Genomic DNA, 57,671 nt, shown 5'->3' with positions numbered 1-57,671 from the left:
ATTTGCCGGTGGTTGCCTTTGAGCTGGAATTTTACCTGTGTGATATCGAGATGACAGTAGAGGGGGCTATACAGCCGCCTACAGGTAGGTTGACCGGCGGGCGGGATGGTCTGGGAGTGCTGGCGATGGAGCGGCTGTCTGAATTCGGTGACTGTCTGACCGAGATCGTGCAGCGTTGTGCAGAGCAGGGCGTGCTCACCGGGCCGGTGTCCGCCGAGCTTGGACCGGGTCAGTATGAGATAAACCTTCAGCACAATAGGGATGTGTTGGCAGCTGCCGACCAGTGTGTGATGTTTCAGCGCATTGTTCGTGGTGTGGCGCTCAAGCATGGCTATCGCGCCAGCTTTATGGCGAAACCTTACCTTGATCAGTCCGGTAATGGCCTGCATATGCACGTCAGTATATATGACCGCAATGGTCGCAATGTATTGGCCGGAAACGATGATGAGAAACTCCGTTCTGCAGTTGGCGGATTGCTTGAGGTACTGCCGGCGTCTATGACCTTTTTGGCCCCCAATGTAAACGCATTTCGCCGCTTGCAGCCGGGCAACAACACGCCGTTGACCCCAAACTGGGGGTATGAGAACAGGTCGGTTGCGGTTCGCGTGCCGTTGTCGGATGCGCACAATCGCCGGGTGGAGCACCGGGTTGCTGGGGCCGACGCCAATCCGTATCTTGCCATGGCGGTGGTGCTAGCGGGGATGCACTGTGGCCTGGACAGGTGCCTTGATCCCGGGGCGCCAACTGAGGAGATTTGCCTGGATGCTAGTGGATTGCCGACCGATCTGCGTACCGCCATCGCGCTGACTGAAAAATCAGATGCGCTAAAAGAGTATCTGGGGTGCGAATTCGTGGAGGTGTTTGCCGCACAGCGCGTTGGTGAGCTGAAGGAATTCGAACACTATATCTCGGCGCGGGAGTACGACTGGTACTTGTAGGGACGGTTTTAAGAGCAGCGTTGCTGCTCTTAAAATGGAGGTTCAGAAATCAGCCGTTGTCGTGAAAAATGAGCTCAATGCGGAATGCTGAATATAGGTCTTCAGGCGTTCGCTGAAGGCCTGGATTTTGGCCGCACTTTTGGTGTGGCTCGGGTATGCTAGGTAATAGCTGATCTCCATCTGCGGCAGCTGATCTGGCAGCACAATCTCGATACTGCCTTCCTCTAGCTGCTTTGCCACCGTAAAAGCCGCGACATAACACACGCCTGATCCTTCGCTCATTGCCTGAGTCAGTGCCTGCAAGTTGTTGATCATCGAGCGTTTATGCAGGCTCTGCCAGTCCAATTCTCCAATATTGGCTATCAGCTCGTGCCAGTCAAAGTCATCCTCCCCCGTGCATAGGATGCGGTGATGCTTCAGATCTTCAAAGCGTCGAATAGGCGGTGTGCTTTGCAGGTAGGGCTTGGACGCAACCAGCAGCATATTGGTTTTGCATAACGGTTCATACGCCATACCCGGCTCGCCGGTGCGCGAGCGGATCGCCAGTTCGATCTCATTGTTGGCCAGATGAATAAATTCTTCGCATAGGTTCAATCGAAACGACAGGTGTGGGTAGCGTTGCTGGATAAAGTTCAGCGCCGGGGATACAACCATCGTCCCGAAACATACGTCGGCGGTGAGGCTCAGTTCGCCGGAGAGGCTGCTACCGCTCATCTCCTCCAGTGTGTTTTCCAGATTGGCGTACATCTCTTCGCATAATTGCAGCAGAATTTTGCCCTTGGAAGTGAGCTGAATAGGGCGACGTGGCTCTCTGATCAGCAGTGGATATCCTAACTGATCTTCCAGTTTCTTGATCTGGTAGCTGACCCCGGATTGAGAGATGCTTAATTCCTCGGCGGCCAGTGTAAAACTGCGGAGCCGTGCGACAATCGAGAAACTGTAAAGGTAGGGCAGTAAGTGTCTGGCTTGGCTCATTCTGAAAGAGATCTCCATGGCGGCAGTGTTAAGGAAGGGAGCAGCCTGAGGCTGCCAGACCTATCCATTCAGCACCTACTGACGGCCTGCTAATTAGCATAGAGCGCTTACCGGCGTAATGACCAATCTACGTGGTGGAATGAGGTTAGGTTGGCCATCGCAACACGGTGACCAACACATTAAAGGCGCTGAAGCTTAGTGGCTCTGAGCTACCGCAGCCTCTGCCGCGGCACTTTCGAGGGCGTTTAGGTGCGCCAGAAAGAGGGTAAAGATCTCCGATTGGGTCGAGGTATTTAAGCGCGTATGTATGTTCTTACGGTGCACCTTTACGGTACCGAGGCTTATGTTCAGCATATTGGCGATCGCCTTGGAGGAGTGGCCCTGCAAGATCAGGCCGGAGATCTCCTGTTCTCGACGGGTCAGGACACCGCTGCCAAAGGTGTTGAGTGCTTGTTTCATAGCACCGTCGGACTTTTCATACTGCACATATTCCTGTGACTGGGAGAGCCAGAACTGGCGCACCAGCGAATTGATCACCGGGTAGAGGTCCTGCAGGCGGTGCATTTCAGCGCGGGTAATGGTGCCCAGGCTGGATTTTCGGCCCAGAGTAATTGCGCAGGTGACATGTTTGTCCAGCTCGATCACCAGGTTGATCTCATCTACGAGGTCGAAGTTTTTGTAACAGCTTTGGTAGTACTCGGTGGTCTCAAAGGAATCTGGTGAGATCTCCGCAAGTCGGCTTACACCGGATGGCAGTCCATTCTGAATCGCATTAAATAGTGGATCCAGAATAAAGGCTTTGTTGATGTAGTTGCGCAGCGTTGGGCTCTGCTCCGCCGGATTGGTCGGGTGCAGGATGATTGGCTTAAAGGACTTCTTGTAGGTGACCATCAGTACCGTGTCGAAGCGGCACTGGGTCGCCAGGAATTCAGCGAGAACCTTGGGAAAACTTCGCAGGCGGATATGGTCGATCAGTGAAGCCAGGTCTTTTTGCCAGCTTAGGGTATGAGTATCCGGGCTATAACGGTTTTGCATCTAAGCCTCCCCTGAATCAGTTCTCTTTCGTTATTATCGTTCTATAGCGTCTGGTTGGAAAAAACTGGCTACATTGTTGCAGCCAGTAAAAGAGGGAGCAGAGGTGAAACGAGACGGATACTGCTCCCGGTGCTGAAATCAGCTAACAGACTCAAGTGTCAGGTCGAAGCAGCGACGTGCTTTTTCACACAGTTCGTCCACTTCTTCACGGGTGATCACCAGAGGTGGTGAAAGCACCATACGGCTGCCGACCGCACGCATGATCAGACCGTTGTTGAAACAGTGGTCACGGCAGATCATGCCGATATCCAGATCATCCGGGAAGAACTCTTTGGTCTCTTTGTCTTTCACCAGTGCGATACCTGCTACCAGACCGACCCCTTCGATATGGCCGACCAGTGGGTGCTCGGACAGGGTTTCACGCAGTTTCTGCTGGAAGTATGGGCCAATATCGTTGCCAACGTAGTCAACGATGTTCTCTTCCTTCATCAGGCGGATATTCTCGATCGCGACTGCGGCAGCAACCGGGTGGCCGGAGTAGGTGAAGCCGTGGTTGAAGTCTTCGTCATGCTCGATCAGGGCATTGGCAATGCGCTCGCCTACGGCCACTGCGGCGATAGGCAGGTAACCGGAGGACAGGCCTTTGGCCATGGAGATGATGTCTGGCTTGATGCACAGGGTGTCACTGCCGAACCAGTTGCCAGTACGGCCGAAACCACAGATTACTTCGTCTGCTGCGATCAGAATGTCGTATTTCTGGCAGACTTTCTGAATCTCAGTCCAGTAGTTTGCTGGTGGTACGATGACGCCACCCGCGCCTTGGATCGGTTCGCCCACAAACGCCGCTACGTTATCCGGGCCTACTTCCAGAATTTTCTCTTCCAGCGCTTTAGCGCAGGCGATACCGAACTCTTCTTCGGTCATGTCACCCGCTTCACCGTACCAATAAGGCTGGCGGATACGCTCGATGTTAGGAACCAGGGGGCCGCCCTGTTTGTGCATGCCGCTCATACCACCCAGGCTGGTGCCACCGATGGTGGAGCCGTGGTAGGCGTTTTCGCGTGCGATCAGGATGTTTCGGTATGGCTTGCCTTTGATGTTCCAGTACTGGCGTACCAGACGGATCACGGTGTCGATCGCTTCGGAGCCGGAGTTTGCAAAGAAGATATGGTTCAGACCATCCGGTGTTACGCTGGCGATCTCTTTTGCCAGTTCTGCTGCCGGTGTGTGGGTGGTCTGGAAAAAGGTGTTGTAGTACGCCAGCTCGTTCATCTGCTTGGTCGCGGCTTCAACCAGCTCTTTACGGCCGTAACCCATGTTTACGCACCACAGGCCCGCCATGCCGTCCAGAATCTTGTTGCCTTCGCTATCCCACAGGTAAACACCATCACCTTTGGTGATAACACGGGCGCCTTTTTTGTTCAGGGCGCCGGTGTTGGTGAAAGGGTGCAGGTGATGCTCGGCGTCGGTGGCTTGAACCGCAGCTGTGTTTGTAGCGTTGTTGTTTTTATCTTCTAGCATCTTTATCTCCCGATACTGCTTGCAGTGATCAGATATCTGCAAAGCAATAGGTCGTTGCGTTAACTAAATTCAAAAAATGTGATCATAAAAAACAGGGTTGCTGACCTGTTGTGATGACCAGATAACTTGATTTTGTGATCACAAAATTAAAAAGTCAACAAAAATGCTGTGCAGAAATTGGGCGCCAAAAGGTAACGCGCACTGAAAATATAGCCTGAAACGGGCAGGGGGATAGTGGTTTGGAGGTGCGGAGAAGGGCGGGCCGAAAGGGATTCAGCCCGGTGAGTGTCAGGCGCTGACGCCGGCAGATTGCTCGATAAAACTGTGCAGAAGTTCGGGGGTTGCGGCAAAGGCGATACCTTCGCGAATGTCGGCGGTGATCGCCATCTGAAGGGCCAACGCGTCTTTTCTTTCGATCGCATGCATCGCTTCGTTATGGCGATCAATCAGGTAATGTTCTTCCAGTTTGCTGGTGGCCAAACGCATAAACGGGCCCAGCTGCAGCCACAGGCTTTCGATCAGTGGCAGGGTGACCTGATGCGGATTGGCCGTATATAAAGCGCGATGGAAATTCTGGTTGAGGATGCTGACCTGCTCCAGGTCACCTAACGCCTGGGCCTCGTCAATTAGGCGATCCAGCTGCCTCAGCTCATCCAGAATTGTCGCGTCTATATAGGGAAGAGCACGGGCTGCTGCGTGAGATTCAATGGCGATACGAGCTTCGCACAACTCGGTGAATTTCATCGCCGTCATTCGTGGTACCATCACGCGCCGGTTGCCTTGGATCTCCAGTGCATTCTCGGCAGCCAGCTGTCGTAGCGCTTCACGAACGGGCATTGGGCTAACGTCCAGAATACTGGCCAGCTCACGAATCGTCAGTGCCCGGCCGGGTAAAATCTGGCCGTTCATTACTGCGTAGCGCAGGGTCTGATATACCCACTGGGTTATAGTTACAGACTCATCTCGCTCGGTTAAGGTTATTTTTATCGGAGATTTCTTATCCATGTTCGCTTAGGACCTGGCTCTTTTTTGTCTCCTATTCTAATGCGATCACGAATCTGGGTGAATGGCTTTTTTAGCTAAAGTGCTAACTTGACCATTAAGAATATTTGTGATCACATTGAGTTAAAGTTTGTGATCACATTTTGAGTTTTGCTCTATCCTCATAGATAGAGGTCGATAGACAAAGCTGACCCGGTGACACAAGTAGCACTGCACCGAAATAAGTGCGAAAGAGATTTCGAGAGAGAATCTTATATGTCTTCTAATAACGATAAAGAATTTGACCTGTTTATTACCGACCTTAACGGTAACCTGCGTGGCAAACGGATGCCGGGCGGCGCGCTGGGTAAGGTAATGGAAGAGGGTGTTAAGCTGCCTCGCTCCGTCATTGGTTTTGACTTCTGGGGTGATGACGTACTGGATAACGGCTTGGTATTTGAAACCGGCGACAGCGACGGGGTGTGTATGCCAGTACACGATAAGCCGGTGCCGGTGCCTTGGGCTGAATCTCCGCGAGATCAGGTGTTGGCAACCATGTTTAACCCGGATGGTACGCCGTTCACCGCCGACCCGCGCCAGGCGCTCAACGCCGTGGTTGATCGTTTTAAGAAGCTGGGGCTGACACCGGTGGTTGCCACCGAGCTTGAGTTCTACCTGATGGATGGTAAGTCTGAAGAGACACAGCGTCCGCAGCCGCCGGTACTGGTGGAAGGTCACGGCCGCCGTTTGGCCGAAACTGATTGTTACTCCATCGACGAAATGGACGGGCTGTCCTCTTTCTTTGCTGAGGTGCGTGCCGTCTGTGATGCGCAGGGTGTTCCGGCGGATACCATTATCTCCGAGCTGGGCCCGGGGCAGTTTGAGATCAACCTGAACCATGTGCCAAATCCGATGCTGGCCGGTGATCAGGCGATCATGTTCAAGCGTCTGGTGCGCGGTATTGCCCGTAAGCACGGTTACGCTGCGACCTTTATGGCTAAGCCGTACGCGAACAAGAGCGGTAACGGTTTCCACGTTCACTTCAGTCTGCTGAATGAAGCGGGTGAGAACGTCTTTGATAACGGTGGTGATGAAGGTACCGATGTACTGAAGCATGCAGTTGCAGGTCTCATGCACACCATGGCGGACAGCATGCTGACCTTTGCGCCGCACATGAACTCTTACCGCCGCTTTATGGTGGGTGCTCATGCGCCGACCTGTGCGAGCTGGGGATACGAGAACCGCACAGTGGCGATCCGTATTCCGGAAAGCCCACCGATTGCACGCCGTATTGAACACCGTGTAGCGGGTGCGGATGCCAACCCATACTTGGTGCTGGCGACTATCCTGGCCGGTGCGCTATACGGTATCGAGAACAAACTGATGCCGCCTGCGCCAATCCAAGGTGATGCGTACACCGAAGCGAATCAGGATCTGGTACTGCCGAACAAGTGGGATGAAGCGACCGATATCTTCAACCGCAGTGAGGTCTTGAAAGAGTACCTGGGCGAAGAGTTTGTGCGCGTGTATACCGCGGCGAAACGTCAGGAGCTGCGCAAACTGCATGCGCAGATCTCTGATATCGAATACGAGTCTTACCTCGGATTCTTGTAAGTCAGAAAGCCTCTGTTGATCGCTTAGAAGGGTGAATTGGCAGGGGCTTTTTAATGGGCGGTACGAGCTACTCGCGCCGCCTGGATGCCGGTTATTGGGAGCCGGTGGATAGGTGATCAGATCTGGATTTCAGCAGCTGAGGGTGCTGATTGTGCGCTAGACAAAACTGATCGAAGTGGTCTATCCGATAGTTTTTTCCAATATACCCCCCAGAGGGTATATAGATCCTCTGAACGGGTAACGTACATTCAAGGTAGTGGAGTTGTCGTTCTCTGGACGGCATCCACACCAGGCAAGAACGTGGCACGTAGGTAAGAGCAACTTTTAGCTGCGCGCCGTGATAATAAAAACAAAAGCACGCGTCTGATACGGCCAATCTCCTCTGGTAGCAGGGGCCAGTCAGACGATACAGCGAAAGCTGTGCCTAAAATGGAGAATGTTTATGCACCTCAAGAAACTTGGTCTGACTGCCGCACTTGCAGCTGCCCTGTCCACTTCCGCCGTTGCCGAAGATAAAGTCCTGAACGTTTACAACTGGTCAGACTACGTTGATCCGGCGATCATCACCGCGTTTGAAGAAGAAACCGGAATCAAGGTGAACTACGACGTTTACGATTCCAACGAAGTTCTTGAAGCTAAGCTGATGTCCGGCGGTAGCGGTTACGACATCGTTGTACCGACCGGCGCGTTTCTGGAGCGTCAGGTGAAGGCGGGTATCTACGCTGAGATCGACCGCACTAAACTGGCCAATTACAGCAATCTGGATACCGTGTTGACTGAAAAGATCGCACGTCACGATCCAGACAACAAACACAACGTACCTTGGGCGTGGGGCACCATCGGTCTGGGTTACAACGAAGCGATGGTAAAAGAGCGTCTTGGTGATAGCGTAGCCCTGGATTCTCTCGATCTGATCTTCAACCCGGAAGTATCTGCAAAACTGGCAGACTGTGGTATCGGTATCCTGGATTCCCCGGCAGAGGTGGTATCCGTTGCTCTGAACTACTTGGGTCTGGATCCAAACTCCGAAAAGAAATCCGACCTGAAAAAAGCGCAGCAGCTGCTGAGTTCTGTGCGTGGCAACTATAAGTACTTCCACTCCAGCAAATACATCTCTGATCTGGCGTCTGGCGAGATCTGCGTAGCCTTGGGTTATAACGGTGACGTACTGCAGTCTCAGACCCGTGCAGAAGAAGCGGGCCTGAATCAGAAGATCGAATACCGTGTACCTAAAGAGGGTACGCTGGTTTGGTTTGACTTGATGGCAATCCCATCTGATGCACCGCACCCTGAAGCTGCGCACAAGTTCATCGATCACATGCTGAAAGCGGAAAGTGGCGCAGGTATTGCCAACTACGTGTACTACGCGGTGGCCAATAAAGCCTCCGAGCCGTTGTTAAACAAAGACGTAGTCGGCAATCCGGGTATCTACCCAAGCGAAGAGGTGAAGGCAACACTGTTTACCCAGAACGCGCACTCTGTGAAGTTCGATCGCTTGCTGACCCGTGCTTGGACTAACGTAAAAACAGGTCGCTAACAGGTTTTAGGTATTGATATAAAAGGGGAAACTCGGTTTCCCCTTTGGTTTCCACAGCCGATGTCTAGATAAGTGTTTTCGAAAAAGAATGCTTATTTAGCAACTTCCATCTTGGAAGTTCTGTGCTGGTCTGGTGCGAACAGTTCGAGCAGTGTAACCACCGGGCACTTTCAGAATTACCAAATAAGAATAATATGAGGGTATGGTATGACTTCCTCTCAGGTGATCGATATGCAGAGTTCTACAGTGGCGGCCGCCAAAACAGTGCCGTCCTGGAAACAGGATGGTGCCGAACCATTCGTAAGGATTGAAAACATTACCAAGAAATTTGGTGAGTTTACTGCAGTCGATAACGTATCTCTGGATATTTATAAAAGCGAACTGTTCTGCCTACTGGGTGGTTCCGGCTCAGGCAAAAGTACCTTATTGCGCATGCTGGCGGGATTTGAGTCCCCAACCAGCGGTCGCATTCTGATTGACGGCGTTGATATGGCAGGTATCCAGCCATGGAAACGTCCTGTGAACATGATGTTCCAGTCCTATGCGCTGTTCCCGCATCTGACCGTAGCCGACAACGTGGGGTTTGGTCTGAAGCGTGAAGGCGTATCCAATGGCGAAGTGAAAAAGCGTGTGGCCGAAATGTTGGACATGGTTCAGCTGGGCCATCTGGGCAAGCGCAAGCCGCATCAACTGTCCGGTGGTCAGCGTCAGCGTGTAGCATTGGCACGTTCGCTGATCAAACGTCCGAAACTGCTGTTGCTGGACGAGCCACTGGGTGCCTTGGATAAGAAGCTGCGTGAAGAAACACAGTTTGAGCTGATCAATATCCAGGAAGAACTGGGTGTGACCTTCGTGGTGGTAACCCACGACCAGGAAGAGGCAATGACGCTGGCGACCCGCATCGGTGTGATGAACAACGGTGTGATCGTGCAGACTGATGAGCCTCACGATGTCTACGAGTATCCGAACAGCCGCTTTGTGGCGGAGTTTATCGGTTCGGTGAACCTGTTCGAAGGGCAGGTTACCGAAGATGAACCCGATTTTGTACGCATCACTTCACCAGAAGCGGGTGCGGCACTGTCGGTCAATCACGGTATCAGCTGTGCACCGGATCAGGTGGTACATGTTGCTGTGCGTCCGGAAAAGATTCACATCAGTCATGAGCGCCCGGAGCAGAAGGACAACTGTCTGCAGGGTGAGATCGAAGAGATCGCCTACATGGGCAGCCTGTCGGTATTTAAGGTGCGCTTGCCAAGTGGCAAAGAGGTGCGAGTAACGCAACCGAACTTCACCCGCCATATGGGCGAGCGTTTTACCTGGAACGACAAAGTCTTCCTGTACTGGGATGAAGACAGCAGCGTGGTGCTGACGTCATGAGTATTTCGACCGGTTCAGCGTGGGTCGACGGCTCTTCGTCGTTGATGAAACGCTACAAAATCTTACGAGGTACGAACTGGGGTAAAGCTGCTGTTGTTGGCATTCCGGCGTTCTGGCTGGCTGTTTTCTTCTTTGTACCGTTTCTGGTTGTGTTCAAGATCTCCTTGTCGGAGACCGCTATCGCCGTTCCTCCATATACCGCTCTGTTAGAGTGGGACGTGGAAGAGGCGTACATGACCTTCAAGTTGAATTTGGGTAACTATTTCTACCTGTTGGAGGACGCCTTCTACCTGGATGCGTACCTCAGCTCGATCAAGATCGCAGCCGTTTCCACGTTCTTTGCGTTGATCGTTGCGTTCCCGATCGCGTACCTGATCGCACGGAGCGAAGGCTCCAAACGTGGTTTGCTGCTGGCGCTGGTAATCCTGCCGTTCTGGACCTCCTTCCTGCTGCGTGTATACGCCTGGATGGGGTTCCTGAAGAAGAACGGTATCGTGAACGAGTTTCTGCTCTCCATAGGGGTGATTGATCAGCCGCTGATTATGTTGCAGACCGACTTTGCCGTGTATATCGGTATCGTCTACACCTACCTGCCGTTCATGGTGTTGCCGCTGTACAGCGCGCTGGAGAAGATGGACATAACCCTGCTGGAAGCGGCTGAAGACTTGGGTTGCACGCCAATGAAGGGGTTCTTCCTGATCACTGTACCGCAAGCGATGCCGGGCATTATCGCAGGTTGCTTGCTGGTGTTTATCCCGGCGGTGGGCGAGTTCGTCATCCCGGCGTTGTTGGGTGGTTCTGACACGTTGATGATCGGACGCGTACTTTGGGACGAGTTCTTCCTCAACCGCGATTGGCCGATGGCATCTGCCGTGGCAATTGTGATGCTGGTGGTGCTGGTGCTGCCAATCATGCTGGTACGTAACAGTCAGGGTAAACAGGAGGCAATCTGATGCAGCGTAAATCTAATTTCCTCAATATTACGGCGGGACTGGGATATGTGTTCCTGTATGCGCCGATCATTGCCCTGATTGTATACAGCTTCAACGCATCAAAACTGGTAACCGTTTGGGGGGGCTGGTCGTTCAAATGGTATGTGGAGCTGTTCAAGAATGATCAGATCATCGACGCTGCCTTGCTGAGCGTGAAGATCGCATTTATCAGCGCCTCTCTGGCGGTGGTGCTGGGCACAATGGCGGGTTACGTACTGAGCCGCTTCGGGCCGTTCCGCGGCAAGATGATCCTGTCAGGCTGGATTACCGCACCGCTGGTCATGCCAGAGGTAATTACCGGTCTGTCCTTATTGCTACTTTTCGTGGCTATGGAAGGGATGTTCGGCTGGCCAGCAGGGCGTGGTACCGGCACCATTATTATTGCCCACACCACATTCTGTATGGCGTATGTGGCGGTGATTGTGCAGGCACGCCTCTCGTCCCTGGACGAAACCCTGGAAGAAGCGGCGATGGACCTGGGTGCTAAACCAAGCTCACTGTTCTTCCTGGTGACGCTGCCGTTGATCATGCCAGCGGTCATCTCCGGTTGGCTTCTGTCGTTCACACTGTCACTGGATGATTTGGTCATTGCCAGCTTCGTATCCGGGCCGGGTAACAGCACGCTGCCGATGGTGATCTTCTCCAAAGTGCGTCTGGGGGTAACCCCGGAGGTGAACGCGCTGGCGACAATTATGATTGCGATCGTGGCGATAGGTGTCATTGCAGCGATGTGGCAGATGCGTCGACAGGCACGCCTCTTAAAGCCTGAATAATCGCATGTGGGAGTTGCCTGTCAGGGCATCGACAGGCTACTCCATTCTGAAGTGTTAACGCTGCGTAGCTAAGCAGCGTAGTTTTACAGGAATGAGTAATGAAGATTGGTATCCTCGCAACCGGTATCACACCGGATGAGCTTCTGAATCAGTACGGCTCCTATGCGGATATGTTTGTGCAGCTGTTTGATAAAGCGCAGCGCCAGTTTGAATACGAGCTGTTTGATGTACGTGATGGCGTTTTCCCGGAAGGTGCTGAACAGTGTGACGGTTGGATTATCACCGGTTCCAAGTCCAACGTGGATGAAGACCTGGATTGGATGCAGCGCCTGAAAAAGCTGATTCTGGAGATCGACGCGACCGGCAAGCCAATGCTGGGTATCTGCTTTGGCCATCAAATCATTGCCGAAGCCTTTGGCGGCAAGGTGGAAGCGTTCTCAGGTGGTTGGGGTGTGGGGCTGCACAGCTACAACCTGATCGGTGAAAACGACTTTATTGCAGATCGGCCCGAGTCTTTCACCATCAGCGCGATGCACCGTTATCAGGTGACTGAAAAGCCGGAAAATGCGGTTGTATTTGCTGAATCCGATTTCTGCGAGTTTGCTGGTTTGGTCTACGGCGACAACATCCTGACGTTCCAGGCGCACCCGGAATTTAATCTGCAGTATGAAGATGCGCTGGTTGATCTGCGTAAGGGTAGTGTCATTCCGGACGCTACTGCTGAAGCGGGCCTGACGTCACTGCGACAGGAGGGGGCGGCAACCGACTCTCTGGTGGTGGCTCAGTGGATGGCAGATTTCCTGCAGCGTAAAGGCGCCTGACCATCTTTCGCGGCTATCTAGATCCCCGGGTAGCCGCTTTTGCATTTCTTAACTTCTAATCATTCTCACGACGCTTCGGACTTGTTCGCAGGTTCTTTACGCCCGGATTTTGTAAAAATCTCCGGGTGAGCTCCACTTTGCCTGCAGCATGGCTGAAACGGTAGTAAAGCGGGAGTCCAGGTATGAATCTTTCCGTCAGTCAGCGAATTGTGCTGACCATGGCAGTCACGCTCGTGCTCTTTCTGGCGACCTCTCTGGTAGCCTATCAAAGCTTTAACGCGGTTAGCACTCAAGTTGGTTCTGTGATCCGTGATGCCTCACCAAGGGTGTATATCGGAGCCAACCTCAGGGCGAACCTGGCAGATACTAAGTATCTGTTGCTCGACTTTATCAGTGGTTCCAGCGGACAGAATAACAAACAGGTTAACGCCCAGTTGGGCTCTTTGCAGTCATTGTTCGAGGCGGACTTTGCCACATTGGAAGGTCTGGAGCGCGGAAGTGCTGACGTCGCTCAGATGCGTTCACTGACCGAAAAGATCTTTGATCATTCGGCGCAGATCGTAGAGCAAAAATCCCGTTATCGCGCTGAGCAAGCTCATATCGAAAAACAGGCCGAAGAGTTCAAGTATCTCACCGATGAGATGGGTTACACGCTGGAGGATCTTCTGAATGAGGAGTTTCGGTTTGATTACCTGAAGGTTTTGCGGCCGATCCGTGATGATATTGCCTACCTGAACGGCAAGGTGGCGGAGCTGATGCAAACCGATGATGCCAAGCGTATGGAAAGGCTGAATGCCGAGGTGGAGAAATACCTGGGACGCCTGTCACAGTTGATCCCAGAAGTGAAAGCGTTGGATAAAGAGGCGCATGAATCCATCATCGAGATGTGGGAGCCCTATCAACAACAGCTGAAGGGTGAAGATCTGACCCTGACCTCCTATCTGCAGTCCATGGAGGCGCAACGTCGTTCCGAGGCGCTGCTGATCGAAACGGCTTCGTTGGTCGCGCAGAACACTCAGATGATTAACCGTTTTATTGAAGCGGCTCGTCAGTACGCGGATTCTGCAGAGCAGACAACCGATAAAACGATTGCAGACGGCAAGGTGCTGATCGCTGCGGGGACGTTGCTTGCAGCGCTGTTTTCCGCGTTTGTCGGCTTCCGTCTGGTGACGTACCTGCGGCGTTCGTTGGAACAGGTGGTGAGTGGAATGGGGCGTATTGCGTCCGGAGACCTGTCTACCCAGCTGGAGGTGCATGGTAATGACGAGCTGACCCGGTTGGCGGAAAGCACCAATGCGCTGTCCAAGGAGCTGCGCCATCTGGTACAGGAGATCGTACTGACCGTAGAGGAGGTGCACAGCACTGCCGGTGCCAGTCGGGAGATCAGTCGTAACACGTTGGGGGGCGTTGAACAACAGGGACTACAGAGTGCCCGTTTGGCGGCAACGGCGACCGAGATGGAAGCCAGTGCCGGTGAAGTGGCTGCCCATGCGGATCAAACCCTTAATGAAGCGCTGGATGCGGAGTCTGTGCTGGAAGCCAACAACCGTTCGCTGCAGGAGAATAGCCGTGCGATCAGCGCGCTGGCAGGTCGCGTCACTAAGTCGATGGATGAGGTGAAGTCCCTGCAGCAGCACAGCGAATCGATCAGTGAGGTGATCGACGTGATTCGTTCCATTGCCGAGCAGACTAACTTGCTTGCGCTGAACGCAGCGATTGAAGCGGCGCGTGCTGGCGAGACCGGGCGTGGCTTTGCGGTTGTGGCGGACGAAGTGCGGTCATTGGCAAACCGTACCCAGGGCTCGATCAGTGCCATCGAAGAGACAGTACTGAACTTACAAAACGGTGCAGAGGCAACAGTGCGGGTGATGTCTACCTGTTCGGCTGAAGCGATCAGCTGCAGCGACAATCTGGATCAGAGTACCGAAACCCTACGCAGTGTGGTGGCGGCTGTACAACGAATGCGGGAGATGAACTCGCAGGTGGCGACCGCGACCGAAGAGCAGAATGCGACGGTGCGTGATATCAGCCAAAGCCTTACCGAGATCAACCAGATTATGGAAGGCACGACACGCGGAGCAGAGCAGGCGGCATCGCAGAGTGAATCGTTGTTGCAGTTGTCGGATAACCTGTCAGGACTGGTGAAGCGGTTTACGGTGTAAGGTGTTTATCGAGGATTCTGTAGCAGCGATCTCCGATCGCGACCATTTAACCTTCCGAAATATCGCCCTCGGGAGGGCTGCTACAGGTGCGTGAAAAGCGATTTGTGATCTTGGGTATTTGTTCCAAGGTTTTTGTAGGGCAGCGTTTACGCTGCCGGCAGCCTAAAGGCTGTCCTACAGTGGTGTTTCATTCAATTTTTTGAAACCGCTCCTAACTGCTCTCAACCTCCCTGGCTTCCTTTCTCAACCACGCCTCAAAGCGTTTCGCTTTGGGGCGTTTTGGTGTTGTGGCATCATCAGCCAATCGTCATCCAATGTCGCCTATTGGCTCTGGGTTGGTCGGGTTTCTATCGGATCACAACTCCGTTTGAGTGTGGATATGCCGCACATCTCTGTTTGAAAACGCAGGCTAATGTGCATTCAAAAAGTATGGTTCATCAGCTACATTAGTAACTCTTATCTATTACGTTGCTTACAAGCTGGCGCTGGAGTGTATGTGTCGGTTTTTAAAGGATGTTGGTATGCAATCTTTCTGGAAAATAATGCTGTGTTTCCTGTTTCTGCACGCTCCCCTGGCGGGTGCGAATACGCTTGATGACGTTCGTCGTCACGGTGATATTCGTTGCGGGGTGTTTCCTGACGATCCGGGACGTAGTGCTATCCGAAATGACGGGCGTTGGGATGGTTTCTATGTCGATTTCTGTCGGGCGGTAGCGGCAGCGATTTTTGCAGACCCGGAACGAGTGCATTTTGTCGAGGTTGGCGCCACGACCCGCTTCACCGCATTGCAAGAGGGTAAAACGGATGTGGTGATGTACAGTTCAACCTGGACGCTGGGGCGGGAAGATCGCTACAACGTTGTATTTCCTGCAATCTATCTGTTTGACGGGCAGGGGGTAATGGTGCGCAAGAGCAGTGGCATTAGGCAACTGTCAGACCTTGACGGAAAGCGCATCTGTGTTACCGAAAATACCACCACCCATGCCACTTTATTGAGCTATTTGGAACGCATGGGTATTAAAGCCGAAATTTTGTTTGCCAATGGCGACACGTTCTTTCGAGGCAGTTGTGATGCCTACAGCGCGGACCGAATGAATCTGGCTGTCAATCGGGCCAATAGGGCAGATAATCCGGAAGCCTATGAGCTTTTGCCGGACCAGCTTTCGCGTGAACCCATCGGGCCTATGGTGAGAGCTGGCGATGCACAGTGGGCACGACTGGTACGTGCAGTGATAGACGCGATGGTGCTGGCAGATGAAAAAGAGGTCAGTCAGCACACGCTCGACGACACAGTCCGGCGCAGCAGTGACATTGAGGTTCAAAACCTGTTGGGGGTCAAAGGTAACTTCGGCAAGCGGCTTGGGCTGTCGTCTGACTGGGCGCAGCAGGTTATCCGTTCTGTTGGTAACTACAGTGAAGTCTATCAGCGGCATTTTGGGCCGAAGACGGCAGTCGGGGTTGAGCAGGGGGTAAACCAGCCATGGAATCGAGGTGGTATGCTCTATGCTCCGCTCTTCAAGTAATCCCTTTCCGTCTTCTGCGTTGACATGGCGCGACGGCATCGGAACACGATTGGGTGGGGCGATCTGTGTGGTATTTATCGCGTGCCTGCTTGCGGTGTGTGCGTCGATCTATGGGCTCTATCATCAGTATTTGGGATTTCGGCAACTGTCCGGTCAGTATTTTGAGCGGGCAATGACCGCCGCTGAACTAACGCGAGATGCCGAGTTGATCGCCGCGGAAGTGTTTGAAAGCATGGTCGGCGCCGACCGCAGCGATCGGGCACGTGGCAGTAACAGTGAGAACCTGATACGTGTATACCAGTCAGTGCGGGCGAGCCTGGACAATGCCGTGGATGCGCCGGAGGTCGAGCATCTCGCCCAGATAGACCGGTGGCAGCAGCCGTACTTCGAAAGCCTGAAGCGGTTGGACGGGCGTTTAGGGGATGAATATCGGCTAAAATCGGATGAACTGCTTCGTATCGATAGATTGTTCGTGCAGTTGCAGGCGTTGGAACAGCAGGTTGACGCCGTGTTGGCTAATGGCAACCCTGACGATATCCGTTACATAAATCATGCTTTGGCTGCACTGGGTTATTGCACTACGGCGATGCGTGCGGAGCGGGTTGGGCAACTACGCCAGCTACGTCAATCAGCGTTGGCACAACTTGACCTCCTGAGTGAATTGACGCTGAACAGTAAGGTTTTGGTGGAATTTCACGAATCCCTGGAAGCTCTGGTGCGGGAAGTTTTCGAAGAGCGTCAGCCTGCACTGATTGCTGAGCGCGCGACTTTAGCCACCGCCCGCGAGACCCGTGTTCTGGCGCAGAAGCTGACCAGTTCCACCTTCAATTACTATCTTCAACTTAAGCAATCCGCTAAAGAGGCGGTCGAAGCGCATCAGGCTATGGTCGTTAATACCATGATTGGACTGGTGGTCTTTGCCTTGTTTATGGTGGCTTTGACCCTGTTTATGCTGCTGTATATCAGGCGCATCATCATACAGCGTTTGCACCAATTGTACCTCGCTGTGAATGCGCACATGGAGGGAAATACGGCTTCTATCCCGCATGAAGGCCGGGATGAGATCAGCCTATTGGGACATGCATTCGAGCAGTTTGCTTCGGCGCGCTATACGGCGGAGAGCGCTCTCCGTGATGCACGTGAAGAGACAGAGAGTGCAAATCGAAAGCTGCAGCAAGCCAATGAGCAATTGCGTGAGTTGAGTGAAATAGACGAGCTGACGGGTATTGCAAACCGCCGTACGCTTGATCGACATCTCGAACAAGAGTATCGACGTCTCCAGCGTCATAATGGTGAGCTGAGCCTGATGATGATCGATATTGATTGGTTTAAGGAATATAACGATCAATATGGGCACCCGGCCGGAGATCGTTGTCTCAGGCAGGTGGCGCAGTGTCTCAGTCAACAGGTTCGGCGAGAGGGAGAACTCGTTGCACGATACGGGGGTGAGGAGTTCTGTATTGTTCTGCCTGGCGCGGGAGAAGTGGATGCGGAGGCTTGTGCGAGACGATTGCAGGAAGCTGTGTCCGATCTGGGGCTTGAGCACCCGCGCGGTAAGGTCACGCTCAGTATAGGTATCGCAACTGTTCATCCGGAGTGTGGTCTATCTGAGGCGCGGCTGTTTGAGGAGGCTGACCGGGCGTTATACCAGGCCAAAACTGAAGGGCGCAATTGTGTCGTGAACGGAGCGAATCTGGAGCCGAATCTGCAATAGTGACACGCACAACCATTCGGCTTTCGGCGCGTTTGAGCGGCTGTCTTCAAGCGTGTAGGCCGCTGCTATTGGGTCATTAATGGGTTGAGCCCAACACGTGTGCATTACGAAGGCAGCAACGGCAATCTATCCACTCTGCACAGTATTGGTCACCTAAAGAGTGCCGATACTGTTTGCTTCTGATGTAAACCGATTCCAGCTTTCCCCTATTTTGTTAGTCTCACGCCTTAACCATGCCTCAAAGCGTCTGACTTTGGGGCGTTTTTTATGGTGCTCTGGCATGACCAGATAGTAGTCGTAGATTGTTTTCCAATGTTCAGGAAGCGGGCTGATCAAAATCCCACGTTCCAGTAAGCCATACACCAGACTGAAACGCACAAACGCTATTCCCTGACCGCCCAGCAGGGCTTCGATCAAGGTGCCTGAGTCGGTGACCTGCAGACGTGGTGCATCTTGGGCTAATGTTTGGGCGAACTCCGGCCAGAGCTCTTTCAGCTCAGGAGTATCGTCTTGTAGCCAGGGGAGGGTGCCGATCTGGTCACGAACGGGGAGGGTGTTCTTCAGTAATGAGGGGTGGCAGGCAGGAATCAGATAATCCTTCAGCATGAGCTCCGTGCTTAAGCCCGGGTAGTCACCTTGACCAAAACGGATGGCCAGATCGAGTCCTTCCCCTTCAAAACGTTCCAGTTGATCACCAACCGTCAGTTGGATGGACAGGTCCGGTGCTTCCTGCTGAAACTCCCCCAGTTTTGATACGAGCCAGCGACTGGCGAAGGAAGGAAGGGTGCTTAACGTCAAACGGTTAGGGTTAGGGTCATCCATCAGCAGCGCCATACCGGTCTCCAGGCTGGAGAAACCGCGGCTGACGTGAGGCAGCAGTTGGCGACCTGCATCGGTCAGTTCTACCTCCCGGGTGAGACGCTTGAACAGTTTTAACCCCAGGTGCTGCTCAAGCGACTTTATCTGTTGGCTGATCGCAGCTTGGGTGACGTGCAACTGTTCGGCAGCGTCTTTGAAGCTGTTGGCTTCGGCTGCCAGGCGAAATGCTTGCAGGGCTTTGAGGGGGAGGTGTGCCATAGTCTAGTGGTCATGGTTAATAAAAACTTAAGTATAGGGCGTAATAACTCGTTTGTCGCAATGCACGTGAATCCCGAAGATTAGTACATAAATCAATGCATCGGGAGAGCGTTATGAATGCCAAAGTTCAGATTGATACAGTAAAGGTTGTAAGAATTAGTAAAGTGGCTCGGCTTAAGAATGTGCTGAAACGTTGGCGGCAGAATTATCGTAGCCGACTTGAGTTGCAGACGCTGAACCATTATGAATTGAAGGATATTGGGGTAAGCCGCGCCGAAGCATTGGAGGAAGCTAAAAAGCCGTTTTGGCGTGGGTGATTTGCAGGAATATGTAGGTTGGGCATCGCAATGCGATGCCCTACAAAGCGATGCAAAATTTACCCCTGCAACACCCGTTGGGCTTCGCGTTGCGAAGGCCAGCCTACAATCGAGACATGCGCGGAGCCAAAAAAAGCCCCGGTGCTTGGCAGCGGGGCAGGAGGGATCTAATGCACCTTCAGATCCAAAAAACGTAGCAGTATTTTGCGGATGGTTAGCGGCCTGCTTTGATGTCACTCCAGAGGCGCGTGCGGATTCGTGCAACCTTCGGCATCATCTGATCCTGTACAAACAGGTTGGCCTTGGTCTCTGGTGTTGGGTAGATCGCAGGATTAGCTGCAATCTCCTGATCGATCAGAGAGGTAGCATCCTTGTTTGGGTTGGCGTACCACACATAGTCCGTGATCTCGGCGATCACGTCAGGACGCAGCAGGTAGTTGATAAATTTGTGTGCGTTTTTAGCGTTTTTCGCATCTGATGGGATCAGCAGCATGTCGAACCATACTTCGCTGCCCTCTTTAGGGATACTGTACTCAATTACAACACCGTTATCCGCTTCTTCAGCGCGGGCCGCCGCCTGGAACACGTCGCCGGAGAAACCAACTGCCACGCAGGTATCACCGTTTGCCAGATCGTTTACGTACTGGGATGAGGTGAACTGTTTCACGTATGGACGTGCAGCCTTGAGGGTTTTAACCGCTGGTGCGTTTGGTTTGAAGTCGGCACGTTTCTGCGAGTTGGGATCAACACCGGAGTAGAGCATCGCAAACGGGAACATTTCATCCGGGGAGTCGAGGAAGGTCACACCACACTCGGCCAGTTTTTCCAGGTACGTAGGGTTAAAGACCAGCTCCCAGCTGTTAACCGGGGCGTCTTCGCCCAATACCTTGGCAACCTGCTTCGGGTTGTAGCCTATACCGGTGGTGCCCCAGAGATAAGGGATGCCGTGCTCGTTGCCCGGGTCCTTCTTCTCCAGGGTTTTCATCAGAGATGGATCCAGGTGGACCATATTCGGCAGCATGGACTTGTCCAGCTTCTGGAAAATTCCAGCCTTAATCTGCAGAGACATGAAGTGGGAGCTTGGTACGACCAAGTCGTAGCCGGAGTTGCCCGCAAGCAGTTTGGCTTCCAGGGTTTCGTTACTGTCGTAAACGTCATAAACCACTTTGATGCCGGTTTCTTTCTCGAAGCGTGCGATCGTCTCCTCGGCAATGTAATCAGACCAGTTGTAGAAGTTCAGAACTTCCTGGGCTTGAGTAACAGAGGAAAAACTGGCCAATCCAATGGCTGCTGCCGCAACTGCTGTCTTAAGCTGAGATGGTAAAGCTTTTTTCATTATTTTTGCCTCACATCGTTTTTGAGTGTGTAAATTGGGTTGGCCGTACCCCACGACGAGCAGTTCATGGAGCACAGCCAAAATCGTTAAACGGTCATCAGTAAGAACTCACGTTCCCACGAGCTGATTACCTGGTTAAAAGTTTCGAACTCTGCACGCTTGACGCCGATATAGGCTTTGACGAACCGTTCGCCCATGATCTCTTGCAGTTCAGGGCAGTCTTCCAGCAGGCGCAGGCCCTCTTCCAGAGAGCGTGCTACCTCAACCGGGTCACCTTCTTCAGCGGTCAGGCCCTGGTTGGGTTCGTCTGGCATCAGTTTGTTTTTGATGCCCAGGTAACCACAGGCCAAGCTTGCCGCAATCGCCAGGTAAGGGTTGCAATCAGCACCTGCAAAGCGGTTTTCGATACGGCTTGCGGCTAAGGGAGCATCCGGGACACGCAAGCCGGCAGTGCGGTTATCGATACCCCACTCAAAGTTAACCGGTGCAGACATCTCCGGCGTGAAACGACGATAGGAGTTCACATTCGGTGCGTAGAACGGAATCGCGTTGCGGGTATATTTCTGCAAACCGCCCACGTAGTGATAAAACGCGTCTGTGTACTCACCCTCCTTGTCACCGGCAAAGATGTTCTTGCCGGTTTCAATATCGACCAGGCTCTGGTGGATATGCATCGAACTGCCGGGTTCGTGCTGCATTGGCTTCGCCATAAAGGTGGCGTACATGTCGTGTTTGAGTGCTGTCTCGCGCAGGGTGCGTTTGAAGGTAAATACCTGATCGGCCAGCTTCAGCGCATCGCCATGGAGGAAGTTGATCTCCATCTGGGCCGCGCCGGATTCGTGGATCAGGGTGTCTACGTCCAGACCTTGTGCATCACAGTAGCTATACAGGGTGTCAATCACCGGGTTGAATTCATTGACCGCATCAATGCTGTAAGACTGGCGTGCAGTTTCGCGGCGACCGGAGCGACCGGTAGCTGGTTTCAATTCGTAGTCTGGATCCAGGTTTTTCTGTACCAGGTAAAACTCCACCTCCGGCGCAATAACCGGTTTAAGTCCTTCTTTTTCATACAGTGCCAATACCCGGCGTAGAACCGAACGACTTGACAGCGGGTGTAGCTGACCGTCAGCGGTGTAGCAGTCGTTGATCACCTGCGCGGTGGGCTCATCGGCCCAGGGGACCACACGCAGAGTGTTGGCGTCGGGCACCAGCACCATATCTTTGTCGGTGGGATCAACCAGATCGTAGTGGTTGTCTGCCCATTCGCCGGTTACGGTTTGTACCAGCAGGGTTTCTGGGATCTTGCCACCTTTTTCGTCGATAAACTTCTTGGTTGGGTAAAACTTCCCCCGGGCGTTGCCCGTCATATCCGGAAAGGTCGACTCTACTTCTGTGATGGCGTTCTCATTGAGAAACCTGGTAACGGCTTCCATAAATCACCTATGTGTCATTCTATGATCGTGCTGATAAGCGAAAGATTCTCTCGCTCTGTCCATCGTTAACTCTAGCTAAACTAGCAACTGCTACAAGGTTAATCGAGGGTCAGCTGTTGGGTTTGTATTTATTCGAAAGATGATTCGGTTTATTTGATTGTGTGGCGTTTCGTTAAATCGAATCATCATTCGGCTTTTAGGTTATTTTAAGTTATCTCAGGAATCAATATGTAACTTGAATAAAGTTTCGGTTTTATTATCTTGCTGCTGTAAAATATTGGAAGTATTATTCGGATTATTGTGTGGCCCCATATAGGTTGTATGCGCCAAATCCCGACATCGACGGGGAATGGCTGGAGATTTCGAAATGAGTGTTAAGGGCTACGAATCCTCTTACTACGCGGATTCAGCAAACCATAAGAACGATTACCCGGCACTGCGTGGCGAGGTGAGCGCGGATATATGTGTGATCGGTGCAGGTTTTACCGGTCTGTCTGCTGCGCTGCATCTGGCCGAAAAGGGCTACTCTGTTGCTTTGCTTGAGGCTGAGCGTGTGGGTTGGGGCGCATCCGGCCGTAATGGCGGTCAGGTGTGCCAGGGCCACAATATGAGCCACGAAGACATGGTGGGCAAAGTGGGGCGCGAAGTTGCTGATGCGCTTTGGCAGATGTCTATCGATTCGGTCGACCTGGTGCGTGACATGATCGACAAACACAATATCCAGTGTGATCTGAAAAAAGGCGTGTTGCACGTTGCGGTCAAGCAGGGGGCGTGTGACGAGATGAAAAAGGATATCGCCTATAAACAGGATGTGTTGGGCTACGATGCTATCCGTTACGCCGATAAGGATGAAGTGCAGACCATGTTGGGGTCAGAGCGCTACTTTGGCGGTGAATACTGGACCAACGCTGCACACCTGCATCCACTGAATTACGCCTTGGGTCTTGCTGCAGCAGCCGAAAAAGCCGGTGTGCAGATTTTCGAGAACAGCCGTGTGTCCGATTACCGTGCAGGGCGAGATGCACAGGTGAATACCGAGCAGGGGTGTGTAAAAGCCAAATACATATTGCTGGCATGCAACGGCTACCTGGGTAAGCTGGAACCGCGTATCGCGGGCAAGATCATGCCAATCAACAACTTCATCCTTGCCACTGAACCGCTGGATGAAGCACTTTGTCGTAGGATCAACCGCGATGATGTAGCGGTGGCGGACTCCCGTTTTGTTATCAACTACTTCAAGTTGTCCGGCGACAACCGTCTGTTGTGGGGCGGTGGTGAGAACTACACCAGCAAATTCCCGAACGATATCCGTGGTTTTGTGCGCAAATACATGCTGGAGTTTTACCCCGAGCTGAAAGATGTGCGCATCGATTACGGTTGGGGTGGCACTCTGGCGATTACTCTGAACCGCATGCCATACTTTAGCCGTCTGGACGACAACCTATTTGTAGCACAGGGCTACTCGGGCCATGGTGTGGCGCTGGCAACCCTGGGCGGTAAGCTGATGGCCGATGCAGTCAGTGGTTCAGCCGAGAAGTTTGATATGTTTGCAAAGGTACCAACACCGACCTTCCCGGGAGGTACGCTGCTGCGCTGGCCGGGGCTGGTGGCCGGTATGCTGTACTATTCCATGCGCGACCGTTTTTTCTGACGTTCCGAAATAGTCTGATTTAAGGTAGCTTTGCTCTATAATGCTGGCCTTTCTGGATACTGTTTTAAGAGCGACACAATGGATTCAAAGCAAACGGGTGAAAAGTCTCTGCCGACCAAGCGTAAATCGCAGGATCTGAAACCACGTAATGCACCTGTTCAGGGTCGCTCTAAGAAACGTTCGAAAGAGATCATCGATGCCACCAGTGAACTGCTGGAACGAGTCGGTTTCGATGATCTCAATACGGTGCTGATCGCCAAAGAGGTGGGCATCTCCGTTGGCTCACTCTACCACTACTTCCCGAACAAACACGCCATTCTGTACGCCATGGGGTTGCGTTGGCTGGAGGAGATCGACAAGGTCCTCAGTGCAGTTGCTGAATTGCCGGTGGAGGAGATGGTGCTGGAAGAGCTGGTCGATCAAATGCTGGCGATGAACCTCAAGGTATACAAGAAGCAAAAGGCCGTACTGACCCTGGTACAGGCGATGTTCTCGGTACCGGAGCTGCGCGAGTTGGATGACCAGCATGATGAGTTGGTGATCTCTCGTATGGCGGAGATCTTCAAGCGTATGGGGATTAACCGGCACGTGAAAGAACGCGAACGTTTGGGACGTCTGTATCTGGAAACCAGTCACAGTGTATTTCTGGTTGTTGTCCATCAGAGTGGCGAACGCGCCAAGCGCACGCTGGCCGATCTGAAGTTGATGCTGTGTACCTTGCTGCGTCAGCATCTGGAGAACTGTCAGGCCGAAAGTTGATCGGTTCAACCCTCTCAGCGTTTCAGCAGCAAAAGCTACCTCAGGTTTTTTGTTTCAACCATGAGGTATCAATCCATGACACATGCTCTTCTACGTATTAATCCTTCCGCTGAAGCACCCGCTGCAACGGCGATCAACCCTGAGCGCGTTCTGAGTGGCGCGCCTAAAGAGATTATCGAAAACCTGTTTACCAACGCCAAAGAGAATTTCTTCTGCGGGGTATGGTCGTCTACCGAAGGTAAGTGGACGCTGAACTACACCGAAGACGAGTTCTGCTACCTGATCAGAGGCAAAGCGATTTTAACCGATGCTCAGGGTGTCGCAGAGGAGATTAATGCGGGGGATGCCTTTGTGATTCCGGCGGGGTATCAGGGCACGTGGGAAACCATCGGTGACGCCCAGAAGTTTTACGCGATTTACGAAGAGGCGTAAGTAAGGTGTTGGGCATTGCTTCGCAATGGCCAACCTACGGATTAGGTAGGTTGGTCATCGCAAGACGATGCCCAACAAGATTCTCTCGGTAATTACTCCGGCACTGCCGTATGATCCAGCGGCTCAATCTTCGGTGGATGTTTTTTATCTCCCAGCTCTGAAATCAGCATCGCGGCAATAATCATTCCCGCGCCCATCATCCCCTGTGCCCCTAAGTGCTCATCCAGGAATATCCACGCCGAGATATGGGCGAACACCGGTTCGGTCGCAAACACCAGCGCTACCTTGTGGGGTTCCAGAATGGTTTGGCACGCGGACTGTGCCCAGAACGCGTAAGCGGTACCAAACAGAGCGGCGATCAGGATCGACCAGATAATGATGGGTGTTGAAAGCTGATCCTGCCAAGTGACCGGATTGGCATCCGGGTAATAGAACGCGGGATCAGGACTAAGCCAAGCGGCCAGCGAACTGTATATCGCCACCGCCAGCAGCTGGATGATACTCAGCAGGGTAACCGGCAGTTTGCTGACAAAGCGTCCGGTCAGTACGATATGTCCGGCAAAGGCGAATGCACAGATCAGCACCAGCACATCACCTTCATTGATCTGAAGCTTGTCGCCCATGGTCAGCAGATAGAGCCCCGCTGTTGCGGTGATTACACCCAGCCAAACATTCAGGCGCGCCTTCTGCCGGAAGATCAGAAACGCCAGTACCGGTACCAGCGGGACATTGAGGCCGGTGATAAAACCTGCGTTGGAAACACTGGTAAACCGAAGGCCCTCGGTTTGTGTATAGAAGCCAATAAACAACATAAACCCCAGCAGCGCACCGGCGCCCAGCAAGCGCGGCAGCATACCCGCCTCAACCTTATCCTTTGCATAGTAGAGCAGCGGAATCAGCGACAGCCCGGCGATGGTAAAGCGGATTGCGTTGAAGGTGTGGGTGGGTATCTGAGCGACAGCCAGGTCGATCAGAACGAACTCGCCCCCCCAGACAAAGGCCACCAATAGCAGCAAGAGAAGGGCGATACGAGGGGATTTTATTGTCATTTTTTTACTCGTTTACAGCATGTTAGAACCTGAAACGCCCCGGCACCAAAAAGTACCGGGGCGTATTTCAGGGGAGTACCCTGCGGATCAGGCGAGGCTTAGGCCATCGCAAAACCCAGGACGATCAGGATGATGAAGGTGATCGCCGCACCGATCAGTGCATATGGGATCTGCGTCAGGGCGTGCTGCATTGGGGTACAGCCGGAGCCCTGGGCAGAAAGCACGGTAGAGTCACTGAAGAAGCAGGCGTGACTGCCAAATGCAGACGCAGACAGCAGGGCTCCTACGGTCAGTGGCATGGACATATCCAGCGCCAGTGCCATCGGGATTACGATCGGCAGAGACACCACGAATACGCCCCAGCTGGAACCGGTTGCAAATACCACCGCGGCCATTGCTGCGAATACTAATGCCGGCAGCAATTCCTTGGACAGGTAAGGCGTCAGGGACTCGATGATGTATGGGGTCATACCCAACTGATCGTTCACGTCCTTGAGCATAAAGCCTGCACACACCACGGCGATCGGGTGCAGCATCACCTTGAAGCCGTCCAGCATGGAGTCAACCAACTGACCGAAGCTTAACAGGCTCTGCCAGAAGTACAGCACCATGGTGAACATGGAGGCTACCAGTGCGCCCAGCAGCAGGTCGATTTCGTAGTACACGCTCGCCGCGACCAGCACAGCCATCGGCAGCAGGAAGTTCATCAGGCCCACCAGTGGTGAGGTCTTCTTCATGCCGGAGGTGTCAAAACCGTCCTGTACGTTGCCCGGTGGAATCGGTTGACCGGCCTGCGCACGTTTCTCTGCGGTTTTCATCGCGCCGAAGTCACCCAGAACACCCGCAGCAACCAGGAACACTACGAACAGCGCTACCCAGCCGTACGCCATGTAAGGGATCGCGTCGATATAGAGGGACATGCCTTTGCCTTCTTCAATCGCGCCGTTCTCCTCCAGCAAGGCTGCGAAGTACACCGCCCAGGTAGATACCGGTACCAAGATGCAGACAGGGGCTGCGGTGGAGTCTACCAGGAAGGACAGTTTTTCACGGGAGATCTTATAGCGGTCGGTCAGGTTCTTCATGGACGCAGAGACCGCCAGAGAGTTCAGGTAATCATCGATGAAGACCATCACACCCAGGAAGCAGGTGGTCAGCATGGTGCCGCGTTTGGTTTTGATACGACGCGCCAGCAGCTCACCAAAGCTCAGGACACTGCCGCCACGCTCCAGCATATTGATCAGACCACCCATCATGCCGCAGACCAGCACGATCCAGGCGATGGTTTCATCCATCACCACTTTCATGGAGATGTCGCCCAGTCCGGTCACGATGTTGGTTGGGTCAAGCAGCAACAGGCCGGACACGATGCCGGCGAAGATGGATTCCAATGGTTTTTTGGTGATTACGGCTACCGCCAGGATCAGCAAAGCGGGCAGCAAACTGTGGAAACCGTAGGATTCGCCATCAACATGCTGTGTGGATAGGTAAGCGAAACACGCCATGATGGCGCCGTAGAAAACGATCCAGCGGGTTGGTTGGCTGACACCCTGCGAGGTGCTGCTCAACTGTGCAGTGCTTGGTTCTGCAACGTTCGTACTCATGAATAGACCTTAACTTATAGTTTTTTTTAGATTCTTGGTGTTCTACAGCACCGCAATCCAGGGTGTTCAGTGCGCCGGTGGGGTGACTTTGGTGCAGAAGTCGATCCGCTTTGGGCACTGATCCCCCGGGACCTGATCGCAGTGCTGATGTCAGAGATCAGTCCGTTGATCAGATACCCAATTTGTCGCGCAGATTGTAGTACCACGCACCCATTGCGGTATATGGAATTCTTAGTGCCCGGCCGCCCGGGAACGGGTACTGAGGCAGGCCTGCGAATACGTCATATCGTTCCGCCTGACCCTGGATCGCATCTGACAAGACTTTGCCCGCCAGATGAGAGCAGGTGACACCGTGACCACTGTAGCCCTGGGCGTAATAGATGTTGTTACCCACGCGACCGAACTGCGGCAGACGCATCAGCGTCAGCAGGAAGTTACCGGTCCAGGCAAAGTCGATCTTCACACCCTGCATTTGTGGGAAGGTTTTCAGCATCTTCGGTACGATCAGGGACTCGATCTTGCCCGGTTCGCGCGCGCCGTAGGTCACGCCGCCACCGTAGATCAGGCGACCGTCGCCGGAGAGACGGAAGTAATCCAGCAGGTAGTTGCAGTCTTCCACGCACTGATCGTGCGGCAGCAGTTCGCGCTGCTGTTCCGGAGTCAGTGGCGCAGTGGTCACAACCTGCGTACCACATGGCATCGCTTTCGCCTGCAGTTTAGGGATCAGATCGCCCAGGTACGCATTACCGGCAACCACCACAAAGTTTGCAGTCACGCAGCCTTTAGCGGTGTGAACCTTGGCTTTAGCGCCTTCTTCCACGCGTGTTACCGGGGAATCTTCGTAGATCACGCCGCCCAGAGATTCGAACGCCGCCGCTTCACCCAGCACCAGGTTCAGTGGGTGGAAGTGACCGCCGGATTTGTCCAGTAGGGCGCCTTTATAGCGGGTGGTACCGATGTATTTCTGGGTATCGGTTTCGGACAGCATCTCCAGATTTTGGTGACCGTGGGATTCCCACAACTGCTTTTTCTCTTCCAGCTCGCGCATCTGCTTGCTGTTGCAGGCGGCGAAGATGCCGCCATCTTTCAGGTCACACTGGATGTTGTACTGGTCTACGAAGCGGCGAATGATGCGGCCGCCTTCGAAGGCCATCTTGCCCATCTCGGTGCCGGTGTTTTTACCGTAGTGTTTTTCGATGAAGTCGATATCGCGGCTGTAGCTGTGAACGATCTGGCCACCGTTGCGGCCGGACGCGCCAAAGCCGATGCGGGTGGCTTCAACAACAGCCACTTTAAAACCGGCCTCTGCCAGGTGCAGGGCGGTGGACATGCCGGTGTAACCCGCGCCGATCACGCAGACATCGGCTTCAACCTGACCGGTCAGGGCAGGGCGGATGCTTTTATCGTTCGCAGACGCAGCGTAATAGGATGTTGTATGTGAAGGTGCAGACATAATCTTTCTCATTATTATGCAAACCGGTTTGGGTACCGGTTGTTTTGGTACGTAGTGACAGGTCTGGCGATACGTCGCAGGGTCAGCCTATCTCCTGTTGTATACAAGATATGTCTAAGGGTGATTTCGGAGATATACCTACCTGGGTATATTTTTGGTAAGCGGTGGTCAGATCGGCGGATGTTGGGCATTGCTGAGCAATGGCACAACCTACATATATGTATTGGTGCTGGTTCCCACGCAGAGCATGGGAACCAGATATAGCTGCCAACACTCTGTGACCTGTAGGGCAGCGTTCACGCTGCCGGTAGCCTGAAGGCTACCCTACAGCCGAATCGTTAGGCTCCTGAGTTTTCGATTAGCACAAGACTCACTCCCCTTTACGTAGCCGAGCACTGGAACTGTCAATCGAAGGATTGCGAGGACTGTTTGAGGCCGAAGGCCGAGTTCCGCAGCGCCGATTGATTGTGAAGCGCACAGGGAACCCGCGAAGCGGGCAAGTAGCGGGGCTGCCGGGCGGGCCGCGCAGGCATTGATAAGGGGGTTCAGCAACGCCCCTTATCTCGCCCAACAAGGGCGACCTCAGGTACAGAAAGCAGACGTGACTCTCAGGTCTGTGCCTTCCTCCTTTCCATTGCCATATCCAAACATAACCCATCATACATTTGAATATCCAAAATAAACCCCTAGCAAATCCTTATACAAGCAAAAGATAGGCTGACTTATAAATAACCAAAAGCTGATCAAGCCTGTAACGACATCACGGATTACAGGTGCACATAACTACTGCAAGAGAGATCAATAAAAAATGAGCATTCAGTTAAAAGACAACAGCCTGCTGAAAACCCAGGCATACATCGATGGTCAGTGGGTTGACGGTGACACCGGCGCAACCTTCGAAGTACGTAACCCTGCTACCGGCGAAGTTCTGGCAAACGTTGCCAGCGTAGGTGCAGACGAGGCTAAACGTGCCATCGATGCCGCTGAGAAAGCGATGGCATCCTGGAAAGCGCTGCCAGCCAAGTCCCGCTCGGACATCCTTGAGCGTTGGTACAACCTGATGCTGGAAAACCAGGAAGACCTGGCGATCCTGATGACTGCCGAGCAGGGTAAGCCGCTGTTCGAATCCCGCGGCGAAGTAATGTACGGCGCGTCCTTCATGAAATGGTTTGCTGAAGAAGGTAAGCGTGTATACGGCGATGTACTGCCCTCCACCGCTGACCGTCGCAGCATCGTGATCAAACAGCCGGTAGGTGTTGTGGCTGCGATCACGCCGTGGAACTTCCCGAATGCGATGATCACCCGCAAGGTGGGTCCTGCGCTGGCGGTAGGTTGTGCAATCGTACTGAAACCTGCGGCTGAAACCCCACTGTCTGCGCTGGCACTGGCTGAGCTGGGTGAGCGTGCAGGTGTACCTGCGGGTCTGTTCAGTGTCCTGCCAAGCGCAGATGCACCAGCTGTCGGTGGTGAGATGACCTCAAACCCAACCGTGAAGAAACTGACGTTCACCGGTTCTACCGGTGTGGGTAAGCTGCTGATGAAGCAGTGTGCGGACACTGTTAAACGCACCTCCATGGAGCTGGGCGGCAACGCACCGGTAATCGTGTTTGATGACGCGGATCTGGATAAAGCCGTTGCAGGTGCTCTGGTCTCCAAATACCGCAACTCCGGCCAGACCTGTATCTGTGCCAACCGTCTGCTGGTGCAGGAAGGTATCTACGATGCGTTCGTTGAGAAATTCACTGCTGCGGTAAAAGAGTTCCGTATCGGTAACGGTCTGGAAGAGAGCACCACGCACGGTCCTGTCATTACCGAGAAGGCGGTTGCAGATATCCACGCGAAAGTTGCAACTGCAGTCGAACAGGGCGCAACTGTTGAGGTTGGTGGTCAGGTGAGTGAACTGGGCTCCCACTTCTACGAGCCAACAGTACTGACCAACGTAACCGCAGACATGCCTCTGTTCAAAGAGGAGATCTTTGGTCCGGTTGCGCCGGTATTCAAGTTCAGCACCGAAGAGGAAGCGATCGCGATGGCGAACGACACCGAGTTCGGTCTGGCATCTTACGTCTACACCAACGACCTGGGTCGCGTATGGCGCGTCTCCGAAGGTATCGACTACGGCATGGTGGGCGTGAACGAGACAGCGATCAGCTCCGAAATTATCCCGTTTGGTGGTGTGAAAGAGTCTGGTCAGGGCCGTGAAGGTTCCAAGTACGGTCTGGATGATTATCTGGAAACAAAATACATCTGCATGGGCGGCCTGTAAGGCGCAGAGGTGAGAAATATGAGCGGAATTATTTACCCAACGACTAACCTGAAAGCGACCGAAACTCTGACGCTGGAGCGCGGTGACGGTATCTACGTTTACGACAATAACGGCAAACAGTACCTGGAAGGTCTGGCGGGCCTGTGGTGTACCTCTCTCGGTTACAACAACCGTGAGCTGATCGACACCGTAAACGAGCAAATGGGTAAGCTGTGCTACTCCCACATGTTCGGTGGTAAGACTCACCAGGTGGGCATGGATCTGGCGGATAAGCTGAACGCGATGGTACCGGTTGAAAACGCCAAGGTGTTCTTTGGTAACTCCGGTAGTGATGCCAACGACAGCCACGTGAAAATGCTGCGTTACTACTTCAACGCGATCGGTAAGCCTGAGAAACGCAAAATCATTGCGCGTGAGCGTGCGTACCACGGTGTGACCGTAGCGTCTGCATCGCTGACCGGTCTGGTGCCTAACCACACCCACTTTGATCTGCCGTTTGAAGCGCTGGGTATCCTGCGTACCGACGCACCGCACTACTACCGTGGCGCGCTGCCGGGTGAGAGCGAAGCACAGTTTGTTGACCGTATTACCAACAACCTGGAACAGCTGATCCTGAAAGAAGGTCCGGAAACCATCGCCGCGTTTATCGCAGAGCCGATCACCGGTGCCAGCGGTGTAATCGTGCCGCCGAAGGGGTACTACGAGAAGGTTCAGGCGATCCTGAACAAGTACGACATCCTGTTCTGGGCAGATGAGGTGATCACTGGTTTCGGTCGTACCGGTAACGATTTCGGTTGCACCACCATGAACATCCAGAAGCCGGACATGATGACCCTGGCGAAGCAGCTGTCTTCCGCGTACATGCCGATCAGTGCGTCTGTCATTCGCGGTGATATGTACGAGGCGATGATCGAACCGAGTGCCCAGGTAGGTGTTTTCGGCCACGGTTACACCTACTCGGGTCACCCGGCCGCTGCAGCCGTTGCCCTGAAAACGCTGGAGATCTACGAGCGTGACAACATCTTCGGCCACGCGGCTGAGATGGGCGACTACATGCAGAAGCGTCTGGCTGAGTTTAAAGATCACCCGCTGGTGGGTGAGATTCGCGGCGAAGGTCTGATCGCAGCGGTCGAGTTCGTTGCGAACAAGAAGACCGGTCAGGCATTCGAAGGTGGTGCTGTGGGCGGTTTCGCGCAGCAGGCGTGTCAGAACCACGGCATGATCACCCGCGCGGTAGCAGGTTCTTCCCTGGCGTTCTGTCCGCCACTGATCATCACCACCGAGCAGATCGATGAGATGATCGAAAAATTCAGCAAAGGTCTGCAGGACACGCTGGATTACGTGACCCGTGAAGGTTTGCTGGTCGACTAAGCAAGTATGTAAGAGCCCTCCCGCGCTCTATCAGGGTTGCGCGGGTAGGGTGCCTCACCAGCCGGGTGGGGGTGATGACCCGTCCGGTTAACCCTGGTGCTTTCTTGCACTATAGAAACTTTTGCGAGTTTCTGGCTCCGTTGTTTGGTCTTCAACGATCAATCTTTTAGGGGGGAACCTTGTTCCCCCTCTTTTTTGGTTTCTCGCCAGATAGCGCGAATCCGATACAGCGACTTGGTTGTAGGTTGGCCTTCGCAACGCGAAGCCCAGCGGTATAAGTAGCAATTTTGAGTCGACTTGTTGGGCATCGCTTCGCGATGACCAACCTACACGTTTTATTCTCCCTTCATGGATCTTTTCATTCGCCACAGGCTGTTCTCTTTTAAGCAATGCTGTGCAGCTATCAGGTGGTATATTTATTAATATTTGGATGTGCAAATATTAAGTCATTTATCTGTTTATATAAGCCGTTAGTGATCCGGTCTATAAATAGGGTATCGCGTCACTGAATTTCAGTGTTATCGCCAAAACAACAATGACAAGCCGTCTGTGAAGAGGTAACCCAATGTCTGAGAAAAAGTTTTACCAGCCAATGAGCGGTAACGAGATGCCACGCTTCGGTGGTCCAGCAACCTTTATGCGTCTGCCAGCCGTAGAGCTATCTGAAGAGCTGGATGCAGCGTTTATCGGTGTGCCGTTTGATATTGGTGCCTCCAACCGTCCGGGTGCCCGTCTGGCGCCGCGTGAGATCCGTGATGAATCCCGTATGTTGCGTCCGTTTAACGTATCCACCGGCGCTGATCCGTTCAACAGCCTGACCGTTGCCGATATCGGTGATGTACCGATCAACACCTTCAACCTGCAGAAAAGCATTCAGATCATCGAAGATTACTACGACGAAGTGATGGAGAAGGGCGTGACCCCACTGACCATCGGTGGTGACCACACCATCGCGCTGCCAATCCTGCGCGCTCTGAAGAAGAAGCATGGCCCTGTGGGCCTGATTCACGTGGATGCGCACGCGGATATCAACGATGAGATGTTTGGCGAGAAGATCGCCCACGGCACGCCTTTCCGTCGTGCGGTTGAGGAAGGTTTGCTGGATTGTGACCGTGTCGTACAGATCGGCCTGCGTGGTACCGGTTACTCTATCGATGAATACGATTGGTCCCGTGATCAGGGATTCCGCGTTGTACAGGCGGAAGAGTGCTGGCACAAATCCCTGGCGCCACTGATGGAAGAGGTGCGTGAGAAAGTGGGTGGTGGTCCCGTGCATATCAGCTTTGATATCGACGGCTTGGATCCAGCGTTTGCACCGGGTACCGGTACTGCGGAAGTGGGCGGTCTGACCGTCATGCAGGGTATCGAAATCGTGCGTGGTTGTAAGGGCCTGGACGTTGTGGGTTGTGACCTGGTGGAAGTATCCCCGCCATTCGATACCAGCCGCAATACCTCTGTGGTTGCTGCCAACCTGCTGTACGAAATGCTGTGTGTACTGCCAGGTGTTAACTACGTTACACGCTAATTCTTAAAACGTTGTCGTAATTAAAGCGGCGAGTGGGACTTTCGGGCGAAGTCCGGCTCGTCGCTTTCTGCTTTAATGACGTGAAGAAATACTCAATAACGATAAAAGGATCAACCGATGTACCCAATTATCCTGAAAGTTCACCTCGCGGCGGTGGCGATCAGTTTGCTCATATTCCTGGGTCGTACACTGCTGTCACTGGCTGGCAGTGCAAAGGCGAGTCATCCGCTGGCGTTGAAAGGCGCGGGAGTCATGTTGTTGCTTGTGCTGCTTTCTGCAGCGGGGTTGTGTGTTTCGATTGGACAGTACCCATTCGTTGACGGCTGGCTGACTGAGAAGCTGATCGGTCTGGTGGCCTATGTTGCGCTGGGTATCATCTCTCTGAAACAGGCAGGCTCTAAACCCGTTCAGTTGGTACTTGCTGCTGTAGCTCTGGCTGCTTTTGCCGCGACCTTCACGGTGGCCCGACAGCACGCTGGATTCCTGTTCTAAGTCGCTTCACAGACGGGCGTTTCTACGCCTGCTATCTCCCTGCCATTGCGCTGGAAAGCGCGGCGTAATGGCATCTACTTTGCTCCTCTGTTGCGTCCGTAGTCCGGTCATCAATTAGGTCGAATGTGTCTATAGTGTGCGTCTTAAATCCCATCTTCTTGATAAACCAGGAATTTGTTCTAGATTTGTATATACAATAACTATACAAAGCATAGAGGGGAAGCAGATGGACGCACTGGTTATTCTCGCAGGTTTAGGGTTGTTTACCGGTATCGCGATCGGTTGGGTGTTGATCGCAGGCTCTGTTGTCGAGTTGTATAAAGAATGGTGAGCCCGTAAGGGTGCGAAGGGTGTCTGGCGTGATGTTTAACGCCGTAGGTTATAAAAATGATGCCACCGAACTAAGGTAGGTAAGGTAAACAGACGGCCTGAAAAATCGTAGCGCGCTTTCAGGCCGTTTTCGTTTCTAAATAGCGTTACCAATGGATATGGCGTTTACTCGCTGATATGGTCCATGTCGCTGTCTAGGATCAGGTGCGCATCGTCCTCATCTTTATGCGCATGAGCGTGCACCTCTTTGGCATTTCCCGCTGCGACAAGGATACGGCTTAGGATGGCATTCTCTGATTCGTCTTTGCTTAAACGGCGCGCCACAATTGCTGCGTATACTTCATTGGAAACGGTGATGGTTTTCGTCATGGCCATGGTTGGATCCCCAGCTTATCATGGTGGTTTCTTCCACTAAGTATGGTTGATAAACCGATTACCCTTCAAAAACGCCACATCACTAGATCGCGGCTTAACTCACGGCGGTCGATGGCCTGCGTAATAACCGTTCCAGTCCGAAAGTGCTCCAGGTTGCCAATACGAAGGGCGCAGTCAGAGCGGGGAACTCTGTAAGTACAAACAGATGCGTGAAGAATACCGAGGCCGCTATTCCAGTGACTAGCCGTAAGATTGGATAGCAAGATGCGGAGGTACTCAGTGCTATGGCAGTCAGGGCCGGATTAAAGCTGTAGAGGCCGTTTGTTACCAGTGTTTCTGATACGCCGGGGATCAGGATCGCGCAGCAACCTGCCGCACTGCCGATCAGAGCTAATGCAGCATGGCGCCCGCTGCTGAATATCAGGCCCAGTACAAAACAGCTTCCCGCAAGTATATCCCCCTGAAACATCACCTGTCCGATACCAAGAAGGGTGCTAGAGAGCAGAGGGAGGTCAGATTGCAACACAGGGAGATCTGAGGTTGGGATGCCAAGCAATGAAGCTGCAGCGAGCATGACCCAGGTGGTAACGACAAAAGGGGCGGTGAATCCCGGTAGCGACGAACGCTGCAAACTGCGAGTGAGTAGCGTCGCGCTAAGGGTACATATCACGATCAGGCTCAGGCTGGCTACTGACGGTTGCAGGAAGAATACGCCCGCGATACCCACCAACGCACCATTAAACCCGCACAACCCCTGATGCAGCGCGTCGGAGGGCCGAAATAGAGTGCTCAGCAGTGTTGCAATAAAACCACCCAGAATGCCGCCAAGCAGCATCGGCACAGAGTTAAGCCCGATGCCCAATAGGAACAATAATCCGGTCAGGCAGGAGCTCTGCAGCATGATCTGGCTGTAGCCTTTCAGCCAGGACTGTAAAAAGTGGGTATATGGCATGTTGAGTGATGAGCTGCAAGCTGATTGGAGTATCAGCTTAGGGAGAGATGGGGCAAGGCGGGGACCTTGCCCGTGGGTGTTACTTTGCAGGCATGCCCACGTAGTATTTGCGGGTGTCTTCGTACACGGTCCATAACAGGTTCGTGCCTTGACGGCAGATAAATGCCTGGCCGGCAGTAAAGATCTCTTCTACGCCGGATTCAAGGTCGGTGATGCCCACCTTACCTTCGGTGATAAAGCACACTTCATCAAACGGGTAGTCTTCAACGGTGATCTGGCCCTGGGTGCAGTACCAACTGCCAGCAAATGCAGAGTGCTGATCGCTTTCGAACAGTTCAGATACACCTTCCATTGGGTTACCCGCGCTTGCGCCGTCGGCAGGGACCAGGTCGGTGGCTGGGGTTTCAGTCAAACGTAGAACAGTCGTCATCGGGAAATCTCTTCTTTTAGGTGATTCTTGTTGTTGGGCGGATTAGGGCGTTTCTGGAGGCTTGAAGACGCAAATCCGCTTAACGGCCCGCGTTAGGGATCGAACGAGCCAGGAGAGAAGTATCGAAAAACTGTTCAAGGCGAGGAATAACCTGATCAGGTAGGGCGTGCTGCTTAGGTGTTCAACAGCGCAAGAACTTCACTGCGTCCTGCATTAGCTTGTGCCTGCATGGAGATAGCCACCTCACGCTGAATCAGTTCACGGCTTTGCTCGGAGATCGCTTGAGCGATATCGGTGTCGCTGATCTGTGAGCGGGATGCGGCCGCATTGATGGCTGAATCGGTCAGATTGCTTGCAGTGCTATCCAGTCTATTCTGGCTGGCGGCAAAACTGCCGGCAGACTGGTTTAGTAGGTCCAGGCTGTTATCGAGGCTTTCCAGCGCATCAGGCGAGCTGATGTCCAGAGAGAACAGTCCCTCGTCAGCCAGTGAACTCAGCAGGTTGGGGGTGTTGATGTCCGTTCGGCTATCGCCCGCCTGAATGCCTACGGTACCTTCCTCACTGAGTAGTGAACGACCGTTAAAGCGGGTCTGGTCGATAGAGTCCCTGATCCCTTCCAGCAACTGGTCTGCCTGCTCTTGTAGCGCCTGGCGATCTGCGTCGTTCAGCGTGCCGTTTTGTGCCTGAAGAGAGAGGTCACGCAATTGTGTCACTGAGTCGGTGATCTGTGAGATGCCACCGAGCGCAGTTTGGGTGAGGGAGGTTCCGTCCATCACGTTACGCAAACCCACGGCGTTTTCATTGATATCACGGGAAAAGCTGATGGATACCTGAATGCCGGCAGGATCATCGGATGCACGGTTGATGCGCGAGCCAGAAGCAATCTGCTGGCTGAGGTCAGCGAGGCGGTTGCTGGAAAGCGATGAGCTGCTGATTGATGTGGACGTCGGATTAATTTCCATCACAGGGCATCCGGGCTGGCAAAAGTGGATGTAAGTATAATACGAAAAAAGTATGAGCGAAATTTGAGCAGGTGATTTTGTTGATGCTCATCACCACTGTAGCGGGAGACTCCGATAGTGACTGGTTATATTGTTCTCGGAGCGGGTCGCTACGAAGCGGGCGCCGATAAATGTAGGGCAGGCTTCAGCCTGCCGGTTGCCTGAAGGCAACCCTACAGGGGGGGATACGATGCATAAAAGTTTCCCGTAGGTCCGTCATCGCATAGGCGATGCCTGACACGTTGGGCACCGCATTGCGGTGGCCAACCTTCCGCGAGAAAGGCAAACAAAAAAGGGAGGCTAAATAGCCTCCCTTTTTAAATCAGCAGGAAAACGCGATTACATGCGCTCCATGACCTCGATACCCAACAGGTCCAGACCTTTCTCCAGGGTACGTGCGGTTGCGTGGCACAGCTTAAGTCGGCTTTCGCGAACCGCTGGCTCTACGTCGTCTTTCAAAACCGGACATGCTTCGTAGAACTTCATGAACAGGCTGGATAGCTCGTACAGGTAGTTACACAGCAGGTGCGGGTAGGCTTCGCGGGAAACAGCGTCGATGATGTCGCCCAGCTGCAGCAGTTTCAGCGCCAGGGCTTTTTCCTGATCTTCAACGATGTTGACGTTGCCGCCCAGGTTTTCCGGAGACAGGTCAGCCTTACGGAAGATGCTCTGGATGCGGGTGTAAGCGTACTGCAGGTAAGGTGCAGTGTTGCCTTCGAAGCTCAGCATGCTGTCCCAGCTGAAGATGTAGTCGTTGGTGCGGGTCTTGGACAGGTCGGCGTATTTAACCGCGCCGATACCGATCTTACGTGCCGCGTCTTTGCGCTCTGCTTCAGACAGGTCGGAACCTTTGCTTTCCAGCAGGGCTTCTGCTTTTTCTACCGCTTCTTTCAGCAGGTCGGCCAGTTTCACCGTACCGCCAGCACGGGTCTTAAACGGCTTGCCGTCTTCGCCCATCATAGTGCCGAACGGGTGGTGTTCCAGGCTGCACTCAGCCTTGGCAAAGCCTGCCTTACGGCTCAGGGTGAATACCTGCTTCATGTGCAGGGACTGACGAGCATCGATGAAGTACAGCACGCGGTCAGAGTTCAGGGCTTCGTTGCGGTAACGTACTGCTGCCAGATCGGTGGTCGCGTACAGGTAACCGCCACCGGATTTCTGCACGATCATTGGCAGAGGGTTACCCTCTTTGTCCGCCAGCTCTTCCAGGAAAGCGACCTGTGCGCCCTGATCTTCAACCACCAGACCTTTCGCTTTCAGGTCTTCGATTACAACCGGCAGGTCGTCGTTGTACGCGCTCTCTGCACGAATGTCAGAGCGTTTCAGCGTCACGTTCAGCAGTTCGTAGATCTCTTCACTGTGCGCAACGGAGATGTCGATAAACTGCTGCCACAGGGTCAGGCAGCGCTCGTCACCACCCTGCAACTTAACGACGTAGTCACGGGCGCGGGTTGCAAAATCTTCGTCTTCGTCGAAACGTACTTTCGCAGCACGGTAGAACACTTCCAGATCGGACAGTGCTGCTTCTGCTACTTGGTTTTGTGCAGTCTGATCTTCCAGGTGTGCGATCAGCATACCGAACTGGGTGCCCCAGTCACCCACGTGGTTCTGGCGAACAACGGTGTGACCCTGAGATTCCAGTACACGTGCCAGTGCGTCACCGATGATGGTGGAGCGCAGGTGGCCTACGTGCATCTCTTTCGCCAGGTTTGGTGATGAGTAGTCGATAACGACGGTCTCGCCTTTTTCAGCGCGGATCAGACCCAGATTTTCGTTCTCGGCTGCGTGTTCAACCAGCTGGCCCAGCCATTCGTTGGACAGGTGGATGTTGATGAAACCAGGACCGGCAATCTCAATCTTGCTGGCGATATCTTCCACGTTTAACTCATCTACAATGCGCTGCGCCAGATCACGTGGCTTTTCGCCGACTTTCTTTGCAGCAGCCATGGAGCCGTTCGCCTGGAAGTCACCGAACTGTGGGTTTTTGCTTGGAGATACCATCGGCTGACAGTCTTCTGGAATCCCAGCAGCGATCATTGCTTCCTGGACGCGATTGGAGAGGAGTTCACGAATTTTCATGGTTTTAAGCCAGTTAAACCTTCTATAGTTCTGTTAGAGGCGATATGCCTGATACAGCGCGACCGATACCGATTGTCGATAATACATACGTTAGGGTGCGCTTTGATGGCAGGATTGTGAACAGCTGTTCGATAAACAGGCTGTCAGGCAGTCATCAGTACCTATTTGACTGCTTTGAGTCGCAAATATTGCCGCGCGGCCGCATATTGTAAATCGTCAGAAAACAAACCGGTATACCCTTGGCAAGGGTATTTTATGACACGTGCGATATCGCGATACTTTACGGCACCCGCGCGCGGGTGCAGAACATGCAATTTAACGCTTAGAGCCCGGGAGTCAAACCAGATGGAAAGCAGTCATTCTTTGTTTGGAAAATGGAATCAGTCGGTTGCCGAGCTGATCAACCATCTTGAAGATGAAGATCTGCCGCGTCTGCTGGTGGAGGCGATCAACCAACTGGTTAAAGTCGAAGCCGTGATGCTGGTACTGGAGCGCCGTGAGCAGATGCCGGTGTTGCTGTATGACCTGGGGATTCCTGATGAAGAGCGTGCACTCCATGTGGATGCGTACTTCTCAGGTGCCTATCTTCTTGATCCGTTCTGCCTGTCCGTGGATGAGGGCCTAGAGCCGGGTACCTATCACCTCTCAGAGATCGCCCCCGATGATTTCTACCAGAGCGATTATTACCGCACCTATTACCAGGAGGCTTCGTTGGTGGATGATGTGTATTTTCTGGTGGGGCCAAAAGATGGCGTGAAGCTGTCCTTCGCCGTTGGTCGTCAGCACGATCACCCGCAGTTCTCAGAAGATGAACTGGAACTGTTCCGCTTGATGAATCCGGTAGTGCAAACGGTACTTACCAAGTATTGGAAAAGCGTGTGGGAAACGAAGGAGCTGCCGGAAGGTTCCGAGGGGCGGATGCGTGCTCAGGTAGAAGCGGCGTTTAACAACTTCGGTGCTTCCATGCTGACCGATCGTGAACGGGAAGTGGCACATCTGCTGCTGAAAGGGCACTCCTCCAAATCTGCCGCCCAGAAACTTGGAATCTCGCCCGATACCGTGCAGATGCACCGAAAGAATATGTACGGCAAACTGGATATCTCCTCCCAGTCCGAACTCTTTTCGTTGTTTATCGCAGCATTGTCGAATGCGGGGAGTGATCTGGAGACGGACCCGCTGGCCGCGTATATGCAGCCAGGGGAGGAGAAATAGATCGGGTCTTGTTTTAGTCTTGACGATAGTGGTTTGGCAGTTTGAGATTGAACATGATGGCCAGTGCACGCAGCGTCAAACCCACAATAAAACCACCAATCAGATCGTAGCTGTCGGGCAGCCCCAGCGAGCTGAGTAACAGGTAGACGACCGATCCTGCCAGCGCGGTGGTGATATACAGCTCCTCATTCATCAGGGTGAGGTTGCTGCCACAGAGCACATCACGGGCAATCCCTCCAAACGTGGCGGTCATCACACCCATACAGACCGCAATCAGCGGTGATGTCCCAAAGTTCAGCGCAATTTCGGTGCCTACTACCGCAAACAGCGCAAGACCAATCGCATCCATCCAGATCAGCGCCCGGGTTAATGAGGCGAGTTTGGGCGCAACAAAATAGGTGGCCGCTGAGGCTACCAAACAGATCAGCATCCAGATGGGCTCACGAATCCAGAACACGGGAACATTGCCCAGCAACAGATCGCGCAGGGTGCCGCCGCCAATACCGGTTGCGGTGCCAATCAGCATAAATCCCAGGATATCCATTTTTTGGCGACCCGCATCCAGCGCCCCCGAAATCGCGAACACGGCCACCGCCGCAAGTCCCATTAGATTAACTGCTGTTGTGATATCAAACGACATGGTGCGTTTTCCTTACATCGGTGTGATGACAATACTGCAATAATAGCGATCAATTCCGGGAATGGGGTGCGAATTAACGCAAACTGCCTGATTAGGATCCGTAGAGGGGGGGGTATCTGAAGCCAATAAACAAGGTTCATCGTTGATTAGCGGGGAAAGCTAGCTTTCTCCTCGTTCCCGAGCTCTGCGTGAGAATGCATACAGTCTTTGTTATTGGCTATACCTGATAGGAATTAGTAGGGCAGCGTCGTCGTCATCGTAGGTGATCACGCTGCCGGCAGCTTAAAGAGGATGTCGCAAAACTACTGCGCTGGCTGATACGGCGTTAAAAAACTGCTCAAAACGCTCAATTACACCTACATATTGTAGGGCAGTCCTTCAGACTGCCGGCAGCGTGAACGCTGCCCTACAAACATTCCTAAAATACGTTGACGCGTACGTTGTCGCAGCTTTTTGCCTTGTCTCAGCTACGCTCATTACGTTTTACAACACCCTCTAAAAGCTGCCCCACAGGATCCAGTGTGAACCACTTCACCCGCTTCCAGGCAATAAAAAGGCCCCAACGGCCAGGCCGCTGAGGCAAATCACCATGCTGTACAACGGTAAGTACAGGTGAGTAAAACAGCTTCAGGAGGGTAGTAGGTGATCCGTCCCTGGGATCGACCTGCGTTATTTAGCTGTCTGCTTGCAATGACTCGGATGCCGGGTGAACACCGGCAACTTCTGCCAGGGTAACCGGTTTGATCGGCGAGCGGACGTTGTAGTAGCCCACTTCAGGTACCGGACGATCACTCGCTTCGGCCATCAACTGAGATACGGTTAATCCACACAAACGGCCCTGACAAGGTCCCATCCCTGCGCGGCAGAAGGCCTTGGCCTGGTTCGGGCCGGCACAACCTGTTTTGGCCAGGTTACGGATCTCACCGGCTGTCACTTCTTCACAGCGACACACCACTGTCTCATCGGCAGGACGCAGGAACTCTGGTGCAGGGGTGTAGAGCTGGTCCAGGAAAGGACGTATCGCCAGCTGCTGCTCGATCTGCGTTTGCAGTGCTCTGCTCATGTGCGCAAAAGCCTCGGCGTTGAGTTGACCCGCTTGCATGGCGATGCGGGTGGCGGTCAGTTGTCCCTGAAGTTCTGCGACCAGTGCACCGCCGATACCGGCGTTGTCACCTGCTACATAGACATTGGGAACAGAGGTTTCGCCAAATGTATCCAGTGTTGGACGCCAGCATTGCTGTAGCTCGTCCCAGCTGTGCTCGGCACCCAGCGAGCGGGTGAGCTGAACATTGGGCACGACGCCCTGGTGCACGAGCAGGGAGCTGCAAGCGACTGTTTGCTCTGTTCCGTTGTGACGGAAGCACACACCGGTCAGATTACCGTCTTCGTCTGTGACTGCATTCAGCTGTGAAACACCGTTCAGCGGCTTCACACCTTTACGGCGCAGCTCGGCGATCAGGCGGGTACCTTTCAACAGGTAGCGCCATCCACGCAGTGCGCCCGGCAGGTGTTTCAAGGCGGCACGGTAGTTATGCTTGGGTGTGGTATCCAGCAGTGCAGCGATCTCGATACCGGCGCGGCTTAGCTGGCAGGCCACCAACAGAAGCAGGGGGCCGCTGCCGGCAATCACCAGCGGGCCATTTGGGGCCAAACCGCTGGTCTTGAGCATGATCTGGGCAGCGCCGCAGGTCATTACGCCCGGTGTTGTCCAGCCTGGAAACGGTACAGGTCGTTCCTGGGCGCCGGTGGCGATCAATACACGGGTAAAGCCGATTCGGCGGCTCTCACCGTCGATAGACAGACACAGATGGCTGTCGCTGACTTCCCACACAGTAGCGTTCGACAGGTAATCGACGTTGGCTTCGCTAAATTTACGCGCCAGTTCACGGCCGTAGTAATAGTCCGGACCCAGTACACGCTCGTCGCTGAGGACTGGCGTGCCGATATTGCGGTAGATCTGTCCGCCTGCCTGACGTTGTTCGTCTATCAACGCAACGTTCAGCCCCTGGCTGGCGGCTGTTGTTGCGGCGGCCATACCCGCAGGACCTGCACCGATCACGACAAGATCATAATTACGCATTGTCTTCTACCTCCGGCACGTTCCGAATACCACGCTGGAACTGTACCTGCATGCCTTCTGCCACGGTTGTCATACAGCCCTGGGTATTTTCTTGCCCATCAATCTCCATCAAGCACTCGAAACACACACCCATCATGCAGTAGGGTGCGCGTGGACTTGCGGATACGGGGGTGGTGCGTGTTGGACCTAGCCCTGCGGCCAGGACTGCAGCTGCCACGCTTTCCCCTGCGCGAGCCTTAAGAGGCTTTCCCTCAACCCAGATAACAACCTCTGCCGCTGCATTGGCCGGCAGACGTTTGAAATTAGAATCGGTCGGCATGAAACGTCTCCAGACTCAGGGATGGATCAGCTACACCGCTGGCGATCCATTCAGCGATAGGGCCTGCATGGGCTGCGGCCAGGGTGACACCGCTGTGACAGGTCACAAGGAAAGCCCCCGGATACTGCTCGGACTGCTGGTAGATCGGGTAACCGTCGGGTGTCATTACGCGCAAGGCTCCCCAGGAGCGAATCAGGCGTACTTTGGCCAGCAGCGGGAACATGGTGATGGCGCGGTGAGCGATAGTCGCCATGACATCGGTGGTAGTGCCGGTATCCAGGCCCACGTCCTCTTTGGAATCACCACACTGAATGGTGCCTTCTCCGGTCTGGCGCACATGGCCGGTCGGGTAGTCGAGGAAGTGTTTTACGCGCTCGGCGATCAGCACCTGACCTCGGTTGGGGGAGACTGGCGCGGATAAACCTACCTGAGGCGCCAACTCGCGATTACCCAGACCAGCGGCCAATACAACTCGGGATGACTCGATCACCTGATCGCCAGAGTGAACGACAAAGCGGCCCGGATTGGACTCAATTTTGGTGACAGGGCCGGTCGTGATTAACTGTCCGTTGCGATCGGTGAAGCGCTGCACCATGGCGCGCATCAGCAGCAACGGATTCACGTGGCCATCCATCGGGCTGTGGGTGGCACCCGCCACGGTCGGGCCAATCTCCGGAACCTTGGCCTTGAGTGCGTCGTGATCCAGCACCTCGAACGGGTAGTCACCCTGTTGTGCGTCACGCATCGCTTCCAGCATGATCCGGCGTTGTTCCAGTTCCTGCTCGGTAAGGCAGATGTAAAGACCACCGATTTGAGACAGCTGCACATCGATGCCGGTGTGTTCTGCCAGCCCGTTGGCAAAATCCTGCCAAAGTGTTGCAGAGAGACGGGACAGGCGGGCGTATTCGGGGCAGGTGTCGCCCTTGCCCTGTACCCAGACCAGACCGAAGTTACCGCGGGATGCGCGAAGGGCGATATCACCCTCATCGACAACGGCAACATTCAATCCCTGGTCTTGTAAGCCACGTGCAACGGCCAGTCCAACCAGGCCACCGCCGATGACGGTCACCTCAGCTTTAACGCTGCCTGGTTTTGCTGCTGCGCTCATTGTTTCTTCTCCAGAAAGGAATTTCTTAGATGTGTGCGAGATGCCCGGCCGCATGGCTGCGGCCGGTGGTATTACGCGAGTGATTCAGGATCAGTTGGACACTTTGTCCAGGATGCTCTGGCCCCATTCAGCACCGACGTCTTCCAGAATCTGTGGCCATACTTCGCTACGTACTTTCTGAGCGGCCTGTGCCAGTTCTTTGTCGTTCAGGCGTACGATGGTGGCACCGTTGTCAGCCAGCTTCTGTTCGTACGCTGCCTGGTCAGATTCCGCACGGGTCCAACGCTGGGTTTCGAACGCAATCGCTTCTTTCTGCAGCGCTTCGCGGTCTTCAGCATCCAGATCAGCGAAGGTTTCGGAGTTGATGATCATGTACCACACCTCAAAGTGGGTGTTCACCGGCAGGTAGGTCTTGGTCACATCACGGAAGGACGCGTAGTAACCCTCAGCACCGGAACCGATCACACCGTCTACGACACCGGTCTGCACGGCGGTGAACGCTTCGGAGAATGGGATTGGGGAGCTGATGTAACCCAGTGCGTCGCCGGTCAGCTGGAAGCTCTTGATGCCCGGTACACGTACTTTGATCCCTTTCTTAACCTCCGCATCGCCAGGAGAAACCGCGTCACGGTTCAGTGCGATACCACCGAAGTACACCGGGTAAGCGGCCAGCATGGTGATATCCTGCTCTGCATACAGTTCTTTCATCGCGTTGTAGATTGCACCGTTTGGACCGTAGATCTTGCGAGCCTGCTCCCAGTTTTCCGCGATGTAAGGGAAGGAGCTGATCTGCATTTTTCGGGATGCGGCAGTCGCTGCAGGCTGTACCGCCATGTCTATCGCACCTACGGAGATACGTTCCTGTACAGAGGTGTAGTCGCCCAGCGCGCTGGCCGCGTAGATCTTCAGCTTGAGGTCCCCCCCGGTTGCTTCACCCACTTTAGCGGAGAACGCTTTCAGTTCCTGATCGATGATCGCACCCTGCGGACGCAGGTGGCTGATCTTCAGGGTTTCGGCCTGGGCAACGCCTACAGTTGTCATTGCCAGGGAAAGAGCGAGAGCCAGTTTTTTGATTTTGGAAATACGCATGATTTTTTCCTTTATTGTTTTATGTGTACCGGAGGTCAGGATTTAGTAGCCCAACAAACGGGGGATGAATTCGGACAGGTCCGGCCAGATCAGTACCAGCGCTACAACCGGCAGGTAACCGAACAGCAGCAGCAACATGGCAGGCTTGATGATCTCGGTGAATTTCACATCACCAATGCGTGCACCGAGATACAGGATGCTTGCGTACGGTGGTGTCACACCGCCCATCGCGGTCGTTACACCCATGATTGCCGCGAACTGGATCTGGCTGACGCCCAGCGCTTCCATCAATGGCATCAGCAGAGGGGCGGTCAGGATGATCGCGGTGATGTCGTTCACCACCATGCCGATCGCAAACAGGAACAGGGTAACCAGCAGCAACAGCAGGGTTTTGTCGGTGGTGATCGCAAAGATCGCTTCCACCAGTGCCTGAGGAATGTCTTCCATCACGAAGATCTGACTCAGCATCAGGCTGAACAGGATCATGATCAGGATCGCACCCACCGCGGTGGCGGATTCCTTACCGGACTCCAGGAAGGACTGCCAGGTCAGGCCCTTGTAGATCATGAAACCCACCGGCAGGGCGTAGATTACTGCCACAGCCGCCGCTTCGGTTGGGGTCATGATGCCGCCGTAGATACCGCCCAGAATGATCGCTGGCATCAACAGCGCAGGGGTGGCGTGAATGGTGTTGTTGCCCGCCTGCTTGATCATCTTGCCAACTTTCATCGGCTCGTCCAGGACCAGGTCGAATTTGCGCGCCATCACCAGGTTCACGACCGCAAAGTTGAACATGATCAGCAGACCCGGACCCAGAGTTGCCAGGAAGCTCGCCAGGATCGAGGTTTCAGTCACCCAGCCGTAGACGATCATGGTCACGCTTGGGGGAATCAGCAGACCCAGAATCGAGGAGTTGGCAATCAGTGCCGTCGCATAGGCACGTGGGTAGCCTTTGCGCTCCATCTCAGGGATCAGCAGCGGGCCGATTGCGGCGATACCGGTCAGGCCACTGCCGGAGATCGCGCCGATGATGGCGCAGCTCACGGAGGCCACAACGCCGAGGCCACCACGGATACGGCCAACAAAGATGTTTACAAATTTCAGCAAACTGGCCGCGATGCCGCTGACACTCATGATGGTGCCGGCAAACACGAACAGCGGAATCGCCAGCAGGACCGGGTTGGTCAACTGGCCGAAGCCCCACAGCATCATCCCTTTCATGGTGGCTTCACCCACCAGGGTCATGACCATCAGGCCCGCACCAAAGCAGTACGGCAGCGGAACCCCGAGGCTCAGCAGTGCGACCAGCACCAAAAACGAAAGCAGCGCGATCTCAACCATGATTCTTTTCCTCGTGGGGCTCTAAAATCTGAAACTCATCCAGCTCACTGGTATGTGGATGTTCGTGATCGATAGGGGTATCCAGGTCCTTGCCGCCGTGCATCAGCGCACGGATGTGTCCATACAGATGCCAGGCAACGTACGCCGTCATGGCTGCCAGCCCCAGGAACAGAGCTGATTCATAGATGAGGGTCGGGAGGTAAAGCGTTGCGGTTTCCTTGCCAACCCGCAGGGCATAGCGGAAGTAATCCCACGCCCAGGAGGTTAGCCAGATGGAAATCACCAGGCTCAGACTTTCCGAAATCACCAGCAGGATGTGGCGTGCGCGTTCTGTACTGAGAAAGATCTCCAGTACGTTGGCACGGATCTGGGTATCTTCACGCGACGCGTTAACCGCACCCAGAGCGTACAGCCAGAGGGTCGGGATAACCGCGACTTCCTCCAGGCCCATGATGGGAGTTTCAAACACATAGCGTGTGATCACTTGAACGAACTGAAAGCCCGCCACCGTGCTGATCAGCAACGCCAGTGTGTATCGAAAAAGTTTCTCCATCTTTTTATCTCTATTATTGGAGTGTGTGGGGGACAGATTCACCACGTGAAAATGCCCTTATTGGTATAGGGTTTAGTTTTGCCAAATGGGTAAATAACATCAAATCGTTTGTTTTGGGTACTTGATAACATGGTGTTATATACTGGCTGCCAACAGAGAGGAGGGCAAAAGAGATGGCAGCACTGAGTTTTCGCCAGGTGGAAGCGTTTCGTGCGGTAATGATTGCAGGCACCACAACAGGGGCGGCCGATATCCTCTGCATCTCGCAACCAGCGGTCAGCCGTTTACTGGCGGATTTTGAAGAGAGCGTTGAGGTGCGCCTGTTCGAGCGTCAGAAAAAGCGGCTGATCCCCACACCGGAAGCGATGATCCTGTTCGAAGAGGTGGAGAAGTCTTTCGTAGGTATCGAAAAGCTGGCCCGAACTGCCGAGGAGCTGCGCGGCTTTCACCGCGGTACTCTGCGCGTTGCCTGTATGCCCGCCTTGGCAATGGATTTTATGCCTCAGGTGCTGCATACCTTTATGGATGCCCATGAGGGGGTGGCGGTGACACTGCAGGTGCGGGGTTCACAACAGGTGGCAGACTGGGTTACCACGCAGCACTTCGATATCGGTATTACGGCGGTCAAGGTGTCGGATCCTGCGATCAGCGTAGAGACGCTGGCTGACAGCCAACTGGTGTGCATTCTACCGCCTGGCCATGCGTTGGCTGACAAGCCGTCGATCGTACCTGCCGATCTGGAAGGTGAGATGTTTGTCTCACTGGGGCCGGAGCAGAGTGTACGCTACAAGGTGGATGATGCGTTTCAGAGGGCGGGCGTGCATCGCCGTTTGTTGTTTGATACCCAGGTCTCCCATACTGCCTGTGCCTACGTATTGGCCGGTGGCGGCGTGTCCCTCGTCGATCCGGCGACTGCTCTTAACTACGCACAGCGTGGGTTGATCGTAAAACCCTTCGAGCCGGCCATTGAGTTCAGTTACCACGTCATCTACCCGCAAACCCGCTCCAAATCACAGCTTGTGAGGGCGTTTTCAGAGTTGCTGAAAACACGACTGCAGGAGATGGCAGATGCGAGTGATGGGTTGTTTGTGATGTAGGCGGTCTGAAACCAGTATTTGCGCCAGGCTCGCCGTATTGCCCGAAGCCCGTTGGAGCCGCTGTATTAATTAATTAGAATGCTATCTCAATCAGGGGGCGTTGCCCCCCAAGACTCAAGGCGGTGTGCATGACAGCAGGTAGGTAACTACAGATTCTAGCTGTACGCCAGTTTCGTTAGGTGTAGCAGTATTCGTCGCCACAACGTCACCAACCCTACAGCCCTGTCCCTCTAAAGACGTAATACATGGAGCGCAAGGATCGGGATCTGAAGTTGAGCTCCACGTTTTACATCGATCTGTATTTATCCCTTCGGCAACGGACTGACTTAAAACCAGGTGTGTACCTGCACTTCCACAGGTAACGATCGACTCAGTGCTTGGCCTGCCGAGGTTATCAGCATTCGCTGTCTCTGAACGTGCCATAAAAGTGCAAACTGCAATCGCAAACACTGCGACATGAAATAGCAATTTCATTGTTCTTTTCCTGTTTCGTTCTGGAGATATAAGGAAAAGGCAAGTGTTGTGCCTATGTCGTAAATGCTTTGAAAATCAACGAGATAAATCCGCGCAGTTGCCACTCTGGACCTGAGTTTGTAACGTGACATGAACACTTCCTGTGTTGATTCATGAAATTACTGTGTGGTTTCTGTACGTGATCTAGTTTGGTGTTCACTTGCCTGATCCCTCGTCTCAATCGACAGCCTGCTATTCTTAAACGAAGCAACAGACCTCACCAACCCTTCACGATGAGGAGGTAACGCCTCATGTCGGACAATCCACTTCCTTCAACCTACAGGCGCATCAGGAACAAGTACCCGAGAATGGCGAAAGCGATTGATGAGCTGGGCAGCGCGGTCAGGCAGGAAGGCCCGATTGACCTGAAAAATGCAGAGCTGATCAAGTTGGCCGCGGCGGCGAGTATCCATTCGGAAGGCGCGGTACATAGCCATGCGCGGCAAGCCAGGGCAGCGGGTGCCAGTACAGAAGAGATTCATCACGCGATCATTCTACTCACAAGTACCATCGGCTTCCCGGCGGTGATGGCGGCACTGAGCTGGATCGACGATGTTATCGATCATGGGGATGTGGGGCATTACCCTTAAGATGGCTGCGATCTCTCGATAGAGGCAACTGGTTCCCATGGTCCCCGTGGGAATCCAGATATCCGAGCTATGTATTCCCACGCGGAGCATGGGAACGAGTCTCAACTTGCACCTAAGACTGGCCCCATATAAGGGATCATTATTACTTCCTGTACCTGCCGTTTTAAGGCAGGGCGACTAAGCTATAGGTAAGGCGCTACAGTCGAGCGTCGCACCTCTGTGCGCCTGAACGATTAGTTGCTCTAAACTCAAAACAGGAGGTGGGTTTATGAAACGCCTCTACTATCTCACCGATACGATCGACAGTACCGAAAGTATCTCCAACGACCTGCATCGTCTGGGCATTACCGACTGGAACCTGCATGTGCTTAGCAAAGATGATGACGGGCTTTTCCGACACCATATTCACGGTGCCAATACGCTGCAACGGCTTGATGTGATTCATTCCGGTGAGCAGGGCGCATTGATCGGCATTGCCATCGGTTTGTGCGCGGGTACCGCAATGATGCTGGGTAAACCGTTTGGGCTGGAACTGGGCCTGATCGGCATCGCTGCTATTGTCATCATCTTCACGTTATTTGGTACTTGGGTAGGCGGCATGGTCGGCCTGACTCAGGAGAGCTATAAGATCAAACGCTTCCATAGCGATCTGGAAGCGGGGCGGTACCTGATCATGGTCGACTTCCGGAAGAAGCAGGAACCTAGAGTTAGGGAGTTAATGGATGAGCATCACAAGGAAGCACTGTTCGTCGGGCAGGACACCACCTGGATCAATCCATTTAAGGTGGCGAGCGAGAAGATTGGGCATTAGAGATGCCCGCTGATGGATGCTGGAAACGCCCCTGTAGAAGTAACGATCAGGGGCGTTTTGCATTGTACGGGGTAATCAGCTTTGGCCGAGTACTTTGTCGATTGCAGCCTGTGCACACGCCTGGTCCAGGTGACCACCTGGCGCGCCACCCACGCCGATACCGCCGAGCTTTTCACCGTTCACCTTGATGGGGAGACCGCCACCGAGGATCAGAATGTTCGGGTCCATATCGCGCAGGCCAGCCACTTCTGGCATCTTCTTGATCAGGTTGGCGAGGTCGGCGGTCGGACGCCCCATGCTCGCAGAGGTAAACGCTTTCTTGCGGCTGCTTTCCAGCGTGTGAGGGCCTGCTTTATCCGCGCGGATCTGTGCACGGGTAACGCCCTGCGCATCCACAACGGTTACGCTGACGTTATAGCCGTCTGCCGCGCACTGAGTCAGTGCTTCGTTGGCAAGCTGCTGCGACACCGACAGTGGCAGGAAAGATTGAGTAGGCATGTCGGCTGCCTGAACATTAAATGCCAGCGCGCAGATACCTGCGGCGCCGATGAGCTGTGCTTTCAACTTACGCATGATGAGAGTCCTCGGTGCGGGTTACTTGATGTGTCTAAACAGCGTAAGTGTTATGGCTTGCGGTGAGCTTTCCTCAACATTACAACTTGGAAAGGTTAGGGGGTTTAAGATGCCAGTCTCGGACTTGAGTGATAAATTTTTAGTATGAAATTACTCGTAATAGAAGATGATGAGAAGATCTCAGGTTACCTGGCCAAGGGGTTTTCAGAAAATGGGGAGTGCGTTGATACCGTCAGCAATGGCAACGATGGATTTGTCATGGCGCTGGAAGGTGACTACGACCTGCTGATCGTGGACGTGATGCTGCCGGGGCGGGATGGCTTGTCGATCATTGAGGAGTTGCGTGCCTGCGGTGTTGCCACCCCGGTCATTATCCTCAGTGCAAAACGCTCGGTGGAAGACCGTGTGCGTGGTTTACAAACCGGCAGTGATGATTACCTCACCAAACCGTTTTCCTTTGCTGAGCTGCAGGCTCGTGCCCAGGCCCTGCTGCGACGGGCAAGCCACAGTGCCGATGCGGGGCTGATGTCCGAGTTATGGTTTAAAGACCTGTGCCTGGATCCGCAGCGTAAATCCGTAACCCGGGGCGGCCAACGTATCACCCTGCAGCCACGAGAGTTTCGGTTGCTCGAATACTTCCTGCGTAATCCCGGTCGGGTACTGTCCAAAACCCTCATTCTGGAACACGTTTGGGACTACAGCTTTGATCCGCAGACTAATGTTGTGGATGTCCTTGTCTGCCGTTTGCGGTCAAAAGTAGACAAAGATTTTCCGGATAAACTCATCCATACCCTGCGAGGCGTCGGATATGTCCTCCAGGCCGATTGATAAGTTTCGTCGCAATACGGCGGTAAACCTTACGTTACGGTTTGCGCTCATTTTCGTCCTGTGCGCGTCTGCTCTGTTCGCGACCGTGGACTTTCTGCTGGCCAGGGCGCAATTGCAGAAGGATCAGCAACTGATCAGCTCCTTCCTGGAAAGTTATCAGCGCTTGGAACAGGATGCCGGTCTTCACAAGCTGGAGTTGGTGATTGCCCGGGATGCCCCATTTTTTCAGCGGTCAGAGATGTACGTGGAGTTGTTTGATTCGAACGGCAACAGCCTGTTGCTGATCCAGCCCGAAGACTGGCCTGGCGATGCGTTGGCGGGTGGGGCGGTACATGCCCGCGACGATGAGTGGTATGAGGTGGCGTTTACCGACAGCAAGGCGCGGGTATTAATGCGGCAGTCCCGCTTATCCGATGGCAGCCGGGTTAATATCGGCATGTCTGCAGCGCCGCGAGAGACGGAGCTTGCAGACAGTCGGGCGTTGGTGCTTTCGGTGATGGTGCCGCTGTTGTGCTTAGGGCTTTTGCTGACCGCGTATATAAACTGGCGCGCTTTGCGCCCGGTCCATGACCTGATCGATACGGTGCGCAGTATCAAAGCCACCGATCTTAAAACACGGGTTCGGGTGCGGGACCCGCACTCGGAACTGGGTGAACTGGCCCATCTTTTCAACCAGATGTTGTCTCACATCGAACAGCTGATAACGGGGATGCAGCATTCGCTGGATGCGGTTGCACACGATATCCGGACACCCTTGGCGCGGATGCGCTTGAGCATCGAGTCCGCACTATCCGATCCCGATGAGAAGGCGCTACGCGAAGCGCTGCTCGACTGTGCGGAGGAGAGTGAGCGGATCGAAACGATGCTACGGGTTCTGATGGATATCTCGGAAGCCGAGAGCGGTATCTTGAGCCTGCATCCTGAACCGATCGATATGCAGGCGCTGGTCATCGAGACCATCGATATGTATAGCCATGTAGCGGAAGACAAGGGTGTATCCCTAAACCTTGAAGGTGATGAAGCAGTGAGCCTGGTAGCTGACCGGGTGCGCCTACGACAGGTGCTTGGCAACCTGTTGGACAATGCGATCAAGTACAGTGATCCGGGGTGTGATATTGCGATCGGCTGGCAACAAGCTGATGGGGCTGTGTTACTGACCGTCACCGATCAGGGGTGTGGTATTGCGCAGGCAGATCAGAGCCGTGTTTTTGATCGCCTGTATCGAGCGGACAAGAGTCGAAGTGAGGCAGGGATGGGGTTAGGTCTGAGTCTGGTCAAAGCGGTTGTGGAGGCCCATCGCGGAACGATCAGTTTGATCAGTGAGCCAGGGCGGGGTAGCCAGTTCAGGGTCAGCCTGCCTCTGACGTCCGGCGCAGCGTAACGGGTTCAACACCCAGAGTTGGTCAACGAAAAAGCCCCCGACGGATCAACCGCCGGGGGCTTTTTCAATGTCGTGAAAAGTGTTTCCGCGGGGCTTATGCAGATGCGCTGTTCACTTTGATATGGCCAGATTCGCGCCGCTGCTGTTGCTTCAGCTTCTCGCCGCGGTGGACCAGGAGTTCACCGATAATCAGGGTGATGATGACACCGCCACCCACCTGAGCCAGCAGGGACAGATCCAGTGGTTCGCCCGGTACCCAGAAGAACAGCAGAATCGCCATCGCCAGTACAGCGATGCACATTGCGGACATCAGCACGCCAACCGTGTTGCCGCCCGGCACCTTGAATGGGCGAGGGTGGTTAGCATCGGTGAGGCGCAGTTTGATAAACGCGAAGTGCATACCGATGTATGGCATCAGGAAGATGATCGCGCTGAAGGAGAACAGGGTCCAGAACAGCTCTTCGGCGTTGTTGGCCATGAAACCGTACAGCACCAGAATAGCCGAGCTGATGACGCTGGTCATAACCGCTGCACCGATTGGTGCTTTGTGTTTGCGGTTAACCCAGCCAAATACCGCAGGCATCTCTTTTTCGTCTGCCGCTTCTGCGACCGCACGGTTACCACCCAGGGTCCAGGTCACCATGGTGGAGTACAGACTGAACAGCATCAGTGCACCGATCACCAGTGCAAACGCGTTACCCAGATCAGAACCGCCAAACAGCTCTTTCAGGGTGGTTGCCAGGATGTCAATCATGTCGATGTTTTCAGCCGGTACTGCTGCCAGTACACCTGCGGTACCGAAGATGTAGAACGAAGCGGTAACCAGACCTGCGATCAGCATGGCACGTGGAATACTCTTCTTCGGATTACGGATCTCGTCACTTTCAGCACATACAAGCTCTACACCCAGGCAGCCGTATACGATCACCGGAATGAACGCCAGGCCTTCTTCCAGGTTGGCCATTGCGCTGCTCAGGCTGATGTCATTGGCAAAGCCATTGTTCAGGCCGTACATCAGGCCAGCAACACCCAATGTGAGGATGATGATGAACTTGATTGGCGTACCCAGGTTTGGAATCCACTTGCTCTTTTCCAGAGACAGGCAGTTGGCCCAGGTAGTCATCCAGCACAGCGCGATACCCATACCGATCTGAGACCAGAGGCTCATCTCCGGGGCAAACAGTGCGGAGTAGATACCGGCAAACATGATGTACACCGCTGGCATCCAGAGTGCGATGTTGATCCAGTACAGCCAGGTGATACGGGCGCCCCAGCGGGTGCTGAATGCATCACGAATCCAGGCGTAGATGCCGCCCTGTTCCGGGTATGAAGTACCCAGCTCGGCGGTAACAAGGGTGTTGGGAATAAAGAAAATTACCAGTACAACCAGCCACCAGAATATAGCGGATGGTCCCACAGCCGCTGACATAGCAATCTGGTCTACGAGGAGGATTGCGGAAACCGTGTAAAGGGTTACGTCGGTTGTCGTCAGTGTCTTTTTATGAGTGTTGGGATTGCTCATGGGTTCTCTCTAATTATTGTATTGAGTCTAAGCCCCGATAACTGCTTCTGCGATAAAAAGTCGTCCGGTGAGGGTGGTGGAAGCTCCGGATTGGAGTGGTGCTTCAACGTTGAAAATCCATTTAGGCAGGAGGCACTATCATGCGAGTAGTGTGCGGCCCTTAAGGAAATCGTGGTATACCCTGTTGAGGGGTATCTGTGGCGCGCCCAGGAATGACACGCCTTGTAGCGATGCTTGTAGGGGAAATTCGAGCGTTTTATTAGCGCTTTTGTGACGCCAAAACGTACAAAAACTCCAATGCCAGTGTGGCAGCCGCCAGCGATGTGATCTCGGAGTGATCGTACGACGGTGCCACTTCCACCACATCCATACCCACCAGATCGAAGCCCTGCAATCCACGAATGACCTTCAACGCACAGTCGGTGGTGATACCGGCCGCAACCGGCGTACCGGTGCCCGGTGCAAAGCTTGGATCCAGGCCGTCGATATCGAAGCTTACATAGGCCTGCTTGTCACCCACGCGGGCTTTGATTCGTTCCAGAACACCCGCCGGTCCATGATCGTTTACCCACGCTGCATCCAGTACCTCAAATGGGTGGTCGGCTGGATCGTATGTGGTGCGGATACCGATCTGGATAGAGTGGTCGGTATCGATCAGACCTTCCTCAACCGCGTGGTGGAATACGGTGCCGTGGTCGTATTTGGAACCGCCCGAATACGTATCGGTGTGGGCATCAAAGTGGATCAGCGCCAGCGGGCCATAGTGTTTGGCGTACGCATGCAGCAGCGGTAGGGTAACGAAGTGATCGCCCCCGAAACTCAGCATCTTCTTGCCGGTATTCAGAATGCGGTCAGCGTGTGCTTCGGCGTTCACCACAAAGCTTTCCGGCTCGCCGTACTGGAAGAAGATATCACCACAATCGATCACCTTCAGGTGGTCATCCAGCGCAAAATCCCACGGCCAGCGCAGGCCTTCCCATACCAGATTGGATGATGCCGTACGCACACCTTTCGGGCCCATGCGGGAACCGGAGCGGCCGCTGCACGCCAGGTCGAACGGGATGCCGGACACCACCACATCCGCATCACTGGCTTCGATCTCGCGATCAAATGGGAACTGCATAAACGTATCGGTGTAAGTGGCGTAGATCGGCACATACTCCTCGTTGGCTTTCAGGTGTGCTTCGTTTTTAGAGTTTTGACCAGCCATGCTGAGTACCTCTGATAGGGGATTCAATCTGTATGTCTATCAAGGTAAATTTTGGGCTGGCATAAAGGAAATGAATTAATATTATCTGTACATGCATGATATGAATTATGAGCTGGGTTATAGGGGGGCATGATGTCGTTGGATGAGCTCGATAGCCGTTCCGGCCAGTTGTTGCGTAAGTTTGACCTGAATCTGCTGATTGTCTTTGAGGCGCTTATCACCGAGTGCCACGTCACCCGTGCGGCTAAGAAGGTCTACCTGAGTCAGCCTGCGGTCAGCCATGCGCTGAACCGTATGCGTGATGAGCTGGGGGATCCGCTCTTGGTCCGCACCGACAAAGGGATGCTGCCGACCCCTCGGGCGCTGGAGATGTTGCCAGCGGTTCAGCAGGCCCTTAAATTGCTGGAAGCAACCCTGTCACCGCCACAGCCGTTTGATCCGGCAACCAGCACGCGCCGTTTTGTGATTGCGACCACTGACTATTTTGAGCTGGTGCACTATCCAGCACTGGTGGCTCGTTTGCGTGAGCAGGCGCCCAACGTCAGTGTGGAGATCCAGTTGATTGCCGACCAGGTGCTGCGGGCCGGTTTGGAAAACCGGGAGGTGGATCTGGTCGTGGGGTTGGAATCGTACCACGATATACCAAAGCGTTTGCTCACCGAGCCCTGGGTAACGGACGAGCTGGTCTGCCTGGCGGGGCAGTCAAATGACTTGGTGATGGATACCTTATCGCTGGATGCGTTTATCCAACAACCCCACGTGGTGTTCACCGATGTGGCAGGTGCACGCCCAAATGCAGTGGACCTGTGGCTGGAGCAGCAAGGACTTAAGCGCCGATCTGTGTCCTGCAACCTGAGCTACGCCGCGGCCGCACGTATTGTCTCCATGAGCGATGCCATCATCACCTTGCCG

At 53.9% G+C, this 57,671-nt stretch carries 50 protein-coding genes (2 of these 50 cut by a window edge); 25 read left to right on the top strand and 25 right to left on the bottom strand.

Annotated elements, in window-relative coordinates; translation table 11 throughout:
* Positions 1-938, top strand: partial view of a glutamine synthetase family protein gene (locus QKW35_RS10755; RefSeq protein WP_282353002.1) — the 3' portion only. Its footprint begins 391 nt before the window's first position; only the last 938 of its 1,329 coding nucleotides appear in the window; the start codon falls outside the window, past its left edge; the stop codon is at positions 936-938.
* Between the two features lie 42 nt (positions 939-980).
* On the opposite strand, the gene QKW35_RS10750 is transcribed toward QKW35_RS10755, so the two are convergent.
* The 4 genes from QKW35_RS10750 to QKW35_RS10735 all read right to left on the bottom strand — a co-directional run bounded on the left by QKW35_RS10750 (position 981) and on the right by QKW35_RS10735 (position 5,474).
* Positions 981-1,913, bottom strand: coding sequence for a LysR family transcriptional regulator (locus tag QKW35_RS10750; protein ID WP_282353001.1), 933 nt, complete (start codon positions 1,911-1,913; stop codon positions 981-983).
* A 195-nt stretch (positions 1,914-2,108) separates the two neighbouring features.
* Positions 2,109-2,948 (bottom strand): LuxR C-terminal-related transcriptional regulator, encoded by an 840-nt coding sequence (locus tag QKW35_RS10745; RefSeq protein ID WP_282353000.1) that lies wholly within the window; start codon positions 2,946-2,948, stop codon positions 2,109-2,111.
* A 138-nt stretch (positions 2,949-3,086) separates the two neighbouring features.
* Positions 3,087-4,469: an aspartate aminotransferase family protein gene (locus QKW35_RS10740; RefSeq protein ID WP_282352999.1), complete on the bottom strand. Its 1,383-nt coding sequence runs from the start codon at positions 4,467-4,469 to the stop codon at positions 3,087-3,089.
* A 288-nt stretch (positions 4,470-4,757) separates the two neighbouring features.
* Positions 4,758-5,474: a GntR family transcriptional regulator gene (locus QKW35_RS10735; protein ID WP_282352997.1), complete on the bottom strand. Its 717-nt coding sequence runs from the start codon at positions 5,472-5,474 to the stop codon at positions 4,758-4,760.
* A 252-nt stretch (positions 5,475-5,726) separates the two neighbouring features.
* Between QKW35_RS10735 and QKW35_RS10730 the strand changes: the two genes are divergently transcribed.
* The 9 genes from QKW35_RS10730 (at position 5,727) to QKW35_RS10690 (ending at position 17,963) form a co-directional block, all read left to right on the top strand.
* Positions 5,727-7,064: a glutamine synthetase family protein gene (locus tag QKW35_RS10730; protein ID WP_282352996.1), complete on the top strand. Its 1,338-nt coding sequence runs from the start codon at positions 5,727-5,729 to the stop codon at positions 7,062-7,064.
* A 442-nt stretch (positions 7,065-7,506) separates the two neighbouring features.
* Positions 7,507-8,601 carry a polyamine ABC transporter substrate-binding protein gene (locus QKW35_RS10725; RefSeq protein ID WP_282352994.1) on the top strand — a complete coding sequence of 365 codons (1,095 nt, stop codon included), beginning with the start codon at positions 7,507-7,509 and terminating at the stop codon, positions 8,599-8,601.
* Between the two features lie 207 nt (positions 8,602-8,808).
* Positions 8,809-9,978 (top strand): ABC transporter ATP-binding protein, encoded by a 1,170-nt coding sequence (locus QKW35_RS10720; RefSeq protein WP_282352992.1) that lies wholly within the window; start codon positions 8,809-8,811, stop codon positions 9,976-9,978.
* The gene (locus tag QKW35_RS10715; RefSeq protein ID WP_282352991.1) at positions 9,975-10,931 is read left to right on the top strand and encodes an ABC transporter permease subunit; all 957 of its coding nucleotides are present in this window, start codon (positions 9,975-9,977) and stop codon (positions 10,929-10,931) included. The genes QKW35_RS10720 and QKW35_RS10715 overlap by 4 nt, the downstream gene beginning before the upstream one ends.
* The gene (locus QKW35_RS10710) at positions 10,931-11,743 is read left to right on the top strand and encodes an ABC transporter permease subunit (RefSeq protein WP_282352990.1); all 813 of its coding nucleotides are present in this window, start codon (positions 10,931-10,933) and stop codon (positions 11,741-11,743) included. Before QKW35_RS10715 ends, QKW35_RS10710 begins: the two co-directional genes overlap by 1 nt.
* Positions 11,744-11,841: 98 nt before the next feature.
* Complete coding sequence (locus QKW35_RS10705) at positions 11,842-12,564, top strand: glutamine amidotransferase-related protein (RefSeq protein ID WP_282352989.1); 723 nt, start codon at positions 11,842-11,844, stop codon at positions 12,562-12,564.
* A gap of 182 nt (positions 12,565-12,746) precedes the next feature.
* On the top strand, positions 12,747-14,726 hold the full coding sequence (locus QKW35_RS10700; RefSeq protein ID WP_282352988.1) for a methyl-accepting chemotaxis protein: 1,980 nt from the start codon (positions 12,747-12,749) through the stop codon (positions 14,724-14,726).
* A 521-nt stretch (positions 14,727-15,247) separates the two neighbouring features.
* Entirely contained in the window at positions 15,248-16,249 is a 1,002-nt protein-coding gene (locus QKW35_RS10695; protein WP_282352987.1) for an amino acid ABC transporter substrate-binding protein, read from the top strand.
* A complete protein-coding gene (locus tag QKW35_RS10690; protein ID WP_282352985.1) occupies positions 16,230-17,963 on the top strand; it encodes a diguanylate cyclase in 1,734 nt (577 codons plus the stop codon). Before QKW35_RS10695 ends, QKW35_RS10690 begins: the two co-directional genes overlap by 20 nt.
* Positions 17,964-18,116: 153 nt before the next feature.
* Here QKW35_RS10690 and QKW35_RS10685 read toward each other — a convergent pair whose 3' ends face one another.
* Positions 18,117-19,040, bottom strand: coding sequence for a LysR substrate-binding domain-containing protein (locus tag QKW35_RS10685; RefSeq protein WP_282352984.1), 924 nt, complete (start codon positions 19,038-19,040; stop codon positions 18,117-18,119).
* Between the two features lie 113 nt (positions 19,041-19,153).
* Between QKW35_RS10685 and QKW35_RS10680 the strand changes: the two genes are divergently transcribed.
* Positions 19,154-19,357, top strand: coding sequence for a DUF1127 domain-containing protein (locus QKW35_RS10680; RefSeq protein WP_282352983.1), 204 nt, complete (start codon positions 19,154-19,156; stop codon positions 19,355-19,357).
* Between the two features lie 214 nt (positions 19,358-19,571).
* On the opposite strand, the gene QKW35_RS10675 is transcribed toward QKW35_RS10680, so the two are convergent.
* Positions 19,572-20,693: a polyamine ABC transporter substrate-binding protein gene (locus QKW35_RS10675; protein ID WP_282352982.1), complete on the bottom strand. Its 1,122-nt coding sequence runs from the start codon at positions 20,691-20,693 to the stop codon at positions 19,572-19,574.
* Between the two features lie 86 nt (positions 20,694-20,779).
* On the bottom strand, positions 20,780-22,126 hold the full coding sequence (locus QKW35_RS10670; protein WP_282352981.1) for a glutamine synthetase family protein: 1,347 nt from the start codon (positions 22,124-22,126) through the stop codon (positions 20,780-20,782).
* 367 nt (positions 22,127-22,493) lie between these two features.
* Here QKW35_RS10670 and QKW35_RS10665 point away from each other — a divergent pair, with 367 nt between their 5' ends.
* From QKW35_RS10665 to QKW35_RS10655, 3 genes are all read left to right on the top strand, one after another.
* Positions 22,494-23,777: an NAD(P)/FAD-dependent oxidoreductase gene (locus QKW35_RS10665; protein ID WP_282352980.1), complete on the top strand. Its 1,284-nt coding sequence runs from the start codon at positions 22,494-22,496 to the stop codon at positions 23,775-23,777.
* A gap of 78 nt (positions 23,778-23,855) precedes the next feature.
* Positions 23,856-24,536 (top strand): TetR/AcrR family transcriptional regulator, encoded by a 681-nt coding sequence (locus tag QKW35_RS10660; protein WP_282352979.1) that lies wholly within the window; start codon positions 23,856-23,858, stop codon positions 24,534-24,536.
* A gap of 75 nt (positions 24,537-24,611) precedes the next feature.
* Entirely contained in the window at positions 24,612-24,968 is a 357-nt protein-coding gene (locus QKW35_RS10655; protein WP_282352977.1) for a cupin domain-containing protein, read from the top strand.
* A 92-nt stretch (positions 24,969-25,060) separates the two neighbouring features.
* Here the strand turns inward: QKW35_RS10655 and QKW35_RS10650 are convergent, their stop codons facing one another.
* From QKW35_RS10650 to QKW35_RS10640, 3 genes are all read right to left on the bottom strand, one after another.
* The gene (locus QKW35_RS10650; RefSeq protein ID WP_282352976.1) at positions 25,061-26,017 is read right to left on the bottom strand and encodes a DMT family transporter; all 957 of its coding nucleotides are present in this window, start codon (positions 26,015-26,017) and stop codon (positions 25,061-25,063) included.
* Positions 26,018-26,115: 98 nt separating this feature from the next.
* A complete protein-coding gene (locus QKW35_RS10645; protein WP_282352975.1) occupies positions 26,116-27,618 on the bottom strand; it encodes a Na+/H+ antiporter NhaC family protein in 1,503 nt (500 codons plus the stop codon).
* A gap of 169 nt (positions 27,619-27,787) precedes the next feature.
* Positions 27,788-29,071 carry an NAD(P)/FAD-dependent oxidoreductase gene (locus QKW35_RS10640; RefSeq protein WP_282352974.1) on the bottom strand — a complete coding sequence of 428 codons (1,284 nt, stop codon included), beginning with the start codon at positions 29,069-29,071 and terminating at the stop codon, positions 27,788-27,790.
* Between the two features lie 808 nt (positions 29,072-29,879).
* Here QKW35_RS10640 and QKW35_RS10635 point away from each other — a divergent pair.
* The 4 genes from QKW35_RS10635 to QKW35_RS10620 all read left to right on the top strand — a co-directional run bounded on the left by QKW35_RS10635 (position 29,880) and on the right by QKW35_RS10620 (position 34,725).
* Positions 29,880-31,337 (top strand): NAD-dependent succinate-semialdehyde dehydrogenase, encoded by a 1,458-nt coding sequence (locus QKW35_RS10635; protein WP_282352972.1) that lies wholly within the window; start codon positions 29,880-29,882, stop codon positions 31,335-31,337.
* An 18-nt stretch (positions 31,338-31,355) separates the two neighbouring features.
* A complete protein-coding gene (locus QKW35_RS10630) occupies positions 31,356-32,708 on the top strand; it encodes an aminotransferase (protein WP_282352970.1) in 1,353 nt (450 codons plus the stop codon).
* 565 nt (positions 32,709-33,273) lie between these two features.
* The gene (gene speB, locus QKW35_RS10625; RefSeq protein WP_282352968.1) at positions 33,274-34,233 is read left to right on the top strand and encodes an agmatinase; all 960 of its coding nucleotides are present in this window, start codon (positions 33,274-33,276) and stop codon (positions 34,231-34,233) included.
* Between the two features lie 117 nt (positions 34,234-34,350).
* Positions 34,351-34,725: a SirB2 family protein gene (locus tag QKW35_RS10620; RefSeq protein ID WP_282352967.1), complete on the top strand. Its 375-nt coding sequence runs from the start codon at positions 34,351-34,353 to the stop codon at positions 34,723-34,725.
* A gap of 495 nt (positions 34,726-35,220) precedes the next feature.
* On the opposite strand, the gene QKW35_RS10615 is transcribed toward QKW35_RS10620, so the two are convergent.
* The 5 genes from QKW35_RS10615 to argS all read right to left on the bottom strand — a co-directional run bounded on the left by QKW35_RS10615 (position 35,221) and on the right by argS (position 39,892).
* A complete protein-coding gene (locus QKW35_RS10615; protein WP_282352966.1) occupies positions 35,221-35,430 on the bottom strand; it encodes a hypothetical protein in 210 nt (69 codons plus the stop codon).
* A gap of 94 nt (positions 35,431-35,524) precedes the next feature.
* The gene (locus QKW35_RS10610; protein WP_282352965.1) at positions 35,525-36,382 is read right to left on the bottom strand and encodes an urea transporter; all 858 of its coding nucleotides are present in this window, start codon (positions 36,380-36,382) and stop codon (positions 35,525-35,527) included.
* Between the two features lie 79 nt (positions 36,383-36,461).
* Complete coding sequence (locus QKW35_RS10605) at positions 36,462-36,812, bottom strand: cupin domain-containing protein (RefSeq protein WP_282352964.1); 351 nt, start codon at positions 36,810-36,812, stop codon at positions 36,462-36,464.
* Between the two features lie 173 nt (positions 36,813-36,985).
* Positions 36,986-37,774 carry a flagellin gene (locus tag QKW35_RS10600; protein WP_282352963.1) on the bottom strand — a complete coding sequence of 263 codons (789 nt, stop codon included), beginning with the start codon at positions 37,772-37,774 and terminating at the stop codon, positions 36,986-36,988.
* Between the two features lie 378 nt (positions 37,775-38,152).
* Positions 38,153-39,892 carry an arginine--tRNA ligase gene (gene argS, locus QKW35_RS10595; RefSeq protein ID WP_282352962.1) on the bottom strand — a complete coding sequence of 580 codons (1,740 nt, stop codon included), beginning with the start codon at positions 39,890-39,892 and terminating at the stop codon, positions 38,153-38,155.
* 345 nt (positions 39,893-40,237) lie between these two features.
* On the opposite strand from argS, the gene QKW35_RS10590 reads away from it, so the two are divergent.
* A complete protein-coding gene (locus tag QKW35_RS10590; RefSeq protein WP_282352961.1) occupies positions 40,238-41,104 on the top strand; it encodes a helix-turn-helix transcriptional regulator in 867 nt (288 codons plus the stop codon).
* A gap of 13 nt (positions 41,105-41,117) precedes the next feature.
* Here the strand turns inward: QKW35_RS10590 and QKW35_RS10585 are convergent, their stop codons facing one another.
* From QKW35_RS10585 to QKW35_RS10555, 7 genes are all read right to left on the bottom strand, one after another.
* Positions 41,118-41,744, bottom strand: coding sequence for a trimeric intracellular cation channel family protein (locus QKW35_RS10585; protein ID WP_282352960.1), 627 nt, complete (start codon positions 41,742-41,744; stop codon positions 41,118-41,120).
* Positions 41,745-42,417: 673 nt separating this feature from the next.
* Positions 42,418-43,824, bottom strand: coding sequence for an FAD/NAD(P)-dependent oxidoreductase (locus QKW35_RS10580; protein ID WP_282352957.1), 1,407 nt, complete (start codon positions 43,822-43,824; stop codon positions 42,418-42,420).
* Positions 43,817-44,143 carry a (2Fe-2S)-binding protein gene (locus tag QKW35_RS10575; protein ID WP_282352955.1) on the bottom strand — a complete coding sequence of 109 codons (327 nt, stop codon included), beginning with the start codon at positions 44,141-44,143 and terminating at the stop codon, positions 43,817-43,819. Before QKW35_RS10575 ends, QKW35_RS10580 begins: the two co-directional genes overlap by 8 nt.
* Entirely contained in the window at positions 44,127-45,251 is a 1,125-nt protein-coding gene (locus tag QKW35_RS10570; protein WP_282352953.1) for an NAD(P)/FAD-dependent oxidoreductase, read from the bottom strand. Before QKW35_RS10570 ends, QKW35_RS10575 begins: the two co-directional genes overlap by 17 nt.
* Positions 45,252-45,341: 90 nt before the next feature.
* On the bottom strand, positions 45,342-46,340 hold the full coding sequence (dctP, locus tag QKW35_RS10565) for a TRAP transporter substrate-binding protein DctP (RefSeq protein ID WP_282352950.1): 999 nt from the start codon (positions 46,338-46,340) through the stop codon (positions 45,342-45,344).
* Between the two features lie 42 nt (positions 46,341-46,382).
* Entirely contained in the window at positions 46,383-47,681 is a 1,299-nt protein-coding gene (locus QKW35_RS10560) for a TRAP transporter large permease (protein ID WP_282352949.1), read from the bottom strand.
* Positions 47,674-48,234, bottom strand: a complete 561-nt coding sequence (locus tag QKW35_RS10555; RefSeq protein ID WP_282352947.1) for a TRAP transporter small permease — start codon at positions 48,232-48,234, stop codon at positions 47,674-47,676. The genes QKW35_RS10560 and QKW35_RS10555 overlap by 8 nt, the downstream gene beginning before the upstream one ends.
* A gap of 173 nt (positions 48,235-48,407) precedes the next feature.
* On the opposite strand from QKW35_RS10555, the gene QKW35_RS10550 reads away from it, so the two are divergent.
* The 3 genes from QKW35_RS10550 (at position 48,408) to QKW35_RS10540 (ending at position 51,245) form a co-directional block, all read left to right on the top strand.
* Positions 48,408-49,331 (top strand): LysR family transcriptional regulator, encoded by a 924-nt coding sequence (locus QKW35_RS10550; protein ID WP_282352945.1) that lies wholly within the window; start codon positions 48,408-48,410, stop codon positions 49,329-49,331.
* An 821-nt stretch (positions 49,332-50,152) separates the two neighbouring features.
* Positions 50,153-50,434 (top strand): carboxymuconolactone decarboxylase family protein, encoded by a 282-nt coding sequence (locus tag QKW35_RS10545; RefSeq protein WP_282352943.1) that lies wholly within the window; start codon positions 50,153-50,155, stop codon positions 50,432-50,434.
* Positions 50,435-50,702: 268 nt separating this feature from the next.
* Positions 50,703-51,245, top strand: coding sequence for a hypothetical protein (locus QKW35_RS10540; RefSeq protein ID WP_282352940.1), 543 nt, complete (start codon positions 50,703-50,705; stop codon positions 51,243-51,245).
* A 75-nt stretch (positions 51,246-51,320) separates the two neighbouring features.
* Here the strand turns inward: QKW35_RS10540 and QKW35_RS10535 are convergent, their stop codons facing one another.
* The gene (locus tag QKW35_RS10535) at positions 51,321-51,818 is read right to left on the bottom strand and encodes a GlcG/HbpS family heme-binding protein (protein WP_282352938.1); all 498 of its coding nucleotides are present in this window, start codon (positions 51,816-51,818) and stop codon (positions 51,321-51,323) included.
* A gap of 144 nt (positions 51,819-51,962) precedes the next feature.
* Here QKW35_RS10535 and QKW35_RS10530 point away from each other — a divergent pair, with 144 nt between their 5' ends.
* Both QKW35_RS10530 and QKW35_RS10525 read left to right on the top strand, forming a co-directional pair.
* Entirely contained in the window at positions 51,963-52,646 is a 684-nt protein-coding gene (locus tag QKW35_RS10530; protein ID WP_282352936.1) for a winged helix-turn-helix domain-containing protein, read from the top strand.
* A complete protein-coding gene (locus QKW35_RS10525) occupies positions 52,627-54,027 on the top strand; it encodes a sensor histidine kinase (RefSeq protein WP_282352933.1) in 1,401 nt (466 codons plus the stop codon). Before QKW35_RS10530 ends, QKW35_RS10525 begins: the two co-directional genes overlap by 20 nt.
* Positions 54,028-54,121: 94 nt before the next feature.
* On the opposite strand, the gene QKW35_RS10520 is transcribed toward QKW35_RS10525, so the two are convergent.
* Together QKW35_RS10520 and speB (QKW35_RS10515) are read right to left on the bottom strand one after the other, a co-directional pair.
* Complete coding sequence (locus QKW35_RS10520; RefSeq protein ID WP_282352931.1) at positions 54,122-55,549, bottom strand: APC family permease; 1,428 nt, start codon at positions 55,547-55,549, stop codon at positions 54,122-54,124.
* Positions 55,550-55,808: 259 nt separating this feature from the next.
* Positions 55,809-56,759 carry an agmatinase gene (gene speB / locus QKW35_RS10515; RefSeq protein WP_425608001.1) on the bottom strand — a complete coding sequence of 317 codons (951 nt, stop codon included), beginning with the start codon at positions 56,757-56,759 and terminating at the stop codon, positions 55,809-55,811.
* Between the two features lie 132 nt (positions 56,760-56,891).
* On the opposite strand from speB (QKW35_RS10515), the gene QKW35_RS10510 reads away from it, so the two are divergent.
* Positions 56,892-57,671, top strand: the 5' portion of a protein-coding gene (locus QKW35_RS10510; RefSeq protein WP_282352929.1) for a LysR family transcriptional regulator. 159 nt of this gene lie beyond the right edge of the window; the window shows 780 of its 939 coding nt (coding positions 1-780); the start codon lies at positions 56,892-56,894; its stop codon lies beyond the right edge, outside the window.

The sequence above is a fragment of the Pontibacterium granulatum genome (assembly GCF_029961155.1).
GTDB classification, from domain to species: Bacteria; Pseudomonadota; Gammaproteobacteria; order Pseudomonadales; family Balneatricaceae; genus Pontibacterium; species Pontibacterium granulatum.
Note: the sequence above shows the minus strand (reverse complement) of the source record. Positions and strands in the feature narration are given on the sequence as shown.

Bases quoted from the DNA above. Each gene is read 5' to 3' on its own strand.
- QKW35_RS10750 (WP_282353001.1), bottom strand. From the start codon at position 1,913: ATGAGCCAAGCCAGACACTTACTGCCCTACCTTTACAGTTTCTCGATT.
- QKW35_RS10745 (WP_282353000.1), bottom strand. From the start codon at position 2,948: ATGCAAAACCGTTATAGCCCGGATACTCATACCCTAAGCTGGCAAAAA.
- QKW35_RS10740 (WP_282352999.1), bottom strand. From the start codon at position 4,469: ATGCTAGAAGATAAAAACAACAACGCTACAAACACAGCTGCGGTTCAA.
- QKW35_RS10735 (WP_282352997.1), bottom strand. From the start codon at position 5,474: ATGGATAAGAAATCTCCGATAAAAATAACCTTAACCGAGCGAGATGAG.
- QKW35_RS10730 (WP_282352996.1), top strand. From the start codon at position 5,727: ATGTCTTCTAATAACGATAAAGAATTTGACCTGTTTATTACCGACCTT.
- QKW35_RS10725 (WP_282352994.1), top strand. From the start codon at position 7,507: ATGCACCTCAAGAAACTTGGTCTGACTGCCGCACTTGCAGCTGCCCTG.
- QKW35_RS10720 (WP_282352992.1), top strand. From the start codon at position 8,809: ATGACTTCCTCTCAGGTGATCGATATGCAGAGTTCTACAGTGGCGGCC.
- QKW35_RS10715 (WP_282352991.1), top strand. From the start codon at position 9,975: ATGAGTATTTCGACCGGTTCAGCGTGGGTCGACGGCTCTTCGTCGTTG.
- QKW35_RS10710 (WP_282352990.1), top strand. From the start codon at position 10,931: ATGCAGCGTAAATCTAATTTCCTCAATATTACGGCGGGACTGGGATAT.
- QKW35_RS10705 (WP_282352989.1), top strand. From the start codon at position 11,842: ATGAAGATTGGTATCCTCGCAACCGGTATCACACCGGATGAGCTTCTG.
- QKW35_RS10700 (WP_282352988.1), top strand. From the start codon at position 12,747: ATGAATCTTTCCGTCAGTCAGCGAATTGTGCTGACCATGGCAGTCACG.
- QKW35_RS10695 (WP_282352987.1), top strand. From the start codon at position 15,248: ATGCAATCTTTCTGGAAAATAATGCTGTGTTTCCTGTTTCTGCACGCT.
- QKW35_RS10690 (WP_282352985.1), top strand. From the start codon at position 16,230: ATGCTCCGCTCTTCAAGTAATCCCTTTCCGTCTTCTGCGTTGACATGG.
- QKW35_RS10685 (WP_282352984.1), bottom strand. From the start codon at position 19,040: ATGGCACACCTCCCCCTCAAAGCCCTGCAAGCATTTCGCCTGGCAGCC.
- QKW35_RS10680 (WP_282352983.1), top strand. From the start codon at position 19,154: ATGAATGCCAAAGTTCAGATTGATACAGTAAAGGTTGTAAGAATTAGT.
- QKW35_RS10675 (WP_282352982.1), bottom strand. From the start codon at position 20,693: ATGAAAAAAGCTTTACCATCTCAGCTTAAGACAGCAGTTGCGGCAGCA.
- QKW35_RS10670 (WP_282352981.1), bottom strand. From the start codon at position 22,126: ATGGAAGCCGTTACCAGGTTTCTCAATGAGAACGCCATCACAGAAGTA.
- QKW35_RS10665 (WP_282352980.1), top strand. From the start codon at position 22,494: ATGAGTGTTAAGGGCTACGAATCCTCTTACTACGCGGATTCAGCAAAC.
- QKW35_RS10660 (WP_282352979.1), top strand. From the start codon at position 23,856: ATGGATTCAAAGCAAACGGGTGAAAAGTCTCTGCCGACCAAGCGTAAA.
- QKW35_RS10655 (WP_282352977.1), top strand. From the start codon at position 24,612: ATGACACATGCTCTTCTACGTATTAATCCTTCCGCTGAAGCACCCGCT.
- QKW35_RS10650 (WP_282352976.1), bottom strand. From the start codon at position 26,017: ATGACAATAAAATCCCCTCGTATCGCCCTTCTCTTGCTGCTATTGGTG.
- QKW35_RS10645 (WP_282352975.1), bottom strand. From the start codon at position 27,618: ATGAGTACGAACGTTGCAGAACCAAGCACTGCACAGTTGAGCAGCACC.
- QKW35_RS10640 (WP_282352974.1), bottom strand. From the start codon at position 29,071: ATGTCTGCACCTTCACATACAACATCCTATTACGCTGCGTCTGCGAAC.
- QKW35_RS10635 (WP_282352972.1), top strand. From the start codon at position 29,880: ATGAGCATTCAGTTAAAAGACAACAGCCTGCTGAAAACCCAGGCATAC.
- QKW35_RS10630 (WP_282352970.1), top strand. From the start codon at position 31,356: ATGAGCGGAATTATTTACCCAACGACTAACCTGAAAGCGACCGAAACT.
- speB (WP_282352968.1), top strand. From the start codon at position 33,274: ATGTCTGAGAAAAAGTTTTACCAGCCAATGAGCGGTAACGAGATGCCA.
- QKW35_RS10620 (WP_282352967.1), top strand. From the start codon at position 34,351: ATGTACCCAATTATCCTGAAAGTTCACCTCGCGGCGGTGGCGATCAGT.
- QKW35_RS10615 (WP_282352966.1), bottom strand. From the start codon at position 35,430: ATGGCCATGACGAAAACCATCACCGTTTCCAATGAAGTATACGCAGCA.
- QKW35_RS10610 (WP_282352965.1), bottom strand. From the start codon at position 36,382: ATGCCATATACCCACTTTTTACAGTCCTGGCTGAAAGGCTACAGCCAG.
- QKW35_RS10605 (WP_282352964.1), bottom strand. From the start codon at position 36,812: ATGACGACTGTTCTACGTTTGACTGAAACCCCAGCCACCGACCTGGTC.
- QKW35_RS10600 (WP_282352963.1), bottom strand. From the start codon at position 37,774: ATGGAAATTAATCCGACGTCCACATCAATCAGCAGCTCATCGCTTTCC.
- argS (WP_282352962.1), bottom strand. From the start codon at position 39,892: ATGAAAATTCGTGAACTCCTCTCCAATCGCGTCCAGGAAGCAATGATC.
- QKW35_RS10590 (WP_282352961.1), top strand. From the start codon at position 40,238: ATGGAAAGCAGTCATTCTTTGTTTGGAAAATGGAATCAGTCGGTTGCC.
- QKW35_RS10585 (WP_282352960.1), bottom strand. From the start codon at position 41,744: ATGTCGTTTGATATCACAACAGCAGTTAATCTAATGGGACTTGCGGCG.
- QKW35_RS10580 (WP_282352957.1), bottom strand. From the start codon at position 43,824: ATGCGTAATTATGATCTTGTCGTGATCGGTGCAGGTCCTGCGGGTATG.
- QKW35_RS10575 (WP_282352955.1), bottom strand. From the start codon at position 44,143: ATGCCGACCGATTCTAATTTCAAACGTCTGCCGGCCAATGCAGCGGCA.
- QKW35_RS10570 (WP_282352953.1), bottom strand. From the start codon at position 45,251: ATGAGCGCAGCAGCAAAACCAGGCAGCGTTAAAGCTGAGGTGACCGTC.
- dctP (WP_282352950.1), bottom strand. From the start codon at position 46,340: ATGCGTATTTCCAAAATCAAAAAACTGGCTCTCGCTCTTTCCCTGGCA.
- QKW35_RS10560 (WP_282352949.1), bottom strand. From the start codon at position 47,681: ATGGTTGAGATCGCGCTGCTTTCGTTTTTGGTGCTGGTCGCACTGCTG.
- QKW35_RS10555 (WP_282352947.1), bottom strand. From the start codon at position 48,234: ATGGAGAAACTTTTTCGATACACACTGGCGTTGCTGATCAGCACGGTG.
- QKW35_RS10550 (WP_282352945.1), top strand. From the start codon at position 48,408: ATGGCAGCACTGAGTTTTCGCCAGGTGGAAGCGTTTCGTGCGGTAATG.
- QKW35_RS10545 (WP_282352943.1), top strand. From the start codon at position 50,153: ATGGCGAAAGCGATTGATGAGCTGGGCAGCGCGGTCAGGCAGGAAGGC.
- QKW35_RS10540 (WP_282352940.1), top strand. From the start codon at position 50,703: ATGAAACGCCTCTACTATCTCACCGATACGATCGACAGTACCGAAAGT.
- QKW35_RS10535 (WP_282352938.1), bottom strand. From the start codon at position 51,818: ATGCGTAAGTTGAAAGCACAGCTCATCGGCGCCGCAGGTATCTGCGCG.
- QKW35_RS10530 (WP_282352936.1), top strand. From the start codon at position 51,963: ATGAAATTACTCGTAATAGAAGATGATGAGAAGATCTCAGGTTACCTG.
- QKW35_RS10525 (WP_282352933.1), top strand. From the start codon at position 52,627: ATGTCCTCCAGGCCGATTGATAAGTTTCGTCGCAATACGGCGGTAAAC.
- QKW35_RS10520 (WP_282352931.1), bottom strand. From the start codon at position 55,549: ATGAGCAATCCCAACACTCATAAAAAGACACTGACGACAACCGACGTA.
- speB (WP_425608001.1), bottom strand. From the start codon at position 56,759: ATGGCTGGTCAAAACTCTAAAAACGAAGCACACCTGAAAGCCAACGAG.